The sequence below is a fragment of the Streptomyces sp. NPDC054786 genome, assembly GCF_053611685.1.
In genome coordinates this window covers 108,755-152,208 of record NZ_JBSHAW010000020.1, presented here as the reverse complement: position 1 = coordinate 152,208, position 43,454 = coordinate 108,755, and the positions used below count along the sequence as shown (strand labels likewise).

General features: G+C 70.6%; 30 protein-coding genes and 5 pseudogenes. 20 read left to right on the top strand and 15 right to left on the bottom strand.

Going from position 1 to position 43,454, the window contains the following annotated elements:
• From ACWGI6_RS18740 to ACWGI6_RS18725, 4 genes are all read right to left on the bottom strand, one after another.
• Nucleotides 1-955 (bottom strand): IPT/TIG domain-containing protein (locus tag ACWGI6_RS18740; RefSeq protein WP_453268525.1); only part of this gene is annotated, 955 nt, incomplete at its 3' end.
• Between the two features lie 421 nt (nt 956-1,376).
• Nucleotides 1,377-1,763, bottom strand: coding sequence for a hypothetical protein (locus ACWGI6_RS18735; protein ID WP_453268524.1), 387 nt, complete (start codon nt 1,761-1,763; stop codon nt 1,377-1,379).
• 279 nt (nt 1,764-2,042) lie between these two features.
• The gene (locus ACWGI6_RS18730) at nt 2,043-2,207 is read right to left on the bottom strand and encodes a hypothetical protein (RefSeq protein WP_453268523.1); all 165 of its coding nucleotides are present in this window, start codon (nt 2,205-2,207) and stop codon (nt 2,043-2,045) included.
• A gap of 175 nt (nt 2,208-2,382) precedes the next feature.
• Nucleotides 2,383-3,012, bottom strand: a complete 630-nt coding sequence (locus ACWGI6_RS18725) for a hypothetical protein (RefSeq protein WP_453268522.1) — start codon at nt 3,010-3,012, stop codon at nt 2,383-2,385.
• Nucleotides 3,013-3,263: 251 nt separating this feature from the next.
• Between ACWGI6_RS18725 and ACWGI6_RS18720 the strand changes: the two genes are divergently transcribed.
• Entirely contained in the window at nt 3,264-3,761 is a 498-nt protein-coding gene (locus ACWGI6_RS18720; RefSeq protein ID WP_393905868.1) for a peptidylprolyl isomerase, read from the top strand.
• A 1,231-nt stretch (nt 3,762-4,992) separates the two neighbouring features.
• On the top strand, nt 4,993-6,498 hold the full coding sequence (locus tag ACWGI6_RS18715; protein WP_453268521.1) for a PepSY-associated TM helix domain-containing protein: 1,506 nt from the start codon (nt 4,993-4,995) through the stop codon (nt 6,496-6,498).
• A gap of 64 nt (nt 6,499-6,562) precedes the next feature.
• Here ACWGI6_RS18715 and ACWGI6_RS18710 read toward each other — a convergent pair whose 3' ends face one another.
• Nucleotides 6,563-6,718 carry a DUF6131 family protein gene (locus ACWGI6_RS18710; RefSeq protein WP_453268520.1) on the bottom strand — a complete coding sequence of 52 codons (156 nt, stop codon included), beginning with the start codon at nt 6,716-6,718 and terminating at the stop codon, nt 6,563-6,565.
• A 408-nt stretch (nt 6,719-7,126) separates the two neighbouring features.
• Between ACWGI6_RS18710 and ACWGI6_RS18705 the strand changes: the two genes are divergently transcribed.
• The 9 genes and pseudogenes from ACWGI6_RS18705 to ACWGI6_RS18665 all read left to right on the top strand — a co-directional run.
• A complete protein-coding gene (locus ACWGI6_RS18705) occupies nt 7,127-9,214 on the top strand; it encodes a SpoIIE family protein phosphatase (protein ID WP_453268519.1) in 2,088 nt (695 codons plus the stop codon).
• Between the two features lie 520 nt (nt 9,215-9,734).
• Entirely contained in the window at nt 9,735-11,579 is a 1,845-nt protein-coding gene (gene asnB / locus ACWGI6_RS18700; RefSeq protein WP_453268518.1) for an asparagine synthase (glutamine-hydrolyzing), read from the top strand.
• Nucleotides 11,580-11,609: 30 nt separating this feature from the next.
• Nucleotides 11,610-12,038, top strand: a complete 429-nt coding sequence (locus tag ACWGI6_RS18695) for a MarR family winged helix-turn-helix transcriptional regulator (RefSeq protein ID WP_393905875.1) — start codon at nt 11,610-11,612, stop codon at nt 12,036-12,038.
• A 184-nt stretch (nt 12,039-12,222) separates the two neighbouring features.
• On the top strand, nt 12,223-13,191 hold the full coding sequence (locus ACWGI6_RS18690) for a cyclase family protein (protein WP_453268517.1): 969 nt from the start codon (nt 12,223-12,225) through the stop codon (nt 13,189-13,191).
• A gap of 210 nt (nt 13,192-13,401) precedes the next feature.
• Nucleotides 13,402-16,254 carry a SpoIIE family protein phosphatase gene (locus ACWGI6_RS18685; protein WP_453268516.1) on the top strand — a complete coding sequence of 951 codons (2,853 nt, stop codon included), beginning with the start codon at nt 13,402-13,404 and terminating at the stop codon, nt 16,252-16,254.
• 184 nt (nt 16,255-16,438) lie between these two features.
• Entirely contained in the window at nt 16,439-17,974 is a 1,536-nt protein-coding gene (locus ACWGI6_RS18680) for a sugar ABC transporter ATP-binding protein (protein WP_453268515.1), read from the top strand.
• Nucleotides 17,971-19,011 carry an ABC transporter permease gene (locus ACWGI6_RS18675; protein WP_453268514.1) on the top strand — a complete coding sequence of 347 codons (1,041 nt, stop codon included), beginning with the start codon at nt 17,971-17,973 and terminating at the stop codon, nt 19,009-19,011. Before ACWGI6_RS18680 ends, ACWGI6_RS18675 begins: the two co-directional genes overlap by 4 nt.
• 44 nt (nt 19,012-19,055) lie before the next feature.
• On the top strand, nt 19,056-20,210 hold the full coding sequence (locus tag ACWGI6_RS18670) for a substrate-binding domain-containing protein (protein WP_453268513.1): 1,155 nt from the start codon (nt 19,056-19,058) through the stop codon (nt 20,208-20,210).
• A 1-nt stretch (nt 20,211) separates the two neighbouring features.
• Nucleotides 20,212-20,395, top strand: a pseudogene (locus ACWGI6_RS18665) (transposase); the annotation flags it as partial.
• 200 nt (nt 20,396-20,595) lie between these two features.
• On the opposite strand, the gene ACWGI6_RS18660 reads toward ACWGI6_RS18665, so the two are convergent.
• From ACWGI6_RS18660 to ACWGI6_RS18650, 3 genes and pseudogenes are all read right to left on the bottom strand, one after another.
• Nucleotides 20,596-21,174, bottom strand: coding sequence for a dihydrofolate reductase family protein (locus tag ACWGI6_RS18660; protein WP_453268512.1), 579 nt, complete (start codon nt 21,172-21,174; stop codon nt 20,596-20,598).
• A 226-nt stretch (nt 21,175-21,400) separates the two neighbouring features.
• Complete coding sequence (locus tag ACWGI6_RS18655) at nt 21,401-21,583, bottom strand: DUF6233 domain-containing protein (protein ID WP_453268534.1); 183 nt, start codon at nt 21,581-21,583, stop codon at nt 21,401-21,403.
• A 364-nt stretch (nt 21,584-21,947) separates the two neighbouring features.
• Nucleotides 21,948-22,121 (bottom strand): annotated as a pseudogene (locus ACWGI6_RS18650) (IS110 family transposase); the annotation flags it as partial.
• A 121-nt stretch (nt 22,122-22,242) separates the two neighbouring features.
• Here ACWGI6_RS18650 and ACWGI6_RS18645 point away from each other — a divergent pair.
• Nucleotides 22,243-23,286, top strand: coding sequence for a PP2C family protein-serine/threonine phosphatase (locus ACWGI6_RS18645; protein WP_453268511.1), 1,044 nt, complete (start codon nt 22,243-22,245; stop codon nt 23,284-23,286).
• Between the two features lie 104 nt (nt 23,287-23,390).
• Nucleotides 23,391-23,510 (top strand): annotated as a pseudogene (locus tag ACWGI6_RS18640) (short-chain dehydrogenase); the annotation flags it as partial.
• A gap of 528 nt (nt 23,511-24,038) precedes the next feature.
• Here ACWGI6_RS18640 and ACWGI6_RS18635 read toward each other — a convergent pair.
• Nucleotides 24,039-24,788 (bottom strand): TioE family transcriptional regulator, encoded by a 750-nt coding sequence (locus tag ACWGI6_RS18635; RefSeq protein ID WP_453268510.1) that lies wholly within the window; start codon nt 24,786-24,788, stop codon nt 24,039-24,041.
• Nucleotides 24,789-24,846: 58 nt separating this feature from the next.
• Here ACWGI6_RS18635 and ACWGI6_RS18630 point away from each other — a divergent pair, with 58 nt between their 5' ends.
• Nucleotides 24,847-26,049: an erythromycin esterase family protein gene (locus ACWGI6_RS18630; RefSeq protein WP_453268509.1), complete on the top strand. Its 1,203-nt coding sequence runs from the start codon at nt 24,847-24,849 to the stop codon at nt 26,047-26,049.
• Nucleotides 26,050-26,547: 498 nt separating this feature from the next.
• On the opposite strand, the gene ACWGI6_RS18625 is transcribed toward ACWGI6_RS18630, so the two are convergent.
• The 3 genes from ACWGI6_RS18625 to ACWGI6_RS18615 all read right to left on the bottom strand — a co-directional run bounded on the left by ACWGI6_RS18625 (nt 26,548) and on the right by ACWGI6_RS18615 (nt 29,784).
• Nucleotides 26,548-27,024: a hypothetical protein gene (locus ACWGI6_RS18625; RefSeq protein ID WP_453268508.1), complete on the bottom strand. Its 477-nt coding sequence runs from the start codon at nt 27,022-27,024 to the stop codon at nt 26,548-26,550.
• Nucleotides 27,025-27,365: 341 nt separating this feature from the next.
• Complete coding sequence (locus tag ACWGI6_RS18620; RefSeq protein WP_453268507.1) at nt 27,366-27,536, bottom strand: hypothetical protein; 171 nt, start codon at nt 27,534-27,536, stop codon at nt 27,366-27,368.
• 796 nt (nt 27,537-28,332) lie between these two features.
• Nucleotides 28,333-29,784 carry an MFS transporter gene (locus ACWGI6_RS18615; RefSeq protein ID WP_453268506.1) on the bottom strand — a complete coding sequence of 484 codons (1,452 nt, stop codon included), beginning with the start codon at nt 29,782-29,784 and terminating at the stop codon, nt 28,333-28,335.
• 85 nt (nt 29,785-29,869) lie between these two features.
• On the opposite strand from ACWGI6_RS18615, the gene ACWGI6_RS18610 reads away from it, so the two are divergent.
• Nucleotides 29,870-30,256: a MarR family winged helix-turn-helix transcriptional regulator gene (locus ACWGI6_RS18610; RefSeq protein ID WP_453268505.1), complete on the top strand. Its 387-nt coding sequence runs from the start codon at nt 29,870-29,872 to the stop codon at nt 30,254-30,256.
• 79 nt (nt 30,257-30,335) lie between these two features.
• Here the strand turns inward: ACWGI6_RS18610 and ACWGI6_RS18605 are convergent.
• A pseudogene (locus ACWGI6_RS18605) lies at nt 30,336-30,416 on the bottom strand (TetR/AcrR family transcriptional regulator); the annotation flags it as partial.
• Nucleotides 30,417-30,424: 8 nt separating this feature from the next.
• Between ACWGI6_RS18605 and ACWGI6_RS18600 the strand changes: the two are divergent.
• Genes ACWGI6_RS18600 through ACWGI6_RS18590 form a run of 3 tightly spaced genes read left to right on the top strand, consistent with a single transcriptional unit; the run spans nt 30,425 to nt 31,538 of the window.
• Complete coding sequence (locus ACWGI6_RS18600) at nt 30,425-30,613, top strand: hypothetical protein (protein WP_453268504.1); 189 nt, start codon at nt 30,425-30,427, stop codon at nt 30,611-30,613.
• 35 nt (nt 30,614-30,648) lie between these two features.
• Nucleotides 30,649-31,107 (top strand): hypothetical protein, encoded by a 459-nt coding sequence (locus tag ACWGI6_RS18595; protein WP_453268503.1) that lies wholly within the window; start codon nt 30,649-30,651, stop codon nt 31,105-31,107.
• On the top strand, nt 31,104-31,538 hold the full coding sequence (locus tag ACWGI6_RS18590) for a MerR family transcriptional regulator (protein ID WP_453268502.1): 435 nt from the start codon (nt 31,104-31,106) through the stop codon (nt 31,536-31,538). The genes ACWGI6_RS18595 and ACWGI6_RS18590 overlap by 4 nt, the downstream gene beginning before the upstream one ends.
• A 60-nt stretch (nt 31,539-31,598) precedes the next feature.
• On the opposite strand, the gene ACWGI6_RS18585 is transcribed toward ACWGI6_RS18590, so the two are convergent.
• Nucleotides 31,599-32,357 (bottom strand): maleate cis-trans isomerase family protein, encoded by a 759-nt coding sequence (locus ACWGI6_RS18585; protein WP_453268501.1) that lies wholly within the window; start codon nt 32,355-32,357, stop codon nt 31,599-31,601.
• A 409-nt stretch (nt 32,358-32,766) separates the two neighbouring features.
• Here ACWGI6_RS18585 and ACWGI6_RS18580 point away from each other — a divergent pair.
• Nucleotides 32,767-33,440: pseudogene (locus ACWGI6_RS18580) on the top strand (DUF6445 family protein).
• A gap of 258 nt (nt 33,441-33,698) precedes the next feature.
• Here the strand turns inward: ACWGI6_RS18580 and ACWGI6_RS18575 are convergent.
• Entirely contained in the window at nt 33,699-34,448 is a 750-nt protein-coding gene (locus tag ACWGI6_RS18575; RefSeq protein ID WP_453268500.1) for an SOS response-associated peptidase, read from the bottom strand.
• Nucleotides 34,449-35,376: 928 nt separating this feature from the next.
• Here ACWGI6_RS18575 and ACWGI6_RS18570 point away from each other — a divergent pair.
• Nucleotides 35,377-43,454 (top strand): beta strand repeat-containing protein (locus ACWGI6_RS18570; protein ID WP_453268499.1); only part of this gene is annotated, 8,078 nt, incomplete at its 3' end.

The following is a 43,454-nucleotide window of genomic DNA, read 5'->3' as shown; positions in this document are numbered from 1 at the left end:
TCACCACCGCCCCGGACAGACTGCTCCCCGTGATCACAAACGCCGTACCACCCGCCGTACTGCCCGACGACGGCGACAGCAACGTCACCACGGGCAGTGGCGGTGCCGTGTAGGTATATCCGCCGGCGACCGTGGCGCTCCCCGCCGGCGTGGTGACCACGACCGGAACGTTGCCGAGCGGTCCGGCCGGAGTGAAGCCCACCAATGCCGTACCCGAGGCATTGACCGAAACCCCCGTCGCCGCAACCCCGTTGAACGTCACCACCGCCCCGGACAGACTGCTCCCCGTGATCACAAACGCCGTACCACCCGCCGTACTGCCCGACGACGGCGACAGCAACGTCACCACGGGCGGAGGTGCCGTGTAGGTGTATCCGCCGGGAACGGTGGTGCTTCCGGCCGGTGTGGTGACGACGACCGGGACGTTGCCGGCGGGGCCGGGCGGCGTGACGCCGGTCAGCACGGTGCCCATGGCGTTGATGGACACTCCGGTGGCCGGCATCCCGTTGAAGGTGACCGTCGCGCCGGTGAGATGGGTGCCGATGATGGCGAACGCGGTGCCGCCTGCGGTGGAGCCGCTGTTGGGCACGAGAGCGCTGACCGTCGGGCCGCTCGGTGGGACGACGGTGTACGTGTAGCTCACCGAGTTGGTGTTGCCTCTCGGTGTGGTGGCGATGATCTGGACGGTGCCCGCTGCGTGCGGGGGCGCGAGGACGGTGACCGAGCCGCCGGAAGGGTCCTGGGCGACGATGGTGGCGGGGATGCCACCGAAGGTGACCTGGCTCGTGCCCTGCAGACCCGCCCCGGTGAGCAGGACGGTATTTCCTCCGGAGGTCGGTCCCGAGTCCGGAATGGCCTCGTAGAGCCTCGGATATCTGGGCCAGTTCCCTCCGTCCCCGCCGGGCCAGGAGCCCGGGGACTGCGGATCTGCTTGCGGCTGTATGACTGCGGACATGGCTTCTCCCTGGGCAGCCGCCGCTCCGTCTCCCTTCACGAGTCAATTCGTGAACAGATCTTTTCGGAGCGGAAGTTGCCGGCGTCGAATGTCGGGTGCATGCGACGGTAGGGTTCCCGGAAGTTCGAAAGAAGGCGCGTACGTGTCAGCAATGACGCGTTCGGCAATCAAAATGACAATACGTAGATGAGCGTCACTCCCGCACTGCTGACCGGCGTGCGCCGGTATTCCGTCGCCCCGTTTCGCGAGCCGCCGGGCGTGCGCGTCGGACGGTCCACCACGGGGCGGCTCGTCCCCGGGCCGGTTCGCGCGGACGCAGCGCCGGCGACCGCTCGTCCGCGTCGGCTCCCGTGGCACGAGCGGGTACGAACACCGGGTGCGCCGTGGCGTATTGGCGGGGTCGTCCGGGCCTGAGCGGTTCTCAGGGATGCGGAGATGCGACCGCCGAGTCGTCGTCGAGGACGCGGCGGGCGGTCTCCGCGAAGTCCCTTACCTCGGTGGTGAACACCAGCCCGGCTTCGGCAACGGATTCGGCGGCGTCCGCGCACTCGCCGGACTCGGCGCCGAATCGCTCTCGCGCTCCGATGGAATTCCGCAAGGGCCTGATGCATCGGTGCGCGCACCTGATGAGTTCCTGTGAAGGGGAGACCACCGGCAGCGGCCCCTCAAGGAGCACTTGCACCCCGAGATGATCCAGCTTGTCGATTTCCTGGTGGAAGGCGCCCATGTCCATCGTGTGCGATTCCCGGTACCTTCCGAGGGCCCGCTCGATGGCTCGTGCCTGCGCGACGAAATCCGCGTACACCATACGGCGCGGCTCATGGCGCTCCCGAACACGGTCGACGCGCAATTGGCTCCTCAACTGCACTTCCTGGGAAGCGAGTTGGCTCCGAGCGGTCCTGGCTCCCCACAGCCCGGTGACGGCTGCGGCCCCACCCGTACCGAGTGCGCCGACGGTCGCTCCCAAGATCGCTGCTATGCCTGAGTCCACTTCGGCAGTCTGTCGTAACACCCTGCTCGGCGTGGAATACCGGGGAAGAACGTTCCGAACGGTTCACCTTCGGTCATGAGTCGGTCCGACCTTTGCTCACCCGGCCCGGAAGCGCGCTTGCCCCCGGTCGATTTGCGCGCCGGCAGGAGCCCTCGGCACGGGGCGATACGAGCGGCGGGACAGCGGGCCGGTATCCGCCGACCGGGCCACCTCGGCCAGGGCAGGCGGAAAGCGGCGGTCGTCGCCGGTCGTCTCGATCATCTGTGCAGGCTAACCGCCCCCACTGACACTGCGGGGCCGGCTTCCGGTGACACCATGGCTGTCGAGGACGCCGGGCACCTCGTACGGGTCGAGAACCGCACCTCCACGACGCCAACTCCCCCCGGTCGTAAGGAAACCTTGCGTGACCGGAGAATGTGCGACAACCGCCGGATCCTTAGGCGGCGAATCCCTCGACCATCCATGCCACCAAGGCGACGACTCCGTCCAATACGGCGATCGCGACGCCGGCGAAGGAGACCAGCGCCAGCCCATTGGTCACTCTGCCGAGCCATGACGCGCCGGGGCCTTTCCGGCCGTCATCCTTGCGCGAAACGGGCAGGAAGACGCAAAAGGCCAGGACGCTCAGGCAGAGCCCCACCTTCCAGACAGCGGACAGGACGGGCCAGAACCCCGTCGGCTGGTAAGTCTCCGCGTCCGCGCCTCGGCGCATCGCGATTTCGGCGCCGTCCGGGTAGTCGGCGGAGGCGTCTTCCAATTGCTGGTGGGACACGTCGCCCGGGTCGTCGTGCGCGGTGAAAGTACCGGTGCACACGTAGTGGGACCTGCGGTGACTGGTGTCCGTGTCATAGCACTGAGCCACCCTGAACGTGCCGGGAGTGCCGGAGAGCCCGGTGGCGAGGGCCAGATCCCCCGTGAAGGAGACGCCCCAAACAGTTGCCTCGAGCGCCATGAAGAGACCGAAGAGCCAGCCAGGGATGCGCCATCTGAGCTTGCGTTCCTGCTGTCGTACCGTACGGCCCTTGGCTTGCTTCGCCTTTCGCTCCTCGGTCTGTCGCTCTGACATATGCGGCTGAAGCTCCGTCGTCGCTGGGTGGGGGTGTCGGTAGGGGTGCCGGTGCACATTAGCCGGGAGCGCTGAGTGGTACCGGGGCGGGTGCCGGCGCCTGTTATCGACGAGAGGTCCGGCGGACGGGCCGGGCAATTCCTGCGGCCCGGCCAGGATCTCCCGGAGCGGCGTCCCCTACACGGACTCGGTCGCGACCGGTGCCGGGGGTCGCGCCTCGCCCCGGCGCTCGCGGATGTAAGGATGCCGTCATGAGTAACGACGTGTATTTCGACATCACCATCGACGGCGACCCGGCCGGGCGGATCGTCTTCACCCTGTTCGACGACGTGGTTCCCAGGACCGCGAAGAATTTCCGTGAGCTCGCCACCGGAGAGCACGGCTTCGGCTACGAGGGATCCGGCTTCCACCGTGTCATCCCCGACTTCATGCTCCAGGGCGGCGACTTCACCGCCGGCAACGGGACCGGCGGCAAGAGCATCTACGGCGAGAAGTTCCAGGACGAGAACTTCCAGCTCAAGCACACCAAGCCGGGTCAGCTGTCCATGGCGAACGCCGGCCCGCACACCAACGGCTCGCAGTTCTTCATCACCACCATCGTCACGGACTGGCTCGACAACAAGCACGTCGTCTTCGGCGAGGTCGTCGAGGGCATGGACATCGTCAGGAAGATCGAGTCCCTGGGCTCGCGCAGCGGCGGCACCAAGGCCGACATCGTCATCGCCAAGTCCGGGGTGGTCACGCAGTAACCAGCGCGCAGCCGGCGTCGGCAGACCTCATCGACGCCACGGTGACCCCAAGGGGCAACTGCGCCGCACACTCCGGCGGTCGCCCTGCTGCGGGGCGAGTGCGGCCTCCGTGCCCGCGCCCTGCTCGGCATGGCGATCAAGGCGGGCAGCCCCCGCCGGTCGCCGACACGGCCCCCTGGGCACCCGTTTTCCACCACGGTGAAGCGACACGAAGCGGCTCCCGGGTGACGGAACGGGATTCTGGTGTCGGCTCGGGCGGCCGCCGTATGTGCGGCGGCCCCCCGAGCCGGTACGGGCGGCAGTTGAGCACGGGTGCTCATACCTGCCTCGCCGTGCCCGGCGCACGATGCCCGCCCTGACACGGCGAAGCGCTACTGCCGCCGTCAACGCGCCACAGATGTCAGCCCCTGCGTGTGGCGTGGGTCAGCGCCCGTTCGCTCAGCAGGCCCTCGACGAGGTCGAGGAGGTCCAGCACGGCTTCGGCGATCGCGTCCGGCTTCTCGCCCGCGACGATGCGCCGATCTCGGCGTGGACCAGCGAGTGGAAAACCTTTACGCCGAAGAGAGCGGTCGGGTCGGCGGGAGCGACTGACACCGCCCCTCCCCCGCTTGCCGCCTCCTCGGCATCAGCGGCGGCGGATGGCCGACCTCCGAGCCGGAGCCGGTCCGGCCTGGGCCGTGCCTTGCGGATCAGCGCGGACCGCGACTGCGACGACACGGCATGGTGGCCGGATCGCCGACGACCGTGACGCGGATGCAGGAACCGTTTCGTACGGATGGCACAAGAATCGCGCTGCTCATTGCTTTCGGACGGGGCGTCAATTGCACTGGTGGGGTGGACACCTGGGCCAGGCCGAACAGCGAGTGCGGTCCGAGCTGGGCTACGACGACCGGGAAACCGGTGACGGCCCGTGCGGCCGCCGGCGCCCACCATGGCAGGGAGTGCCCGGACTTCGGCGTGGGCCGCGGAGCCGCCGTCGTCAGGCACCAGGCCGCGAAGAGCGCGGCCGGGGACCGTCCAGCGCGCCAGTCCGGTCCTGTCGTCGTGCCGGGCAGTGCGCCCTTCCGTGCGCCCGGCCCGGATGGATGGCGGGTGCGGGATTCGCCTCGACCGCCCGCCCTATGGGCCACCTCACACCACGTCGCCGGAACTCACCCGTCCAGTCGTCCGACTCCCTGAAGCGGCACGGCAGAGGACCGGGCCACATCACCTTCGAGCTGGGAGTACCCGCGTGACCACTGAGCAACGTCTCGCGTCGAGCGCTGCCGACGACGCCCCGGACGCCGTGGGCTCCGGTGCCGAGCGGGCGGCCGTACGACGGACCGGGTGGTCCGCCCTTCGGCCGCTGGTGTTGCGACTGCACTTCTATGCCGGTGTGCTCGTCGCGCCTCTTCTTCTGGTCACCGCGGTCACCGGGCTGTTGTACGCCGGGGCGTTCCAGGCGGAGAAGGTGGTCTATGCGCACGAGTTGACGGTCCCGGCCGGTGAGCACACGATGCCGCTGTCCCGGCAGGTGGCCGCCGCCCGCAAGGCACACCCGGAGGGCAAGATCGCCGCCGTACGCCCGGCACCGCAGCCGGGCGACACCACGCGCGTCCTGCTCGCCGACGTGCCGGGGGTGTCCGCCGAGCACCAGCTCGCCGTCTTCGTCGATCCGCACACCGGCAGCATCCGGGGAGCGCTGCCGACGTACGGCGCCACGGGTGCGCTGCCGCTGCGCACCTGGCTCGACGATCTCCATCGCAACCTGCACCTGGGCGAGAACGGCCGGCTCTACAGCGAACTGGCCGCCAGCTGGCTGTGGGTGGTCGCCGGCGGCGGTCTCGCGCTGTGGATCGGACGTAAGCGGACGAACCGCAAGCTGCGGGCTCTCACACTGCCGGACCGCACCGCCACCGGACGGCGCCGGACGCTGTCCTGGCACGGCGCCGTGGGGGTGTGGGCGGCGGTCGGCCTGTTCTTCCTGTCCGCGACCGGTCTGACCTGGTCCACATACGCCGGGGGGAACATCGACGCGCTCCGCCAGTCCCTGGGGCAGGCGACGCCGACCGTCTCCACGGCCGTGAGCGAGGACCATACCCACCACGGCGGCTCCGGCGGAATGGCGGGGATGCCCGACATGCCGGGGATGGACGGGAAGAAGGGCGGCGCGTCGAGCGGATCCGCGTCCGCGGACGTGGGCATCGACCAGGTGTTCGCGGCGGCCCGCGCGAAGGGTCTGTCCCACCCCGTCGAGATCGATCTGCCGACGGACAAGGGCACCGCGTATGTCGTCAAGCAGGTCCAGCGCAGCTGGCCCGAGAAGCAGGACGCGGTCGCAGTGGATCCCGGCACGGGAAAGGTCACCGACGTCTCGCGCTTCGCCGACCATCCCGTTCTGGCCAAGCTCACCCGCTACGGCATCGACCTGCACACCGGCACCCTGTTCGGGATCGTCAACCAGATCGCGCTGGCCGCGCTCGCCCTTGCGCTGATCTCCCTGATCGTCTGGGGCTACCGGATGTGGTGGCAGCGCCGTCCCACCCGCGACCGCGCGCTGTCGTTCGGACGGCCGGTTCAGCGTGGGGCGTGGCGGCAGATTCCGCTGCCCGTGCTGATTCCGCTCGCGCTCGTCGTCGGGGCGGTGGGCTGGGCGGTGCCGCTGCTCGGCATTTCGCTCGTCGCGTTCCTGGTCGTGGACATCGCGCTGGGCGTCATCGCACGCCGGCGGGCCCCCGCTGCTGCCCCCGTGGACTGACGGACCCCGGCGACCGGGGTCGCCGGGGAGCTGGTGACCGTGGCCACGTGGCGGGCACGTGGCGCTACCAGTAGTGCTTTCGACCGGCGACCGCGTGTCCCATCGAGCCGAGGAGCCACAGAATCGCGCCGATAACGGCGAGAATGATTCCGATGGTCCACAGGATGGAAATGCCGGTCAGGAATCCGACAATGAGAAGAATGACTCCGAGAACGACCACGATGCGCTCCGATCTCGTCAGAGTTTCCCTTCAACTTTGATCCTCGGAATCCGGCTCGGCAAGTCGTGGCAATGCCCCGACGGCTACCGTCCGGGCAGCTCAGGCGCCGTCCGCATGCCTCGCTGATTTCCCGGGGCCGATACCCGGCGTCGGCCCCGCGAGGGGCGTCTGCCCGCCGAGCCGGGGTGTCCCGGCGTATCCCTGTGCAGCCCGGCAGTGTGTGCGGGCGTGGGGGAATCGGCACGAGCGCGGGCGATGAGTATGCGGGCGGACGATCCAGGGGGACGATGGAAGGCACAGCACGCACCTGCCAGGAACAGGTCAGAGAGAGACACCTGGGCAGGCCGGGCCGCGGAACGGGGTGCGGGCACACCCCCACGTGGTCCGGCGGACGGAAGGAGTGCCGGGGTGAGCGCAGACGAGGTGCGTCCAGCCGGCGCCGGTGCACCGGCGGGTAAGTCGTCGCAGCCGAGCGGGCTGATGGACCTCCTCGCCGTCGCCGCGGTGCTGGTGGACGCCGACGGACGGATCGTCCTGTGGAGCCCGCAGGCCGAGGATCTGTACGGCTACTCCGCCGAGGAAGCGCTCGGGCAGTACGCTGCGCCGCTGCTCATCCACGAAGAGCACCGGGACCTGGTGATCAAGAAGTTCGCCGAGGTCATGGAGACCGGCCGGAGCTGGAGCGGCACATTCCCCGTCCGGCACAAGGACGGCACCGCACGGCTGGTGGAGCTGCGCAATATGCGGCTGCTGGACGACCTCGGCGATTTCTACGCCCTCGGGCTCGCCACCGACTCACCGACGCTTCGCGAGGTGGAGCGGGATGTCGCCCTGTCCACCCGGCTGATCTCCCAGTCGCCCATCGGGGTGGCGATTCTCGACACCGAGCTGCGTTATGTCGCCGTCAACCCCGCCCTGGAGCGGATGCACGGCATCCCCGCGAAGAATCACCTCGGCCGGCGCTATCGCGAGATCATGACCGCCGCGAAGTTCGAGGTGCCCGAGGCCGCGATGCGGGAGGTCCTCGAAACGGGGGTCCCCATGGTCGACCAGGCCACCGTCGTCGGGCGCAGCCCCTCCGACCCGGACCACCAGCGCGCCTGGTCCATTTCGCTGTACCGGCTGGAGGACCCACAAGGGCGGATTCTCGGGGTGGCCGACCTGGTGGTGGATGTCACCGACCGGTACCAGTCGGCCATGGAGGCCAGCGAGGCCCGGCGGCGCCTGGCCCTGATCGCGGACGGCTCCGCCCGGATCGGCACCACCCTGGAGGTGGGACAGACCGCGCGAGAGCTGGCCGAGGTCACCGTTCCCGAACTCGCCGACATGGGCACGGTCGATGTGCTCGACTCCATCCTGGGCGAGCACCGCCCGGCCCGCGGCGAAGGCCCCGCGCTCTTCCGCGCCCTCGCGGTGAAGGGCGCCTATCCCACCGAAGCCCTCCGGGCGGCCGACCCTCCCGGCGGGACCGCCTCTTACGATGCCGACCGGCTGGCCACCCAGTGCGTGCGCACCGGCCGCCCGATCCTGGTCTCCCACGCTGACGACGCGGACCTGGCGCGCATCGCCCGCGACGACCACGCCGCCACGCTGCTGGCCCGCGCCGGCGTGCACTCGTACTTGCTCGCCCCGCTCATCGCCCGCGGCCAGATCCTCGGCTGTCTGGGGCTCACCCGGGCCCGCAACCCGGTGCCCTTCGACGAGGACGATCTCGCGCTCGCCGTCGAGCTGGCCTCCCGCGCCGCCGTGTGCATCGACAACGCCCGCTCGCACCAGAGCGTGCGCAACGCCGCCGAGACCCTGCAGCGCAGCCTGCTCCCCGACCACCCGCCCCACCTTCCCGGTCTGCAGATCGCCTCCCGGTACCGGCCCGCGCAGGCCACGTATGAGATCGGCGGCGACTGGTACGACGTCCTCCCGCTCGAAGGGGACAAGACCGCACTCGTCGTGGGCGACGTCATGGGCAGCGGCATCGACGCCGCCGCCACCATGGGCCGCCTGCGCACCGCCACCAGCGCCTTCGCCGACCTCGATCTCGACCCGGCCCAGGTCCTCCAGCACCTCGACAAGATCACCTCGGGGCTGGAGCACTACATCGCCACCTGCGTCTACGCCACCTACGATCCACATCGCGGCGAATGCCACATCGCCACCGCCGGCCACCTGCCGCCCGTCCTGGTCCGCAGCGGCAAGCACCCCGAACTCCTCGACCTGCCCACCGGCACCCCGCTCGGAGTGGGCGGTGTCCCCTTCGAGACCAGCTCCTTCCGACTCGAACCCGGCGACCAACTGGTCCTGTACACCGATGGGTTGGTCGAAACCCGCAACCACCCCATCGACGAACGCCTCGAAACCCTGCGCCTCCTGCTCGACGGGCCCGACCGCGCCCTGGAGGAGACCTGCGACCGGCTCCTTCGCGAACTCCGGCGTCCCGACGACCCGGACGACGTCGCCCTGCTCATCGCCCGCACCCAGCCCTTCACCTCCGGCTCGTAGCGCCGTCGGCGACGTACCCCCGCCGATGAGCGGTCCGCTCGCGCTCGTATGCAATCCGTGCCGCCGGCTGCCGGGGCCCGATACCGGAATCAGGCCCCTCACGAACCCGTTGGGCGGGTTCCCGGCCGGCCCGTCACGGGGAGCGGGGCGGGCGCTCCTCCGCGCCCGCGCCCCGCTTGCGCAGCCCCCGGCCCCTGCGCCCAGGGCCTCGGCACGCAGGTAAAACCTTCCCCTCGCTCCCGTATGGCGCAGCTCTTTGCCGGTCGGCCGGCCCGGCCCGTGGAGCACGGCAAAGCGGCAGCTCAGGCGCCCTCGGTAAGGGGTTTTCCGAGCGGCGGACCACGGGCACCGTGCGGCCCCGGCGTGTTACGGCCAGGTTGACGGAGCGGCGTCCGAGGAACACGCTCGTTACATAGGTGCTCGATACAACTGACTCACTGCGGGGCGGTCGGGCAACCGGGCATCGGTGTGCCCGGCCGCGATGTCCGGCGGCCCCTGGGTCGGATCAGGAGGACATGGCATGTGTGGCATCACCGGCTGGATTTCCTTCGACCGTGATCTGCGCTCCGAGCAGGAGACCGTGGACGCGATGACCGAGACCATGTCCTGCCGCGGGCCCGACGACCGTGGCACGTGGGTGCAGGGTCCCGCCGCTCTCGGGCACCGCCGACTGGCGATCATCGACCTGCCCGGTGGACGTCAGCCGATGACCGCCGAGCGGGCGGACGGGACCCCGGTCGCCATCGTGTACTCCGGTGAGACCTACAACTTCGGCGAACTGCGCAAGGAACTCGCCTCCAGGGGCCACCGTTTCACGACCGACTCCGACACCGAGGTCGTGCTGCGCGGCTACCTCGAATGGGGCGAGGCCGTCGCCGAACGGCTCAACGGCATGTTCGCGTTCGCGGTCTGGGACGGGCAGCGCCAGCGGCTCGTCATGATCCGCGACCGGATGGGCATCAAGCCGTTCTACTACTACCCCACCCCGGACGGCGTGCTGTTCGGCTCCGAGCCGAAGGCGATCCTCGCCCATCCGCTCGCCGAGCGGAACGTCCGGCTCGACGGCCTCCGCGAGCTCTTCGCCTTCGTCAAGACGCCCGGCCACGCCATCTGGGAGGGCATGCACGAGGTGGAGCCCGGCACGGTGGTCACCGTGGACCGCAACGGGCTGCGCCGGCACGTCTACTGGTCGCTGCAGACCCGTGCGCACCACGATGACCAGGACACCTCGATCGCCCAGGTCCGTACGCTGCTCGACGACATCGTCCGCCGCCAGCTCGTCGCCGATGTGCCGCGCTGCACCCTGCTGTCGGGCGGCCTGGACTCCTCGGCGATGACCGCGCTGGCGGCCCGTCAGCTGGGCGAGGTGGACGAGACGGTACGGAGCTTCGCCGTCGATTTCGTCGGCCGGACCGAGCACTTCGTGGCCGACGAGCTGCGCGCCACCCCCGACACGCCCTATGTCCACGACGTGGCCCGCTCCTCCGGCACCGACCACCAGGACATCGTGCTGGACTCGGCCGAGCTGGCCGACCTCGATGTCCGCGCGAAGGTCATCCGTGCGCGGGACATCCCGATGGGCCTGGGCGACATGGACGCCTCGCTCTATCTGCTGTTCAAGGCGATCCGCCGGCACTCGACGGTCGCCCTGTCCGGCGAGTCGGCCGACGAGGTCTTCGGCGGTTACCAGCAGTTCTTCGACGAGGAGGCCCGCCGGGCCGACACCTTCCCCTGGCTCGTCCGCTTCAGGGAGCACTTCGGCGACGACGGCAACATCCTCAACGCCGGTGTCACCGACTCCCTCGACCTGGACTCCTACATCCAGGACGGTTACCGCGCCGCCGTCAAGGACGTCGAGCGTCTCGAAGGGGAGAGCGACTTCGAGTTCCGGATGCGCAAGATCTGCTATCTGCACCTGACGCGCTTCGTACGGATCCTGCTCGACCGCAAGGACCGCGCGAGCATGGCGGTCGGACTGGAGGTGCGGGTGCCGTTCTGCGACCACCGGCTGGTCGAGTACGTCTACAACACACCGTGGTCGCTGAAGTCCTTCGACGGACGGGAGAAGAGCCTGTTGCGCGAGGCCACGGCGGATGTGCTGCCGCAGTCGGTGTACGACCGGGTGAAGAGCCCCTACCCGTCGACACAGGACCCGCAGTACGCGGTCGCGCTCCAGCATCACGCCAAGGACCTGTTGTCGCGCCCCTCGCACCCCGTATTCGAACTCGTCGACCGCAACTGGCTGGAGCGTGCGGCGAACCACGATGCGCCCCAGATCACCCAGGCGTCCCGGCACGGCCTCGAACGGACCCTGGATCTGGCCTTGTGGCTGGACATGTACTCCCCGACGATTACGCTCACTTGATCTGAAACGGGCGGCGCGATGGGCTGAGCGATGACAATCGGTGATGACGAGGCGCTGCAACTGGTGATCTCCCTGCACCGGCTCACCCGGAGTCTGCGCAGGGCCGCCACCACGGGCAGCATCCATCTGACGCATATCGCCGTCCTGGCGCTGCTGACTCGGCAGGGCCCGGCCCGGGTCGGCGAGATCGCCCAGTGGGTGCCCTGCTCCCAGCCGACCGCCACCGCGGCCGTCATGGGGCTGGAGGAGGCGGGTCTGGTCCGCCGCGAGTGCGACCCGGCCGACAAGCGGGCCAGCCGTGTCCTGCTCACCGAGCGCGGCAGCGCCGCGCTGACCGACGTCGCACGCAGCGAAGCCGAGGTACTGGCCACCCGCCTCGCTTCGCTGCGGCCCGACGAGATCCGCCAACTCGCCGAGGTGGAACCGCTGCTGCGACGGCTCACGGACGCGGCGGACTGAGGCGCCACGCCCCGGGAGGACCATCGCGGGGCACGCGCCGCACCGTCGGCTACCCGGGGGGAGATTGCCGGCCGGGCTGAGTGGCGTCGTCACGTACGGGGCGACGCTGAGCAATACTCAGCCGACCGGACACGGCGACGCCGCCGGAAGCGGGGGCCCCGTCCACCCATGGAGCGCTGAGCAGATGACCGGCAACCCCGGCGAGACACCGGCTCCCCCGTCGGCCGGTACAGGCAACGGGCCCGTCGTCTCCCGCCAGGAGTTCGACGCACTCTTCGAGACGGTGCGTACGTGGGGCCGCTGGACCCCCGCCGACCGGGGCGCCTGGAACCGGGTGACCCCGGACCTCGTACGGCGGGCCACCGCCCTGGTCCGGTCCGGAACGGTCGTCCCGCTGGCGCGCCCCTGGAACACGACCCCCGGGCCGGACAACAGCAGGCCCGCCTTGCACTACATGTCCGACCTCGGCGACATCGAGCCCCCGGAACCCTCCACGCACAAGGACTTCATCGCCGCCGACTACCACGGCAAGACCGTCAGTCATCTGGACGCCCTGTCCCACGTCGCCTACCGCGGCCGGCTCTACGACGGCCGCACCGCGCGCGAGTGCGTCGACGCCGGCGGGGCCCGCTTCGGTGCCGTATCGGCGCTGGGCCCGCTCGTGACCAAGGGCGTGCTGCTCGACCTGCCCACCGTTGCCGGGTGCGCCTGGCTGGAACCCGGACGGGCTGTGCACGGCGCGGACATCGTGTCCGCGGAGCGGGCGCTCGATGTGACGATCGACGAGGGCGACGCGGTACTGCTGCGGTCCGGAAGCGTCCGGCGCCGCCGGGAACTGGGCGCCTGGAACCCCGACGAAGGGAGCGCGGGCTTCCACGTGGATGCCGTGCCCCTGCTGGCCGAGCGGGGTATCGCCCTGCTCGGCGGCGACGGCGACAGCGACGTACGGCCCTCGCCGGTCGACGGCCTGCACTCCCCGGTCCATGCCCTGGCGCTCGCCGCGATGGGAGTGCCGCTGCTGGACAACCTCGACCTCGAAGCGCTCTCCGCCGCGGCCGCGGAGACCGGCCGTTATGAGTTCCTCCTCGTGGTGGCCCCGCTCGACATCCCGGGCGGCACGGGCTCCCCCGTCAACCCGGTCGCGGTCCTGTGACGGCCGGGCCGCATCGCGGTGAGGCGGCCGGGAGCGGTCCGCACCGTTCCCGGCCGTGACCGTGTGTGACGACGGGAGCTCTCAGGCGCCTCTTCTCCGTCGGCGATCAGTACCGATATATGTGCAAAGCTCTACAATGAGACGGACGGTACGGCTGCTCCGATATACGGGTGGCCATAGCAGCACGTACCGATGTGGGAAGTGATTGGGATGGGGCTCGTGGGAGATGACATCGGCCCCGTGCTCGCCCGTGAGCAGTTTCTTCGCGGTGGGGCGGTCGAGGGAACCGTGCGAAGCCCGATCCTGAATTCGTGGCAGCGTTCCCGGTCCCTGGGTCTCGCACCGGAAGGCTGCGAGCTTCCTTACCGTCAGGATCTCGACCTGGACGGCCGCCTCGTCCGCGCCGCCACACCCGTACTGGACCGGCTGCAGTCCAGGTTCGCGGGCAGAAACATGAATGTGTCCCTCGCCGATGGGGACGGGGTCGTGCTGCAGCGCCGTTTCGGCGAAGCGTCTCTGGTCAGACATCTGGCCCCGATCCAGAGCGTTCCGGGTTTTGTGTTCGCCGAGGAGTTCGCGGGGACCAACGGAATCGGGCTGGCCCTCGCGGAGCGGCAGCTGATCAATGTTTACGGCGCCGAGCATTTCGCCGAACGCTCGCAGTCCAATGCGTGCGCGGCAATTCCCGTCCGGGACCCGCTCAGTGGACGCATCGAAGGCGTCCTCTGTCTCGGCTATCCGCCCGACGATGCGGATGTGGCGCTGAACCACGTGATCAGCAGGGCGGCCGGCGCCATCGAACGACGGCTGCTGGACCAGAGTTCGACACGAGAGCGCGCCTTGCTGCAGGCCTACTTCGACGCCAGGAGCCGTGCGCCGACCGGCGAGACGACGGGCAACGGTCAGCAGGGCGGGCTGGCCGAGAGCGGACTGGACTGGCGCGACGAGTTGATCCTCAAGGAGAAGGCCACCGAGCTGATCTCCTCGGCGCAGCGAGCCGCCGTCGAGGTGCCCCTGCCCGGCGCCCGGCGGATCACCCTGCTGAGCCGCCCGGTGACCAGCCCCTCCGGGGTGGAGGGCATCGTCATCGAGGCGGTCCTCCCCTCACCGCAGCAGCACCTCGCCGTCCTCGCCGAAACCGGCACCGCACCCGGCCCGCCGGTCCAGCAGGCCCTCGCCCCCGCCGTCCCGCTGCCCGGGCCCCTTCCGGGCACCGAACCGGGCCGGCCGGCCACCTCGCTCCGCCCGCCCGGCACACTCGGCACCGCCGAAAGTCCCGCCGGCAGTGCAACCAGTGGGCTGGTGCTGATCGGTGAACCGGGAGTGGGGACGTACGCCGTGGCGGCCCGGCGCCGCCTGGAGCTGCTGTCCGAGGCCAGCACCCGCATCGGCACCACTTTGGATGTGAGCCGTACCGCCCGGGAACTCGCCGAGATGGCTGTCCCGCGCCTGGCCGACTACGTCACCATCGACCTTCCCGAGGCGGTGCTGCGTGGCGAGGAGCCGACCGACCCCAGTACCGGCCTCTACCGCACGGTGGTCCACGGGATTCGCGATGACTGCCCCTTCTACCCTGCCGGTGAGCGGGTCGACCTGCGTCCCACGACGCCTCAGCTCCGTTGTCTGGCCGACCGGCAGCCCGTACTCGAACCCGACCTGGGGGCGGCCGCCGGCTGGATCGCCCAGGATCCCGCGCACGCCGAGCGCCTCCTCGCACACGACATCCATTCGCTCATCGCCGTCCCCCTCCTGGCCCGCGGCATCGCCCTGGGCACCGCGAGTTTCTACCGCTCGCGGGACCCCGCCCCCTTCGGGGACGACGACCGTTCACTGGCCCAGGAACTCGCCACCCGCGCCGCCATCTGCATCGACAACGCCCGCCGTTTCACCCGCGAGCACACCATGGTCCTTGCCCTGCAGCACAGCCTGCTGCCGCAGCGCTTCCCCGAGCAGAACGCCGTCGAGGTCGCCCACCGCTATATGCCCGCCGAGTCCGGGGTCGGCGGCGACTGGTTCGACGTCATTCCCCTCTCCGGCACCCGTGTCGCCCTCGTCGTCGGGGATGTCGTCGGCCATGGGCTGCACGCCGCCGCCACGATGGGCCGGCTGCGTACCGCCGCGCGCAACTTCGCCGAACTCGACCTCGGCCCGGACGAAGTCCTCACCCATCTCGACAATCTCGTGGCACGCCTCGACCGCGACGAGGGCACCGAGGACCCCTCCGCCGACAGCACCGGCATCATCGGCGCCACCTGCCTGTACGCCATCTACGACCCCACCACGCAGCAGTGTGTGATGGCCCGGTCCGGCCACCCGCCGCCCGCACTGGTCCGCCCCGACGGCACCGTCACCTTCCCCGACCTCCCGGCCGGCCCACCACTGGGCCTGGGCGGTCTCCCCTTCGAAACCGCCGAATTCCCGCTCCCCGAAGGCAGCCAGCTCGTCCTCTACACCGACGGCCTCATCGGTGGCCGCCACCGCGATTTCGATACGGCCCTCGACCAGTTGCGCCGAGCCCTGGCACACCCGACCCGCCCGCCCGAGGACACCTGTGAGGCAGTTGTCCGGGCCGTGGTGCCCCAGCACCCCGCCGACGACATCGCACTGCTCGTCGCCCGCACCCACGCCCTGGACTCCCACCGGATCGCCACCTGGGAGCTGCCCGCCGACCCGGCCCGCGTCTCCGGCATCCGCGCCGCCGTGACCCGCCAACTGGGCGAATGGGGGCTGCACGAGGTCGTCTTCGCCACCGAACTGCTGCTCAGCGAGCTGGTCACCAATGCCATCCGCTACGGCACCGCCCCCATCCAGGTACGCCTGCTCCACGACCGCACGCTGATCTGCGAGGTCTCCGACGCCAGCAGCACGGCCCCGCATCTGCGCCATGCGGCCACCACCGACGAGGGCGGCCGCGGACTGTTCCTCGTCGCACAGCTCACCCAGGCCTGGGGCACCCGCTACACCGCCGACGGCAAGGTCATCTGGGCCGAGTGCGCGCTGGAGGCGCCGACGGGAAGGTCGGACGCCGCCGAAGCGTTTTTCGACGACATCCCCGCCATCTGACAGCCCATCCGGCATCACGCCCAAAGCGGGCCGTAATATGACGGAATTGTGGTAACCGGTACGGGTGGTGCACCGCCCGACCGCCGAACGCGCCGTCCGCACCACCATGAAGCGCCCCTGCACCCGTGTCCCGTCAGCCGGGAAGAACCCAGCAGGACCAAGAGGCCGACCCCCGGAGAAGTCTGTGCATGACGCTCCTGACAGCAGCCCTCCCCCGCGCCATGCCGCTCAGCCTCTCGTCCGCGTACACGGCCTCAGCAAGCGGTTCGGCGGCACCCTCGCGCTGGACGCGGTCGACCTCGACATCCACCCCGGCCGTGTCCTCGCCCTGCTCGGCCCCAACGGTGCCGGAAAGTCCACCCTCATCAAGGTGCTCGCGGGCGTCCACCACGCGGACGAGGGCGAGGTGAGCGTTGCCGGGCACCCGCTCGGCACCGAAGCGGCCGCCCGCGCCATGTCCTTCATCCACCAGGACCTGGGACTGGTCGAATGGATGACGGTCGCCGAGAACATCGCCCTGGGCGCCGGCTATCCCCGCCGCGCTGGACTGCTGTCCTGGCGGATGATCCGCAGTCAGTGCGCGGCCGCCCTGGACATCGTGGCCGCGCATCTCGACCCGGCCACCCTCCTCGCCGACCTCCCGCGAGCCGAACGCTCCCTGGTGGCCATCGCCCGCGCACTGTCCACTCAGGCCGCACTCATCGTCCTTGACGAGCCGACCGCCAGCCTCCCGGCAGCGGACTGCGCCCGGCTGTTCGACGTCCTGCACACCCTGCGCGACCAGGGGCGCGCCATCGTCTATGTCACCCACCGGATCGACGAGGTGTACAAGGTCGCCGATGTCTTCGCCGTCCTGCGGGACGGGCACCTCATCAGCCAGGGACCGCTCGCCGGTTACCGTCCGGCCCGGCTGGTGCGCGACATCGTGGGCCACGAACCGGGCGGCTACCGGTTCGCCCCCGCCACGGGTCCGGCCGTACTGAGCCTCGACCACGTACGGACCGAGAACACCGCACCGGTCAGCCTGGAACTGCGCGCCGGTGAGATCCTCGGCATGGTGGGCCTGACCGGCGCCGGGCACATGGAACTGGGCCGCGCCCTCGCCGGCTCCCGGCCGGTCCCCGAAGGACGGGCCCTGCTCGACGGCCGGCCGTACGCACCGCACACGGTCACGGCCGCCGTCGGCTCCGGCGTCGGCTTCGTGACCAGCAACCGTCAGGAAGAGGGCTGTGCCGCCGAACTGACGGTACGGGAGAACTTCCTGGCCAACCCCCGGGCGGGCGGCGTGCCGTCCTGGCGCCCGCGCGGACTCCGGCGCGAGCGCGCCGAGACCGCTGCCCTGACCGAGCGGTTCTCGGTGTCCCCGCGGGACACCGAGGCGCCGATCGCCACCTTGTCCGGGGGAAACCAGCAGAAGGTCATGGTCGGCCGGTGGCTCACGACGAGCCGACGCCTGCTGATCCTCGAAGAGCCGACCGCCGGGGTGGATGTCGGCGCCAAAACGGCGCTCTACCGCCTGCTCCGGGATGCACTGGCCGAAGGCCTCGCCGTCCTGCTCCTCTCCACCGACTTCGAGGAGGTCGCCCACGTGTGCCATCGGGCCCTGGTATTCGTCCGCGGGGCGGTGACGGCGGAGCTGAGCGGCGAGGCCCTCACGGTCGCCGAACTCGCCCGTGCCTCCTCGGCGATGCCTGCGCTCACCGGGACGAGGAGACGATGACCCCCTCCCCCCTTCCCCCGCTGGGCCGCCGGTTCGGGCACCGTCTCGGCGCCTATGGCCTCCTGGTCCTCGCCGCCCTGCTCTTCCTGGCCTTCTCCCTCGCTCTGCCGGACACCTTTCCCACCCTGGACAACATCTCCGAGATCCTGTCCAATCAGTCGATCCCCGCCCTCCTCGCGCTCGGCGCCATGATCCCCATCGTCACCGCCAAGTTCGACCTGTCCATCGGCTACGGCCTCGGCCTCGCGCACGTCATGACGATGCAGCTCATCGCCAACGAAGCGTGGCCCTGGCCCCTCGCCTGCCTCGTGGTGGTCCTCGGCGGGGCTGTCGTCGGCATCTTCAACGGGGTCGTCGTCGAATTCGCGAAGATCGACTCCTTTATCGCCACGCTCGGCACCGGCAGCATTCTGTACGCCCTCACCGGCTGGATCACCAACGGGGCCCGGATCGTTCCCGGCCCTGACGGCCTGCCCGCGGCCTTCACCGATCTCTACGACTCCAGGTTCCTCGGCCTGCCGGTATCTGCCTTCTACGTCCTCGCCCTGACCGCCGTGCTGTGGCTGCTCCTGGAGCGGCTGCCGCTCGGCCGGTATCTGTACGTCATCGGCTCCAACCCCCGCGCCGCCGAGCTGGTCGGCATCCCCACCCGGCGCTACGTCATCTACGCCTTTGCCGGTTCGGGGCTGATCGTCGGTATCGCCGGTGTCCTGCTCGCCGCGCAGCAGCGGATCGGCAACCCCAGCGTCGGCCTGGACTATCTGCTGCCCGCATTCGTCGGTGCGCTGCTCGGGTCCACCGCGATCAAGCCCGGCCGCCCCAACGCCCTGGGCACCCTGGTCGCCGTCATCATCCTCGCCATCGGCCTCGCCGGTATCGGCCAGCTCGGCGCCCAGTTCTGGGTCACCCCGCTGTTCAACGGCGCCACCCTGCTCATCGCCGTCGGCATGGCCGGCTATGCCGCCCGGCGCCAGCTGCGCCAACGCCGGACGGCACCTCCCCGGCCCCGCCATGACGTGCACCACGTCAGCTCGTGACCTTCGGCCGTCACCACCGTGTCGTCCCTCCGCAAGGAGCGCCCGTGCACCCGCACCGCAAGACCGCCCTCGGCAGCGCAGTCGTCCTGGCCGCGGTGGCGGTCACCGTCCTCGCCGGCTGCGAGCGCGGCACGTCGACCGGCGCCGGGCCCTCCTCGCCGCGGCCGGCGATGACCGGCTGCGCCGCCGTCCTGGCCACGGCTCAGGCTGCCGTGGAACGGGCCGAAAAGCCTCACACCACGTGGGACGGCCCCACCACCGGCCCCAAGGCGGTCTCCGGCAAACGAATCGTCTATGTCGCGCAGACCATGACCAATCCCGGCGTCGCAGGCGCCGCCAAGGGCGTGCAGGAAGCGGCGAAGACCATCGGCTGGCACGTCCGGGTGATCGACGGTCAGGGCACTCCCGCCGGAATCCAGGCGGCCTTCAGCCAGGCCATCGCCCTCCGCCCCTCGGGCCTGGTCATCGGCGGTTTCGACCCCCACCTGACGTCACAGCAGGTCGCCAAGGCCAACGCCGAACACATCCCGCTCATCGGCTGGCACGCGGTCGACTCCCCCGGCCCTAGCAAGGACCCCGCACTCTTCAGCAACATCACCACCAGGGTCCAGGATGTCGCGAAGATCAGCGCGGACTGGATCATCACGCACTCCCACGGTCACGCGGGAGTCGTCGTCTTCACCGATGCCTCGATCCCGTTCGCCAGAAACAAGTCCGAACTGATCAAGAAACAACTCGCCACCTGCGCCGGTGTGAAGCTGCTGGCGGAGGAGAACATCCCGATCTCGGACACCAGCAGCCGCACCCCCCAGGAAGTCTCCTCGCTCCTCTCCCGCTTCCCGGACACCTGGACCCACTCCGTAGCCATCAACGACGTGTACTTCGCCGACGCCGCCCCCGCCCTGCGCGCGGCACGCAAGAAGGGCGGCGGCACCCCCTACAACATCGGCGCGGGCGACGGCGACCCCTCCGCCTTCCAACGCATCAACAACAAACAGTTCCAGGCAGCCACCGTCCCCGAGCCCTTCTCCCAACAGGGCTGGCAAATCCTCGACGAATTCAACCGCGCCTTCTCCCGCAGACCCGCCAGCGGCTACGTCGCCCCCGTACACATCTCCACCGCCGCCAACAGCCGCGGAGCCACGACATGGAACCCGCCCGGCTACCGCGCGGCCTACCGGAAAATCTGGGGCAGGTGACGACGGGCATCGTGAATCCACCAAGTCGTGGGCCGACCTGCTCCGTTCAGGCAAGCGCCGAGGGATGCGCGCCCCGGTGCTCGCGGTCAGCGGCGGCGCCCTCGGATTTGGGGGCCGCACTGCGCGAGGTGCTCCCCGACAGCCGGGAGCAGCGGTGCTGGTTCCACAAGTTCGCCAGCGTGCTCAACGGCAGGTCACCAACGGACCCGGCTCCCGCACCGCAGGCATCGCCAACGGCCAGCTGGTCGAACGGCCCGACGGATCAAGAGGCGATCAGCCCCAAGCCGCGTGACCAGAGCGGCCATGAGACCGGTCGGCACGTCGGTCGGCGGGAACTTCCGGTCAGGTTCGCCTGCTTGACCGGGTGTGGGGTGCATGGATGGACTCAGACATGCAGGGTGGGCCGGTAGATGAGCTCTTGGATGTGGCCATCGAGCGTCCGGTGCTCGATCAGCTCGAGGTCGAAGTCGGCCGCACCCTGGAAGATCGGGTCCAGCCCGGTCTGACCGGTGATCACAGGGAAGAGCGTCACCTGGACGCGATCGACCAGGCCGGCGGCCATCAGCGCCCGGTTCATCGACAGGCTGCCGTGCGAGCGCAACGGCACCTCGGACTCCTCTTTGAGCCGAGCGACGACGTCCACAGCGTCGCCGCTCACGACCTTCGCATCGGGCCAGTCCAGGGATCCCTCCAAACTGGTCGACACCACCGTTGCCGGCAGGCTCCTCATACGTGTGACCCATGGGTCACGCACCTCGGACTCCTCGGTGCTGGAGGCCAGCATCCGCGCGAACGCCCGATACGTATTGGCCCCGAAGACCATCCGCTGCTCCTCGCGGTACAGGGCAAGGCGGTGGTCGAGGAGCTCGGGGCCTTGCTTGCCCCAGTAGCCGGTCCAGCTGCCGCTGGCGGCGCCGAACCCGTCGAGGCTGGAAAAGACGTCGAATGTGTAGGTGGCGGTCATGATGCTCTCCTCGAATGCGGTCGATCGCACGTTGGGGATACAGACTGACAACCAAGGCGAGACTCATCGCCCTTGAACTCCTGGGCTTCGGCCGCCCGGATGCGGCCCCATGGGCTTTACCACGGCCGATGAAGCTGGAAGGTCAGGCAACACGGCGGGCGAGAAGAGCGCGGCCAGCCGATCCACAGGTCTTGACTATTCCTCTAGCCACGCCCGCATTCCCGAATCACCGCCTGCCGTCTCGGTCGACCTGCAGCTCGTGGGCCGGCCGACACGGCACACACGATTCGACGCCCGCGGACAGAGCCTCGATCGCGTCGGGCCGAGTGATCCGACGGTGCCGTGCGCCGCTGACCGAGCACTCACCGTGCTGCACGGCGACCGGACGGGGGTCCGCCCCGACATCCATCTGCAGCGTCCACGCAGCCGGCGCGCGGACTGATGCCGTGCGGCGAGATGCTTCCCCTTGCTCGACCTCGGCCATTTGGCGCCGCACGCGATCCAGCTCCAGTCCCAGCCGCAGGTACGTCGCTATCGCCTGCAGCCTCGGCAGCCCAGAAGGTAATTCGCTCACGCAATCTATTACAGGCACTCTTTCGGCCGCCGTCCGCAAGGCCCAAGCCGAGCACCCTGTGCCACCGAACCTTGATCATTGCCACCGAACCTTGATCGTCGCCACCGGACCTTGACGATCATGGGGTTTGCGCCATCGATTCCCAGTGACGCCCGGCAAGCCGCGAGAGCGGTGGGAGGCGTGAGCTCGTAGCACCGGCGTCGCGCAACGGGGCCCAGCGGGCGTTGAGACGGCAGCGGCGAGCACGAGGACGGCCCGGGTATCACGCTTACCCTCGGCACGCTTGCGCTCGCTGAGGGCGTCGCAGGTTTCCGCCGACCTTGCCGGAGTCGCGCGCAACAGGTGCGACACCACCAAAACCGACGAGCCGGTCCGGGACGGGCGGCCGACTCTGATCCGCCAGAGCGCTACGTCCCCTTTACGTAGATATTCTGTGGAGTGTGATCGAGTCTGGACGGCCGCGGCTCCGTCGTCGCCACGCCCGGGGGAGCCTTGTGCGGCTGTCGCCGGTCATCCTGACCGTCGTCATCGCCGGCCTGGCATATGCCACTCCCCCGGAATTGGCCTTCAGCCGCCTCCTGCCCGCGGCGCCGGCCCTCGCCGCCGCTATGTGGCCGGTGCTCCCCACCGTGCTACTGGGGACGGTCTGCCTTTTTCTGATGATTGGCCTCAGCGTCGTGTTCCCCGGTCTGGGGACGTGGTGGACAGCTGCGGGGATCATCGCGGTCACCGTGGCGGCCGCGTACGGAAGTCATGTCCGCCTCCAGCGGGAGCGGACCCTCTTTCATGTGCGGCTCGTCGCCGATGCGGCGCAGCAGGTGGTGCTGAGTCCGATGCCGCGCCGCTTCGGGAGCGTCGAGATCGAGTCGCTGTATCTCGCGGCCGCGGCGGAGGCCCGTATCGGCGGGGACTTCTACGAGGTGGTCGATACGCGATACGGGGTCAGGCTGCTCATCGGTGATGTGCGGGGCAAGGGCCTGCCGGCAGTAGGAGCGGCTGCGGCGATCGTCAACTCCTTTCGGGAGGCGGCCTACAGCGAGGCCGACATGGTCAGCGTCGCGCGCCGGCTGGACGCCAGCAGCACCCGTTACAACGCCGCCTTTCCGCCCGAGGGGACGATGGAGCGCTTCGCCACCGCCCTTCTTGTCGAGATCCCGCACGGGGGCAGGCGTATCGAGATCCTCAACTGCGGACACCCCCCGCCACTGCTCCTGAACCGCGGGGAACTCCGTGCCCTCGAGCCCACCACCCCCTCGCCGCTGCTCAACCTCGCGGAGCTGATCGGCGATCACTACACCATCGACACCTTCGACTTCGCCCCCGGCGACCTGCTGCTCCTCTATACCGACGGGGTCGCCGAGGCCCGCGCCCGCGACGGCGGGTTCTTCCCGCTGGCGGCCTGGATGCGCCAACAACCCCTGACGCCACCCCACGAACTGCTCACGGCTCTTCACCGCGACCTGCTCCGCTACAGCAGGGGACGCCTGGACGACGACATCGCCGCCCTCGCAGTGCGCCTGTGTGAACCGTCGGAGTGAGCCCGGCCCCAGATCGCGGCCTGTGATGCCTCAATGAGCCGCCCCGTCCCGGCCGGGGCGGCGGCGAGCTGGGCGGCCTGGGAGCGCAGTTCCGCTGCCCGCAGGCCGACGGCTTCGAAACGCAGTTCGGCACCAATCGCCTGGGCCACTTCACTCCGACCGGCCCGCTCCTGCCGGCCCTGCCGACTACGCCCGGCGGCCGCGTCATCACCGTCTCCAGCGGAGGGTCTTCACCCCGCCCAGGCAGCCGCGCGGGCCGGAGACACGAACTACAAGAGGTTGCTGGGCGATCAGTTCCAGATCCGCCTGAGCCAGAGCTCACGCGCCACATTCCTGGTCCTGGACGACGGAGGAGGCAACGGAAGGGTCGAGATGCTCCAACTCGCCGGGCATACGTAACAGGTCTCGAGAGCCAAGACGAGCCCTCGCCCCTGCCCTGAGTCGGGCAGGGGCCCACTCGTACTCCCGTCAGGGGACGAGGCCAAGGGCTGGACGGTACCGAGACCTGATCGTAAAGAGCCGGCTGAGGCGATGAAGTACTCACGAGAGGCGATCGCCTCGATCGAGCGGGGAAGACACTTTCCGCAGGGGCGCCACGTCGAGCTCGCGGAGGACGTACCGGACGCGTCCGGCGGCGTCGGTCGAGCGCCGGACCGTCGGCTCAGCCCGGGGCCAGGCCGACATCGGCGGACGGGTCAGCCGAGACGGAACCGTTGGTGACTCTTGTTTCTCTTCGGCCGGCGACCGACGTCTCATCCGCGCTCGCGAAGGTACGCCTCCAGTTCTGCGGCCCCGTTCAGCATCGCCCGCCCGCGGGCGGACAGCCGACCGTGCCAGTCGCACAGTGCGGCCTCCAACGGCTCAACACCGCCGGCCGCCCGCACCTGGGCGATCAGCGGGGCGATCTGCTCCAGCAGGTAGCCGCCCCGCCTGAGCTGGTGGGCCAGCCGGGCGTCCCGTACGTCGGCCTCGTCGTAGACGCGGTACCCGGTCCGCGGGTCGCGGCGCGGGCGCACCAGCCCGGCGCGCTCCCATTTGCGCAGCGTCGCGGGCCGGATTCCGAGCTTGCCCGCCAGCGGCCCGATGAACGTGCCGCCGAGCCCGGACACCGCGCCAGGCTCTGACCCCACACCGGGCTCGGGCGCCGTGGTGGGCTCCAGGTCGCGGATGGCGCTCTCCACGGCCTGGAGGGTCCGCCGGTCGTCGAGGAGCTGGGCGTGGCTCTCGTCGATGAGGCGGAACGCCTCATCGACCGCACTTCGGTTCACGGCCCGCATGATCGACGTCGCCGCCTGGTGGCCGTGGCCGGGCACCAGGGCAAGAAACGCGCGCAGGGCCCCCGCGTGCAGCGAGGTATAGGTGCGGTAGCCGTGGGGTGTGCGACCGGCGGCCGGAAGGATGCCGGCCTCCTCGTAGTTCCTGATCGCCTGCGTGGACAGACCGTGCCCGCGCGCCAGATCAACCGGCCTGAGCCGATCACCGCTTTGAAGGTTTCTCCCCATGGAGCAGACGATATCGCGCGAAAGTTTCCACCGGAGGTTCAACGATAGCGTTGAAGGCATGGCTACTGACATCAAGGACACCACCCATGCCGTCGAGGCCGCCGCCGTCATGAGGCTGCTCCCGGCCCGGCCCCGGCTGCTCGCCCTGGGCGAGCCCACCCACGGCGAGGACGCTCTGCTCGACCTGCGCAACGAGCTCTTCCGGCATCTTGTCGAGCAGGAGGGCTACCGGACGATCGCGATCGAGAGCGACTGCATAAGGGGCCTGGTCGTCGACCACTACGTCACCTCGGGCACGGGCACCCTCGACGAAGTCCTGGAGCAGGGAATCAGCCACGGCTGGGGCACCTCCGCGGCCAACCGCGAGCTCGTGCGCTGGATGCGCGCCTACAACGACGGCCGGCCCGCGTCCGAGCGGCTCCGCTTCGCCGGGTTCGACGGCCCGCTGGAGATCACCCACGCCGCGAGCCCCCGGCAGGCACTCACCGCACTCCACGGCTACCTCGCGGCCCGGGTGGACGCGGACCTGCTCCCCTGCACCGCGGACACACTCGACCGTCTGCTCGGCGCCGACGACCGGTGGACCGATCCCGCCGCGATGATGGACCCGTCCCAGTCCGTGGGGCAGTCGGCCGAGGCCGGCCAACTGCGGCTGCTCGCCGACGATCTGGTGGCACTGCTCGACCAGCAGACGCCGCACCTGCTCGTGACGACCTCGCCGGACGACTGGGACCGCGTGCGCCTGTACGGGCGCACCGCGACCGGCCTGCTGCGCTACCACCACTGGATGGCCGACACCTCACCGGCCCGCATGACGCGGCTGTGCGCGCTGCGGGATGTGATGATGGCCCACAACCTCCTTGCCGTCGCCGCTCGGGGCCCGTCACTCGTCCACGCCCACAACTCCCATCTCCAGCGGGAGAAGAGCACGATGCAAACGTGGCAGGGGCCGGTGGAGTGGTGGAGCGCCGGTGCACTCGTGAGCGCCCAGCTCGGCGAGGAGTACGCCTTCGTGGCCACGGCCCTCGGCACGATCCGGCACCAGGGAGTGGACACGCCGCCGGCGGACACCGTCGAAGGACTCCTGTACGCGCTCCCGGAGGACCGCTGCGTCATCGACGCCCCGCGGCTGGCCACCACCCTCGGCGACACACGGCCCGCGACCCGCGTATCCCCCTGGTTCGGCTACGCCCCGCTTGACCCGGCCCACCTGGCGGACAGCGACGGCGTGGTGTTCGTCAAGGACGTCCCGCAGAGTTAGCCCCACCATCAGCGGCCCGGCCTGCCGGGGCGCCTGGGATGCGCGGGAGGCGTACCAGGGGTGGAGGAACATCGACGTCAAACCCTGCGCCAAGCCGTCCCGGGCCCGATGCCGCAGATATCAGCTACGCCCGCCGGTTCGCGATGTCCCGCCGCCGGCTGACTGCACCGCGGCGGCGCCCGATTCGAGCCCTCGCGAATTCGCCGGATCCGCTGCGGTGACTCGAATCCTCTCGTGCTCGCCACGCCCCTTCACGGCTGCTGACCTGCGACTTTGCGGGAGTTGAGGGTTGAATGGTGTGCGCGGGACGGCTACGGAGCCCGTTTTCGCGGGAACTTGAATCCGTCTCGCGACGCTGCGGGGCCCCGGCCGGCCGGGGCCCCGTAGTCGCGGGCGTGGCCCGCACCCCGTGGTGCTTCTCGGCGCCGGCCCGGTGCTCGTCGGCGAGGGACGGCTCGGCGACGATCAGCTCCCCGCAGACCTGGACGGCGGCTTCGTTCAGGTCCGCTGCGGCCGTCTGGTTGGCGGCCGGCCGGAGCCGGCCGCCGCGGTCGCTCGGGTCCTTGAGGCGCTCGTACTCCTCGTCGTTGCGCTGCTTGTCGCGCGCCAGCTCGACCGGCGGGCGTGCAGCTGCTGCCCGTGCGTGCGCCGGGTGCCCTCGTACGCGGCGGAGCCGGGGTGCCGGGTGGCGTCCGGACCGGCGGAGATCGCGTCACGGAGTGCGGGGTCGGATTTGGCGTACTGCCGGTCCAGGAAATTGACGATCTTCATGGTGGGCCGGGCCTCGGCGCCCACTCGGCCCAGGCGGGCCCAGAGCTGCACGTCGCCGGACCAGCGCTCGTGGACGGACTGCCGCGTGGTGCCGGCGACGCGGGCAATCCGTTCCCAGGTGGCGCCGCCTTCGCGTTCGGCGATGACGGCGCAGTCCACCAGGCGCCGGGCCAGGTATTCCAGGTCAAGTGCCTGGCGGAGCATGTCCCCGGCGGCGTGGGGTCTGGGGTCGATGGCATGAGATTGCGTGCCTTGTTGCCGCAGCGCCAGGCGGCCTGGGCGACGCTGATGCGGGCTTTGTCGCGGGGGGACAAGCTCCGTGGTGCGGTGCGGTGCGGTGCGGTGCGGTCCGGGGCCGGGGTGCCCGTCGTCATGCGCGTCGGGGCAGCCCTGACGGATCGGTGCCGACAGACGTCTCGTCAGGCTCACCCTGACGGATCCTCGGACGGCGAGTGCTCTCCGCGCAGGCGGAGGTGAGCCGGGGGCACCGTGCCTATCGGTCCTGCGACGTACGTGCTCCCCGCGCGGCTCCGCGCCCAAGATCGTCAGTATTCGACGCGGGAGGTGGCAGGCACGTCGAGATCTTCCTCCAGGTCGGCTTCGAGGAAGCTGTTCCGGTAGACCGGCTCGATGAAGACGTTGCTGTAGTCGGGCTTCGCAGGACGAGGGAGATTGGCAGCGAGCCTGTTGTGCGGCTGCGATGTTGAGGGGTGCATGAGATTCCTTGATGTTTGACGGGCGTAAACGGTGGTCGGGCTGTGATGGGTCGTACGGGCAGGCCGGAGTCGACGAACTTCTGGATGCGGCGCGGGCCGGCCATAACGTCGGGGGCCGATGCCGCGGCCCAGATGTGGGCGAGGTTCAGCTCCGCCGACGTAGCCGCTAAGACGGTGCTGTTGGGCCCGTCCGGTGTGGTGTCGTACCGGGTGTCAGTGTCGGCGAGGGGCTGTGCATCGCTCCAGACCCGCGATTCGATGATCATGACACGTGGATCGGGCTCAGCGGAAGTTGTCGGGTGACGCGTGGGGTGAGCCGCCCTTCGTTTGTATTGGCGGACCGCAGGCCCTGCGCCCTCGGCGTGAGCGGAGGTGAGTAGGCCGTCGCCGGGGGCTGAGTGCGCGTGCTGGGATGCTCACCGCCCCCGGGGGTAGCTCTTTCCCCTGTTGGTCGGCCGCTCTGCTGCCCTCATGCGTAGGGTAAGGGCACGCCTCAAGCATCTGCAACGAGGAAAACGTTCCCATCTACGCGCTTGATCGGGCTCGGTGAAAGTGCTTCACCAGCGTTCTACCGACCTGAAGACATTTCCACCTCGCCCGGGCGGCCGGCTCGCCGGGGCCACTCGCGTCGAAGCGCCATCGCGGCCCGCACGTCTTCCCGGATGTCCCGGGTGCATGAGTGGTCGGCGACTGGGTGATCGGCGGACGGTCAGTGAGTCGCGCGAATGCGTACCCAGCACGGCACATCCCGGTTCTGGCTGGTGTCTCGCCCCGGGATGTGCCCTGACAGGGCCGGTTAGTCGACGAGGGCGAGCTCCGGCTCGACCGCCGGCTTGTCGATCTTGCGCCGCCCGAGCACTCCTGACAGTCCGATGAGCAGGCCGATGGCCGAGAGGATGGTGATCGTGATCAGTGCCGGGGTGAAGCCGGCGAGCAGGGCGTCGGGACCGGTCCTGCCTTCGCCTCCGGCGGTGAGGACGGCCGTGACGATGGCGAGTCCGATCGCGCCGCCGACCTGCGTGGAGGTGTTCAACAGGCCGCCGGCCAGGCCCTGCTCATGGTCCGGGATCCCGGCGGTGGCCTGGATGTTGAAGGACGCGAAGGCCAGGGTGAACCCGATGCCGAGCAGGACCATGCTGGGCAGCACACCGACGACGTATGGGGCGTCCCGGTCGATGGCGACGAAGAGTACGTAGGCGAGGAGGTGAGCGATGACGCCGCCCGCGATGGTGCGCGAAGTGCCGAGCCGTGCTATCAGAGGCTCCATCTGCGGCGAGCCGAAGGCCACGATCAGCGCGGCCGGAAGGAAGCCGAGCGCGGTCTGGAACGCCGACCATTGCAGCACCGACTGGAAATAGAGCATGGCCACGAACTGGAAGCCGATATAGCCGCCGAAGAATACCGATATGCCCAGGTTGGCCCGTGCCAGTGAGCCCGAGCGGAGGATTCCGAGGCGGACCAGCGGATGCGCACTGCGGCGTTCGATCACGATGAAGGCGAGCAGGAGCACCGCGGCGATCCCGAACTGGATCAGCGTGTTCGGCGCGGCCCAGCCGGACTCCGGCGCCTCCACGACGGTGTAGACGAGCAGCAGCATCGCACCGACCGAGGTGATCGCGCCGGGGATGTCGTAGCCGCCGGAGGCGCGGGGGCCGTCCTTGGGGAGCAGGCGGTTGGCCGCGATCCATGCGATCACCGCGATCGGGACCGGCAGGAAGAACGTCCATCGCCAGCCAACCTGGGTCAGCAGGCCGGAGAGCACCAAGCCGGCCGAGTAGCCGCTGGCTCCGAAGACGGAGAAGACACCCAGCGCCTTGTTGCGCGCCGGGCCTTCGGCGAACGTGGTGGTGACGATCGACAGTGCGGCAGGCGCGGTGAACGCCGCCGCCATGCCCTTGAGTATGCGGGTGGCGATGAGCAGGGCTCCGTCGTCGACCAGACCGCCGAGCACGGAGGCGGCAGCGAACACGGCTACCGCGGCCAGGAACACCCGGCGGCGTCCGAGCAGGTCGGCGGCGCGTCCGCCAAGCAGCAGCAGTCCGCCGTAGCTGAGGACATAGCCGCTGACGATCCACTGCAGCGCACTGGTGGACAGACCCAGGTCTGCCTGGATGGAGGGAAGGGCGACGCCCACCATCGAGACATCGAGCGCGTCGAGGCCGATGACGAGGGAGACCGTGAGCAGCACTCCCCAGAGTTTGGCGTTCCACGTGGAGGTGGAGGCGGACAGGGGCGCGGAGGAAGTCATGCCGCGACTCTCACATGCACACGCATCGAATGCAAGCGCATTTAATCTCCGCGCATCAAATGCTGGCGCATGTTATCTTGGCTCCATGATCGGTGGCTCAGAGCAGGAATTGGTCGACGAGTGGCATGGGCTTCTCGCCCGTCACGCCACCGTGCACAACGCTCTCGAGCACGAGTTGCAGGCGCAGCACGGCCTTAGCGTCAGCGAGTTCGAGGCACTCGAGCTCCTCGCCTCCTCCGACCACGGCAAGTGCCGGGGCCAGGACCTCACCCACGCGGTACACCTGAGCCAGAGCGCCGCATCCCGCCTGGTCGCCAGGCTGGAACGAGGCGGCCTCGTCGAACGAGCCATGTGTGACCTCGACCGCCGCGGCATCTTCGTCGTCCTCACCGACAACGGCCACCAGCGCTACAGCGACGCGAAACCGACCCACCGCTCCGTACTTGCGCGGACACTCCGCGAAGACAACTGACCAGCCCCCGCAGCAAGTTGATGCCCGGTTAGCGGCCGTTCCTGCGCAGCCGGGAGCGCGCCGACGAGCCCTGTTGGACCCGCGCCGGGATCTCCTCGTCGGGCAGTCCCGACGCGCGCAGAGCCTGCAGCACCTCTTCCATGACCAGCCGGGAACCGGTAGCCGTCCATGGCGGGCCCAGACGTCGACCGCGTCGTCACACCGGTTGAGTTCGCTCCAGACGTGGAGGACGGTGCGGCGGAGGCCGTCGGCGGTGAGGTGGTTGCCGGTGTGCGCCGTGAAGCCGCGCGCGTCGAGCTCCACGGGGTCGATGTCGGTGAACTCGACCAGAAGGGCGCCGGTGCGGCGGTCGCTTGACCCTGCACCGCGGTGCAGGGTGCACCTTTGCCGACATGACACACCCGCCACGTCCAAACCGCCGCCCGGGGACCGACCCCGTCCGGATCGGCGCCTTGTACGACCTCGCCGTCGCGCCCGTGTTCGCGACCCCCTGGACCGCCCGGCTCGCCATCGACGGATTCCGCGCCGTGCACACCGCCCTCGACCTGCCGGGACGCGCCCCCGGCGAGTTCGGGCCGGAGCACCTGTTGTTCGTCACGTTCTTCGGCGTCCTAGTGACGATGTGGGCGGTGGTGCGCCTGGTGCGTGGCAATGTCGTGACCGCCGTCGCCGACACCGCTGGACGGGCGGCCTTCGCCTTGCTGATGATGTATGCCCTGGCCACCGGCGCGACGCCCGTGCTGGTGGTCTTCCTCGTGGTCGAGATCGGCTTCCTGCTCGCGCAGGGGTGGCAGCTGATCCGGGCACGGCGAGCAAGCGCCCTCCGCCCCCGGGAGACCGTGACTTCATGACACCGACCGATGCCGCCCGCGCTGCCGGCGTGCCGTTGAGCACTCTGCGCTACTACGAGCGGCGTGGGTTCCTCTCCCCCGAGCGGGACCCACGCTCCGGCTACCGCCGCTACTCGGAGGACGACGTCCGCCGCGTCCGCTTTGTGCAGAGGGCGCACCAGCTGGGGTTCGGGATGGGGGACGTCGAGGCCTTCCTCGCGCTTTCGGAGAAGGGCCTCGTCCCGTCCTCGCGCCTGCGCACCGTCGTCGACGCCAAGCTCGCGGACCTCGACGCACGCATCGTCGACCTCGCGCGGATGCGTGCGGCCCTCGCGGCACTGGCCGACGGTGCCACGGACGGCGGCTGCGCATGCCCCGTCGAGGCGGCGCTGACCGGGGCGGGACCGGGTGCCGGGGCTGCACCGACCGGTGATCACGGCGTGCTGCGGTGAGGGTCAGGGTCGTGGCGGGCGTCGTGGAGGTGGCGGGCCGGCCGGCCTGCGGCCCCGGAGTCACACGGTCAGCAACTGTTGACGAGGCCCGATGGCGCGCTCGCCCACCGCGCGCAGGGCCGCCCAGATCGTGGCCTGGTTGACCGTGACGACGGGCTTGCCGAATTCCTCCTCCAACGGGGCGATGAGGTCGTAGGTCGGCAGCGCCGTGCAGCTGATGAACACGGCGTCGGCCCGCGGGTGGACACCGGCCCGGACCGCCGCGGTCACCTGCTCGTAGGACACGTCGTAGATCTCGTGGACGGAGCCCAGGCCGAGGTCGGTGAGGGACAGCACCTCCAGTCCCTCACCCGTCAGGTACTCGTGCAACCGCCTGCCCACAGGCGGCTCGTAGGGGTGCACCACGGCGATGCGCCGCGCCTCCAACGCGCGCAGAGCCGCCACCACCGACCCGGCCGAGGTCAGCGCCTGCGGGGCACCTGCGGTGCGCATCGCCTTGCGAAGTGCCCGTTCGCCGGCGGCTCCCCCGACAAAACTGCACGCCGTGCAAAGGTAGGTGACGACCTGGGAGCCGATCGCGCAGACCTCACGGGTGGGCCGGTCCACGCACCCAGGGCGGTTGAGGGACGAGACCAGTTCGAGGTTGTCGGAGAACGTCACAGGGTCGGTGCGCGCGATGAACAGTGACGCCGTCTCCGGCGCCCAGCGCCAGATCTCCCGGTCCCGGTCGAAGTCGAACGAAGCAACCACCCCCACCCTGGACCGGGGGCGCGAAACATGCGCACCCTGCGGGTTGTTCGGGTCTGTCGCATCCGACATTGTCACTCCCACACGTTGTGCCGCTGATCCATTCGCAGGAGGGCGGCGGGCCGGAGAAGAGCGCCGGTCCACCGTCCTGTCCTCTGCGCGGCTCTCGAAGCGGTCGCCCGGCTGCCGCGCGCTTGCCACGACACAACCGTCGGCTCCCTTCCGCTTCCGGCCCGTACCACCCTGGCGAGGGCCGCATGACGTACCACTGCCCGGCGGGAGCGAGCACCCGCCGAGTCTTCCGCGGCCGATGGTCTCGCTGCCGTCCCTTTACGTGGACGCTTCGCCGGGCAGCGAAACGCTTCCAGCTTCAGCCGTACCGCCGCCGCGCGGAGGGTCAAGCGCGCGATGAGCAACCCTTGACTGAAGGTTGACCGCTTGGGTGGCGAGCCCTTGACGGGATGCGAACTACGTTCCCTGCATGCCTCTACGAACCCCGGCCCTGCCCGTGCTCCCGTACCGCAAGCCGACCCGGGGCCGGGACTACTGGGTGCTGGACGGCGTACTGCCGGACCCGGACGTCGTGCGGGAACGTTGTCTGGCCAAGAGCGACTGGACCGAGGGCTACCCCCACAAGCCCGAGAGCTGGCCGGGCCTGCGCACCATGCCGGCGCTCGAACCCGGCGAACTGGCCCATGTCGAGAAGCTGGTGAGAAGGACGACCGGCACCGCGAAGATCTGGGCCGAACGCCCCGCGGGCGGCGGTACGTTCAACCACAACTGCGTCCAGGTCGTCGGCGAGGGCGAGTGTGAGCCCCGCCCCCACACCGATTCCCGCAGCCTCTGCCGGTACGCGGCCGTGCTCTACCTCAACCCCCTGGTTCCCACGGACTGCGGAACCAGCTTCTACCGGCAGAGCCTGCCGGGCGGCACCCTCGGCGGCAACCAGGTGGCTCCGCCGCACAACAACCTGGTCGACGCCCTCGGCACCCGCTTCGTCACGCCGGACTCCTTCACCGAGGACGTCCGCATCCCGCACCGCGCCAACCGCCTGCTCCTCTACTCCGCCAACCTGATTTCCACACGGCGACCCGTTACTGGGGCACCACCCTGCGGGAGAAACGGATGACGGCGGTCTTCTTCTGGATGGCCTGACACATCCAGAGGGCGCACCATTGGCCCGAAGGCCCCTCCGAGAGGCAAAGACGCCATGGGGCTGTCCACCCCCGGATCGGGATGGGCCGCCCACCGGTTTCACGGCAAGTAGCCCATTGTGGCGGTATTCACAGCAACCGAATTGACGACGATTCCCCGAAAGCCAGGTGCGTGAACAGCATGCGTCCCGGGGGCGGTGGGACCGACTGCGGCAGCGGGGTGTGTGGCCGCCGCCGGGGCTCCAGAGACCATGATCCTTCAGTCGTCGGACTGGTCTCCGGCGACCTCGTCCAGGAGGTGAGGCCCGTTGTTGCGCACGTTGTTGACCGCGGTGGACACCGCCCGGGCGCCCAGGTGTCCTGCGGCCGGAGCCGTCAGCAGGGCGCGCAGTTCACCGGCGTCGTGGTGGGCGGGGTCGAGCCAGGCGCTCCAGTCGGCGGGGGCGATGGCCAGCGGCATGCGGGGGTGGACGCGTCCGGCGGCGTCGGTGGCGTCGGTGGTGATGATCGTGCAGGTGGTCCACCACGCCCCCGGCGCATCGTCGTCGGAGACGTCGGGGTCACGCCAGAACTCGTAGAGGCCGGCGAGTGCCATGGCCTGGCCGTCCTCGGGACTGATGAAGTACGGCTGCTTGCGGGCCTTGGCCGTCCCGGTCGCGGCGATGGCCTGCCATTCGTAGAAGCCGTCCGCCGGCAGCAGGCACCTGCGCTTGGCGAAGGCGCGGCGGTAGGCCGGCTTCTCCGCGACCGTCTCCACCCTGGCGTTGATCATCTTCGCGCCGACGCTCAGGCTCTTCGCCCACGACGGCACCAGCCCCCAGCGCAGCGGCCGCAGCTGCCGGGTGACCTCGCCGGTGTCGTGCTCGACGCGCTCCAGCACCGACCACACACCATCGGTGGGAGCCACGTTCCAGCTCGGGTCGAGAACCTGGTCAGGGTCCCAGCGCGTGACGTCGAACAGGTCGACCAGATCCTGAGGACGGCGGGTGGAGACGTATCGACCGCACATGCCCCCACCCTGCCACGCGCCGGCCGCCGGCCGGCACCCGTGCCTCTGCCTGTGCCGTACAAGGGGGCCTCCCAGCCCGCCGGCACCTCAGTCGGCAGGGCCACAACCACGTCACGGGTGCCCGCTGACCAGCCAGTGCAGGCGTGACGGCGGGCGGCCGGCCGTGAGGTCGGCGGAAGGGGAGCCTGCAAGGCCGGCGCAACGGTGCCTACTACATCGGCCACCTCTTCGTTGACTATCAGGCGGTTCCCGGGGCTCCCGGTACTGGTCCGGAGAAGGAGCACATCAAGGCCATCCCCGCCCGGGTCTACGTCCAGTCCCCCAAGACCAGCACTCCGGTCACCTACTTCGAGTACCAGGAGATGATCCTCGCCCGACCAAGGCCAAGTGGCCTGCGGGGACTGCTCGTCGTGCGTGCGGGCGGTCGATGCCGAGAACGCCGTCGGCTCGGCGCTTGAGGAACTGCTCGGATACTGGCCGGACGTGCTGAAGTGGAGAATCCGGAAGCGATCGCCCTTTCGGGTGATCTCGCACTCGGAGCGTTGCCTACGCCGTCACCGGAATGGGTTACTGGGTGCGTCCGATTCCGGTGGGCCGCCCATCCTCTCCGGGGGAGTGGAGGCGTCCTGCCCTTGTCGGAGCCTCGTCATGACGAGTCGTCCGAGCGCGCTCCTCCGTTGAGGCATGCAGGTAACGGCCGTGTCGGCGCCCCAGCGTGCGCCAAATGGTGCGGCAGGCCCGCGAGCTGGTCTGGAGCCGTCATGCATGCTGTCCGTCCTGTTCGCCCCGCGCACCTCACCGGCCCGCGCCACACGGTCGGGAGGGCGCGCCCGCTCCCGTCCCGGCCCGTCCCGCCTCCCTTGGTCCGGTGCCCCGCGGGAGCCGTCGATGCGGTCATCGGAAGCATGACGCGAGCGAGGGCGGTCTCATGCTGACACCGGAGCGCCCGAATCGGCCCTTTCTGATCACCGACCGGGACGGGAACTGCATCGCCGTCATCGACCCGGCCTCCCACAAGGTCGTGCCCCTCTTGAGCGCCCCGGTCCCGCTCGTGGCGCAGGAGGCAGGGGACAACCTGGTGCTCCGCACCACAGTGGCCCGCGCCGACCTGCCGAGAGCGCTGGACAGCGGCATGCTGCTGCACGCCCTGCCCGGCGCACTGTCGCGCGCAACCGGCACACCGGGGCTGTTACGGCGGACCGGCCTCGCCGGCCGGGCAGGCGAGGCCGGACTGCAGGGCCTCTCCGGGGTCTTCCCCGACCAGGGCTCCTACAGCGGCGGCACCCTGGTGACGATCGTCGGGCGTCACTTCACCGGCGCCACCGCGGTGTACTTCGGCACCCGGCGGTCGGCCGGCTTCTCCGTCCTCGACGACCGGACCATCGTCGCGGTGACCCCCGCGGGCAGCGGGGCGGTCCCGGTCACCGTCACCACACCCGGCGGCAGCGCCCGCATCGGGTACTTCTTCTACCTGTACTGGCCCGTCATTTCGCGGCTCATTCCCTCCGCCGGCCCGGTCGGCGGGGGCAATGTGGTGGAGCTGGTGGGCGCCAACCTGAGCACCGCGCTGCTGGTGCACTTCGGTGACGCGATCGCCTTCCCCACCGCGGTCTCCGAGGGGCAGTTGCTGGTGACCGCTCCCCCCGTAGTGGGGCCCGGGACTGTCCCGGTCTACGTCACCACCGTCGGCGGGGTGAGCAACCAACTGCTCTACACCTATGCCGCGGCCCCATCGGTGACCGGTGTCAGCCCGAGCACCGGGCCGATCGCGGGCGGTACCACCCTGGTGGTGAGCGGCACCGTCCTCAGCCGGGTCACCGCCGTCACCGTCGGCGGGGTGCCCGCGGTCTCGTTCCGTGCGTACTCCGACACCCTGCTGGTGGTGGTGACGCCGCCGGGAACGCCGGGTCCGGCCGACCTCGTCATCACCACCCCGGGCGGCAGCGTGACCGTGTCCGGTAGCTTCGGCTATCAGGCGCCCACGGAGACGGCCATCAGCTCCGCGCCGGACCCCTCCGTCGTGGGGGAAACGGTCACCTTCACCGTGGTGGTGACGGGGGTTCCGCCCACGACCGGCACCCCGACCGGCACCGTCACCTTCGACTTCGGCGACGGATCGGCACCCGTGCCGGCTGCCCTCACCGGTGGCACGGCGTCGGTCGGCCACGTCTACACCGCTCCGTCCGAGACCCCCTACGAGGTCACCGTCTCCTACGGCGGCGACGTCTTCTTCACACCGTCCAGCCGGGCGGACTCCCAGGTGGTCGAGGCGGCCTCGACCACCACCACCGTGCTGTCCTCCCCCGACCCCTCGCCGGCCGGGCAGGCCGTCACCCTCGTCGCCCGGGTCGCCCCCGTACCGCCGGGGGACGGGGCGCCGACCGGCACGGTGACCTTCGACTTCGGCGACGGCACCCCCACCGGCACCGCCCCGCTGGCGGGCGGTGCCGCAACGGTCACCCACGCCTACACCGACGCCGCCGAGGCCCCCTACGCGATCACCGCCGTCTACAGCGGTGACGGCAGCTTCACCGCCTCGACGGGCACCGACACCCAGACCGTCCAACAGGCCACCTCCGCCACCGATGTGAGCCTGGCGCCGAACCCGTCGGTGGCCGGTCAACCGGTCACCGTCACCGCGACGGTCACCACCATCCCGCCCGGGGCGGGCACCCCCACCGGCGCCGTCACCTTCGACTTCGGGGACGGCACGACGCCGGTCACCGTCCCGCCGGCAGACGGGGTGGCGGCCGTGGACCACGCCTACGCCGACGCGGCCGAAGCCTCGTACACCGTCACCGCCGGCTACAACGGCGACGGGAACATCGCGCCCTCGACGGGGACGGCCGCACAGACGGTCGGTCAGGCCGCGTCCACGACGGCCGTCACGGCCTCGCCCGATTCCGCGGCGGTGGGTGAGCCGGTGACGTTCGCCGCGACGGTCACCACCCTCCCGCCCGGCGCGGGCACCCCCACCGGCACCGTCACCTTCGACTTCGGCGACGGCACCACGCCGGTCACCGTCCCCCTCACCGACGGGGCCGCCGCCACCCCGCACGCCTACACCGGCGCCGCGCAGAGCCCGTACACGGTCACCGTCGCCTACAGCGGCGACGCCGACGTCATCGCGTCCACCGGGACCGTCGCCCAGACCGTGCAGCCGGCGGGCACCGCCACCGACCTGACCTCCGCGCCCGACCCCTCCACGGTGGGGCAGCAGGTGACGTTCGGTGCGACGGTCACCACCGTCCCGCCCGGCGCGGGCACCCCCACCGGCACCGTCACCTTCGACTTCGGCGACGGCACCCCAACCGGCACCGCGGCGCTCACCGACGGCGTCGCCGAGACCACCCACCTCTACACCGACGCGGCCGAAACCCCCTACGCGGTCACCGCCACCTACAACGGCGGCGCCGACTTCACCGCGTCCACCGGCACCGGGGACCAGACCGTGCAGCCGGCCGACACCACCACCGACCTGACCTCGGCGCCCGATCCCTCCACGGTGGGGCAGGCGACGACCTTCGTCGCCAAGGTCACCCCCGAGGCGCCGGCCGACGGTTCGCCGACGGGCACCATGACCTTCGAGTTCAGCGATGCCGGCCCGACGGTCACGGTGCCCGTCGAGGGCGGCACGGCGACGGTCAGCCACACCAATCCGGAGGTGTCGGGGAGTCCGTACACGGTCGCCGCGGCCTACAGCGGCGACGACAACTTCAACCCCTCGGCCGGGACGGAGAGTCAGGTGGTCGCCAAGGCCGTCTCGATGACGATCGTGAGCACCACACCGTCCCCCTCGGTCACCGGGCAGTCCGTCACCTTCAGCGCCACCGTGGAGGGCGTCCCGGCTTCCTCGGTCACCCCGACGGGGACCGTCACCTTCGACTTCGGCGACGGCACGACGCCGGTCACCGTCCCGCTCGGCGGCGGCACCGCCGACACCACCCACACCTACGACAACGCCTCACAGAGCCCGTACGCGGTCACCGTCACCTACGGCGGCGACAGCAACTTCACCGATTCCAACGGAAGTTCACTGCACAGCGTCGAGCAGGCGGCCACGGTCACCACGGTCACCGCAGCGCCGGACCCGTCCGTGACCGGCGAGGCGGTGACGGTCACCGTGACCCCCGTCGCGCCCGGGGCCGGCGTCCCGACCGGCGAGGCCACCTTCGACTTCGGCGACGGCAGTCCGATCCTCACCGCCCGGCTCGTCGACGGCTCGGCCACCGTCGCCCACGCCTACACCAGCGCCTCCGGCAGCCCCTACACGATCTCCGCCCACTACAGCGGGGACGGCAACTTCGCTCCGTCCGACGACGCCATCGTGCACACCGTCGCACCGGCCGAGACCACCACCACGGTGATCTCGTCGGCCACGCCCTCCGCGGTGGGCCAGACCGTGACGCTGATCGCGCGGGTGACGCCCCTTCCGCCGGGTGCCGGCACCCCGACGGGGACGGTCACCTTCGACTTCGGGGACGGCTCCCCGACCGTCACCGCACCGGTCTTGGACAACCTGGTGACGGCGACCCACGCCTACTCCAGCACCGCGGGCAGCCCCTACACCGTCACCGCGTCCTACTCCGGCGACGGGGACTTCGCGGCGTCCGTCGGAACTTCCGTGCAGAGCGTGGCGATGAGCGTGTCGACCACCTCGACGACGGTGAGCTCGGCACCCGACCCGTCCGTCGTCGGCGAGGCGGTCACCTTCACCGCGGCGGTCGTGGTCGTCCCGCCGGCATCGGGCACCCCGACCGGCAGCGTCACCTTCGAGTTCGGCGACGGCTCCCCGCCGGTCACGGTGCCGCTGACCGGCGGTGCGGCAACGGCCACCCACACCTACACCGCCGCCGGCCCCTCCTCGGTGACCGCGGTCTACAGCGGCGACGCCGACTTCGCGGGGTCGTCCGGGCTGGACGGCCAGACCGTCGAGCAGGCCGGTTCGACGACGACGCTGGTCTCCGCACCGGACCCCTCGGTGACCGGCGAACCGGTCACCTTCACGGCCACCGTCGCGTCCGACGCGGCCGGCGCCGGCACCCCCGCCGGATACGTCACCTTCGACTTCGGCGACGGCTCGGCGACCGTCCTGGTCCCGGTCGACGACGGGGCCGCGATCGCCGTCCACCCGTACACCGCCACCACCGGCAGCCCCTACACCGTCAGCGCCGCCTACAACGGCGATGCGAACTTCACCGGTTCCTCGGACACCGACACTCAGACCATGAACCCCGCCGCCACGTCCACCGTGGTGGTCGCCTCACCCCAGCCGTCGTCAGTCGGGCGGCCGGTCACCCTGACCGCGGCGATCGCCACGGTGTCCCCGGCAACGGGGGAGCCGACCGGCACGGTCACCTTCGACTTCGGCGACGGCTCCCCGACCGTGACCACCGACGCGGTCGCGGGACTGGCTACGGTGGTGCACGCGTACACCACCACGGGCGGCAGCCCCTACACCGCGACGGTCTCCTACAACGGCAACGCCGACTTCAGCGCCTCCACGGGCAGCACGACGCAGCCCGTGGTGCAGACCGCGACCGTGCTCACGGTCACCACCGATGGGGGTCCGTCGGTGGTGGGCGAACCGGTGACCGTCGCGGTGACGGCCGCCGCGCTGCCGCCGGGAGCGGGGGTGCCCGACGGCACGGTCACCGTCGACTTCGGCGACGGCACGGCCCCGGCGACGGTGGCACTGACCGGCGGGGCCGCTCTGCTCGCCCACGCCTACACCACCGGCCTGGGCAGCCCCTACGCGATCAACGCTGTTTACAACGGCAGCGACGATTTCACCACCGCGGTGGCCACCGCCACCCAGACGGTGCTGCCGGACGCCACGACGACCACGGTGACCGGCGCACCGGAACCGTCCGTGGCCGGTCAACCGGTCGTCTTCACCACGACGGTGACACCGGCGGAGCCGGGTGCCGGGGCACCGACGGGCACCATGACATTCGACTTCGGCGACGGCACCGGCCCGGTGGCCGCGCCGGTGGTGGCCGGGGTGGCCACTGCTGAGCATGCCTTCGTCGGCACCTCCGGCAGCCCCTACGCCATCACCGCGACCTACGGCGGCGACGCCGACTTCACCGCCTCCGCCGGCACCACCCACCACTCCGTGGACCGGTCGGCGTCCGACGTGGTGATCACGGTGGCGCCCGACACGTCGGTGTCGGGCCAGCCGGTGTCCGTGACCGCGACGGTCTCCGCGACCGCACCGGGCACCGGTACGCCGACCGGCACCGTCACCGTGGACTTCGGGGACGGCACGGCACCGGTCGCGGTGCCGCTCGCCGGCGGGGCGGCGACCGTGACCCACGCCTGGGCCGGCGCCGCCGGCAGCCCGTACGTCCTCACCGCGGCGTACAGCGGGGACGCCGACTTCGGGCCCACTTCGGCAACCGGCTCGCACACCGTCACCGCGGCCGCGAGCACCACCTCCGTCAGCTCCGTCCCGGACCCCGCGGTGCCGGGCCAGCCGGTCACCGTCACCGCGACGGTCTCCGCGGTCGCCCCCGGGGCCGGCACCCCGACCGGCACCGTCACCTTCGACTTCGGCGACGGCACCCCGTCGGTGACCACCCCCGTGACGGACGGCACCGCCACCGTCACCCACGCCTGGCCCGGCGCCGCCGGCAGCCCCTACACCCTGACCACCACGTACCACGGCGACTTCGGCTTCGCCCCCTCCGGCTGCACCACCACCCAGACCGTCGGCCCTGGCGCGAGCACCACCGCCGTCAGCCGCCTTCCGGAGCCGTCGGTGACGGGCGAGCAGGTGACGTTCTTCGCTCGGGTGACGCCGGACGCCCCGGGGGACGGCACCCCGACCGGGACGGTGACCTTCGACTTCGGCGACGGCACCGCACCGGTCGTCGCGACCGTGGCCCAGGGCCTGGCGACGACCGTGCACACCTTCACCGGGGCGGCCGGCCCGTACACGGTCACCGCCGGCTACAGCGGCGACGACGACTTCATCGCCTCGGTGGGGTTCGGAACCCACACCGTGCAGCCGGCGTCGACGACGACAGCGGTGGACTCCTCGCCCGACCCGTCGGCGACCGGGCAGGCGGTGACCGTGACCGCCACGGTCGCGGCGGTGGCACCGGGCGCCGGGACGCCGACCGGCACCGTGACATTCGACTTCGGCGACGGCACCGACCCGGTGGCGGTACCGCTGGCCGAGGGCATCGCGACCGCCCCCCACACCTGGGCCGGCACCGTCGGCAGCCCCTTCCCCGTCATGGCCTCCTACAGCGGCGACCCAGGGTTCTCCGCGTCCGCGGGGACCGGCAGCCACACCGTCACCCCGGCGACGACCAGCACCACCCTCACCTCCTCGCCCGACCCCTCGGTGCCGGGCCAATTCGTCGACCTCACCGCCACGGTGGCACCCGTCACCCCGGGGGCGGGCACCCCCACCGGCACCGTGACGTTCGACTTCGGCGACGGGGCCGCACCGGTCACCGTGCCCCTGATCAACGGCGCCGCGACCACCCCCCACACCTGGACCACCACCGCCGGCAGCCCCTACCCCCTCACCGCCGCCTACAACGGCGACGGCGACTTCGCCCCGTCCACCGGCACCGCCACCCAGACCGTGGGCCCGGTCGCCACGGCGATGACGCTGGCCTCCTCCCCGGAACCGTCCGCTGCCGGGCAGAACGTCACCTTCACCGCGCGCGTCTTTGCGGTTCCTCCGGGCGCGGGCACCCCCACCGGGACGGTCACCTTCGACTTCGGCGACGGCAGCGCACCGGTCACCGCTCCGGTCCTGGGCGGGATCGCGACGACCGACCACGCCTATGCGACCACGGCGGGCAGCCCCTACACCGCCACCGCCACCTACAGCGGGGACGCCGACTTCACCACCGCCACCGCCACCGTCCCGCACACCGTGACGGCCATCGCCGCCACCACCGCGACGACGGTGACCTCCTCGCCCGACCCCACGGTGACCGGCCAGCCGGTGACCGTCACCGCCGCAGTGGTCCCCACGCCGTCCGGCGCCGGCGTGCCCACCGGCACCGTCACCTTCGACTTCGGGGACGGGGCGGCGGCCATCACGGCGCCGCTGTCCGGCGGCGCGGTGACCGTCGCGCACACCTACACCGGCGCGACCGGCAGCCCCTACAGCATCACCGCCAACTACAGCGGGGACGCCAACTTCGGCTCCTCCGCGGGCGGTGACACCCAGACCGTGCTGCCGGCGGCGACCGTCACCACACTGGTCACCGCCCCGGACCCATCGGTGACCGGCCAGCCGGTGACCCTGACCGCGACGGTGGCGCCGGTCGGTCCGGGGGCCGGGGTGCCGACCGGCACGGTCACCTTCGACTTCGGGGACGGGGCGCCGACCGCATCGGCGCCAATCTCCGGCGGGGTGGCCCGGATCAGCCACGCGTACACCAGCGCGGGCGGGCCGTACACCGCGACCGCGAGCTACGACGGGGACGCCAGCTTCACCGCGTCGAGCGGCACCGACACCCAGACCGTCGGCAAGGCCGCCACGACCACCGCCGTGGTCTCCTCCCCCGACCCCACCGTGGTCGGCCAACCCACCACCCTCACCGCCACCGTGGCCTCGGCCGCCCCCGGAGCGGGCACCCCCACCGGCACCGTCACCTTCACCTTCGGCGACGGCAGCCCCACGGTGACCGCGCCCCTCAGCAACGGCCTCGCCACCACCACCCACATCTACACCGACACCTCCGGCAGCCCGTACACCCTCACCGGCACCTACAACGGCGACACCCACTACACGACGTCGAGCGGCACCGACACCCAGAGCGTCAGCAAGGCCACCACCACGACCGCCGTGGCCTCCTCCCCCGACCCCACTGTCGCCGGCCAACCCACCACCCTCACCGCCACCGTGGCCTCGGTCGCCCCCGGGGCGGGAACCCCCACCGGCACCGTCACCTTCACCTTCGGCGACGGCACCAGCGCAACCACCGCCACCCTCTCCGGCGGCACCGCCACCGTCACCCACACCTACGCCGGCAC

Coding starts and splice junctions, on each gene's coding strand:
- ACWGI6_RS18735 (WP_453268524.1), bottom strand. CDS start 1,763: ATGGTGTACGCGGATTTCGTCGCGCAGGCACGAGCCATCGAGCGGGCC.
- ACWGI6_RS18730 (WP_453268523.1), bottom strand. CDS start 2,207: ATGATCGAGACGACCGGCGACGACCGCCGCTTTCCGCCTGCCCTGGCC.
- ACWGI6_RS18725 (WP_453268522.1), bottom strand. CDS start 3,012: ATGTCAGAGCGACAGACCGAGGAGCGAAAGGCGAAGCAAGCCAAGGGC.
- ACWGI6_RS18720 (WP_393905868.1), top strand. CDS start 3,264: ATGAGTAACGACGTGTATTTCGACATCACCATCGACGGCGACCCGGCC.
- asnB (WP_453268518.1), top strand. CDS start 9,735: ATGTGTGGCATCACCGGCTGGATTTCCTTCGACCGTGATCTGCGCTCC.
- ACWGI6_RS18695 (WP_393905875.1), top strand. CDS start 11,610: ATGACAATCGGTGATGACGAGGCGCTGCAACTGGTGATCTCCCTGCAC.
- ACWGI6_RS18690 (WP_453268517.1), top strand. CDS start 12,223: ATGACCGGCAACCCCGGCGAGACACCGGCTCCCCCGTCGGCCGGTACA.
- ACWGI6_RS18685 (WP_453268516.1), top strand. CDS start 13,402: ATGGGGCTCGTGGGAGATGACATCGGCCCCGTGCTCGCCCGTGAGCAG.
- ACWGI6_RS18675 (WP_453268514.1), top strand. CDS start 17,971: ATGACCCCCTCCCCCCTTCCCCCGCTGGGCCGCCGGTTCGGGCACCGT.
- ACWGI6_RS18660 (WP_453268512.1), bottom strand. CDS start 21,174: ATGACCGCCACCTACACATTCGACGTCTTTTCCAGCCTCGACGGGTTC.
- ACWGI6_RS18655 (WP_453268534.1), bottom strand. CDS start 21,583: ATGGATGTCGGGGCGGACCCCCGTCCGGTCGCCGTGCAGCACGGTGAG.
- ACWGI6_RS18635 (WP_453268510.1), bottom strand. CDS start 24,788: ATGGGGAGAAACCTTCAAAGCGGTGATCGGCTCAGGCCGGTTGATCTG.
- ACWGI6_RS18630 (WP_453268509.1), top strand. CDS start 24,847: ATGGCTACTGACATCAAGGACACCACCCATGCCGTCGAGGCCGCCGCC.
- ACWGI6_RS18625 (WP_453268508.1), bottom strand. CDS start 27,024: ATGCTCCGCCAGGCACTTGACCTGGAATACCTGGCCCGGCGCCTGGTG.
- ACWGI6_RS18620 (WP_453268507.1), bottom strand. CDS start 27,536: ATGCACCCCTCAACATCGCAGCCGCACAACAGGCTCGCTGCCAATCTC.
- ACWGI6_RS18615 (WP_453268506.1), bottom strand. CDS start 29,784: ATGACTTCCTCCGCGCCCCTGTCCGCCTCCACCTCCACGTGGAACGCC.
- ACWGI6_RS18610 (WP_453268505.1), top strand. CDS start 29,870: ATGATCGGTGGCTCAGAGCAGGAATTGGTCGACGAGTGGCATGGGCTT.
- ACWGI6_RS18600 (WP_453268504.1), top strand. CDS start 30,425: ATGGCGGGCCCAGACGTCGACCGCGTCGTCACACCGGTTGAGTTCGCT.
- ACWGI6_RS18595 (WP_453268503.1), top strand. CDS start 30,649: ATGACACACCCGCCACGTCCAAACCGCCGCCCGGGGACCGACCCCGTC.
- ACWGI6_RS18590 (WP_453268502.1), top strand. CDS start 31,104: ATGACACCGACCGATGCCGCCCGCGCTGCCGGCGTGCCGTTGAGCACT.
- ACWGI6_RS18585 (WP_453268501.1), bottom strand. CDS start 32,357: ATGTCGGATGCGACAGACCCGAACAACCCGCAGGGTGCGCATGTTTCG.
- ACWGI6_RS18575 (WP_453268500.1), bottom strand. CDS start 34,448: ATGTGCGGTCGATACGTCTCCACCCGCCGTCCTCAGGATCTGGTCGAC.